Source organism: Actinocatenispora rupis, from assembly GCF_016861975.1.
Classification (GTDB): Bacteria; Actinomycetota; Actinomycetes; order Mycobacteriales; family Micromonosporaceae; genus Actinocatenispora; species Actinocatenispora rupis.
In genome coordinates this window covers 1-57,671 of record NZ_BOMB01000025.1, presented here as the reverse complement: position 1 = coordinate 57,671, position 57,671 = coordinate 1, and the positions used below count along the sequence as shown (strand labels likewise).

Below are 57,671 nucleotides of genomic sequence, written 5' to 3'. Positions count from 1 at the left end.
GTGTGCTGCTGCTTCGCGCCGGCGAAGTCCCGCACGTCGGCGTCGGTGAAGAAGACCGAGAACATCGTGCCCGCGAACGACACCCGGTGCGGCACGCCCGCCTCGGTCAGCGCCTTGTCCGCCAGGTCGGCGACGGTGTGCGCGGTCGCGTCGAGCCGCTGGTACAGCTCGGGCGTGCAGCCGAGCAGGGTGGCCAGGCCGGCGGCGCAGGCCAGCGGATTGCCGGACAGCGTGCCCGCCTGGTAGACGGGGCCGGTCGGGGCGAGCTGCGCCATCACGTCGGCCCGCCCGCCGAACGCCGCGGCCGGCAGACCGCCGCCCATCACCTTGCCGAACGTGTACAGGTCGGCATCGACCGGGTCCAGCTCGGACCAACCGCCGCGGGCCGCCCGGAACCCCGTCATCACCTCGTCCAGGATCAGCAGCGCACCGTACCGGTGGGCGATCTCGGCGAGCCGCGCGTTGAAGCCGTCGCGCGGCGCGACCACGCCCATGTTGCCGGCCGCCGCCTCGGTGATCACGCAGGCGATCCCGTCCGGATCGGCCGCGAACGCCGCCTCCACCGCCGCCACGTCGTTGTACGGCAGCACGATCGTGTCCGCCGCCTCCGCCCCCGTCACCCCCGGCGAGTCGGGTACGGCGGACTCGGCGGCGACGGGTTCGTGAGCATCGTAGGGAGCGCCAGCGACCGAGGAGCGGAGCGGTTCCGGAGCCGACGCGGCGGCACGGGCGCGCTCGGCCGCCTCGGCGAGCGTCGCCACCCCGGAACCGGCCGCGGCGAGCAGCGCGTCCACGTGCCCGTGATAGCAGCCGGCGAACTTGATCACGCGGGCCCGCCCGGTCGCGCCGCGCGCCAGCCGGATCGCCGACATGGTCGCCTCGGTGCCCGAGTTGACCAGCCGCACCTGCTCCACCGCCGTACGCGCGACGAGTTCCTCGGCGAGGTCCACCTCACCGGGCGTCGGCGTACCGAAGGAGGTGCCGCGGGCGGCGGCCGCGGTGACCGCCTCGACGACGGCGGGGTGCGCGTGCCCCAGGATCAGCGGACCCCAGGAGCACACCAGATCCACGTACTGCCGGCCGTCGGCGTCGTACAGGTAGGGTCCGTCGCCCCGGACCATGAACCGCGGCGTGCCGCCGACGGCCTGGAACGCGCGGACGGGTGAGTTCACCCCGCCCGGCACGACGGTGCGGGCGCGGTCGAACAGGGCCTGGGAAACGGGGGCGTCGCTCGGGTACCCGGCGCCTGCCGTCGAGTTCGGTGAGGTCACAACCTCGTCATTGTGGCAGGTGCTTCTACGTCTTGTCGGAGACCCCCGGTACGGGCCGCCGACCTCACACGACGCGTTGTCCACAGCCCCTGCCCGGACCCGTACGCGCCCCTGTGGACAACTCCGCCCGGGACGGTACGCCGGCGCATCATTGCGGGATGACACCGACACATCGGGTGAGCGTGCGGGATGCGGTCAACGCGCCGCGACCGGTTCGCCGAGCGTGCGCGGCGCCGGCAGCCACCCGCGGTAGCGGTCCCGGGTCGCCGTCAGTTCGCCGCTCTCCGCCGCGAGCCGGCGGGCCGCCCACCGCACCGGGTCCGGCAGGCGATATCCCGCGCTGTCCTCCGTCAGCTCCGCCTCGACCAGGGAGGCGTCCACCAGTTCGGCCAGGGCCGTGCAGGTCGCTGCCGGGTCCAGCCACTCGCCGGCCAGCCACTCCACCGCCGCCAGGTCGAACCGGCCCGGCCACGCCGCCAGCGACCGCAGCAGCCGCGCCGCCGGCCACTCCAACAGTCGGTACGACCAGTCCAGGCTCACCGCCAGGCTCGCGTGCCGCGCCGGCGTCGGGCCACCCGACGCGGTCCCGCCCGGCCCGGCGAGCAGCGCGTCCGGGTCGGCGTCCGGCGCGGTCAGCCGCTCGGCCAGCAGCCGGGGCGGCATCACCCGCAGTCGGGGCAGGGCCAGTTCCACCGCGAGCGGCAGCCCGCCCAGGGAGCGGGCGAGCCGGTCCACCCCGGTCGCGGTCGGTGCACCGGTGAGCCGCCCGAGCGGCACGCCCCCGAGTACCTGGCGGGTGGGGGCGGTGCCTGCCGCCGTGCCGAGCCGGTCGGTGAGCAGTGCGGCGGCCTCGGTCGCGGACGGCGCGAGCCGCCAGACCACCTCGCCCGGCGGACCCAGCGGCACCCGGCTGGTGGCCAGCACCCGCAGCCCCGGGCAGGCGGCGAGCACCGCGGACACCAGCGTCGCCACCGCGCCGCGCCGCGGTTCGCAGGTGTCCAGCAGCAGCAGGCACTCCCGGCCGAGGAGGTGTTCGGTGAGCGCGTCGGTCACCGACTGCCCCGCACCGGGGCGTACGCCGAGGCTCCGTGCCACCGCGGCGGCCGGGTCACCACCGGGCGCGGCGGCCAGGTCGACGAACCACACGCCGTCCGGATACCGGGGCTGTGCGCCGGGAGTACCGGGGAGGAGGTCGTGGGCGACCTGGACGGCGAGCCGGGTCTTGCCGACCCCGCCGGTGCCCCACAGCGTCACCAGCCGGTGTTCGCGCAGCAGCAGCGCCACTTCCAGCCGGTCCGACGCGCGGCCGACGAACCGGGTCAGCGGCTGCGGCAGGTTGTGGCAGCGGTCGTCCGCGGTGCGTACCGGCGGGAAGTCGCGGGCCAGCCCGGCGGCGGTGACCTGGAAGATCCGGGTCCGGTCGTCGAAGCCGCGCAGCCGGTGCAGGCCGAGGTCGACGAGCCCTTCCGGGCCGATCAGGCGGGCGGTGGCCGCCGAGCACAGCACCTGGTCACCGGCCGCGGCGGCGGCGACCCGGGCGGCCCGGTGCACCTCGACGCTGGCGTACTCGCCGTCCCGCGGTTCGGCGTGCCCGGAGTGCAGACCCATCCGTACGCGGGGGCGGGCGGTCTCGTCCGGCCAGCGGTGTGCGGCGAGCGCTCGCTGCGCGCGCACGCAGGCGCGTACGGCGGCGTCCGCGTCGGCGAACACGGCGAAGAACGAGTCGCCCTCGGTCAGCAGTTCGGCGCCGCCGGCGTCACACAGGCAGGCGCGCAGCAGCCGCCGGTGGTCGGCCAACACGTCGCGGTACGCCGGGCCGAGCGCGTGCGCCAGCCGGGTCGACCCCTCGATGTCGGTGAACAGGAAGGTGACCAGACCGCTGGGCAGGCTCTCGTGCCTCATCGTCGTCTCCGCTGCTCGGCAATGGCCGTGCTCCGAGATACCGGTGACCGGCGGCGGTCCGGGCCGGCCGCGGCCGGACCGACGAGCCCAGTACCTCCTGCCCCCACAGTTGATCTCACGACCGATCGGTGTACGCAACGAGGCCCCCCTGCACGAGTTGCGTGTCCGGGCACTGTCCGGGAGTCTCCCGCGTCGTCGCGGTCCGCCGGGCCGACACGGCCGAAGACGGGTCGGACGGTCATTGCGTCAGGTCCATCCGCACGCGACGATCGGGTACGTGCCGGCCGTCCCGTGTGCCTTCACCGCCACCAGGGCGGATGTACGGGCCGACCGTGCGTCGTCCGACCCCATCATCGCCGCCCGGCCCGGCCGCGGCGCGGGATCCCGCCGCTCCACCGGGCGTCCGGTCCGCCGTGCCCGGCGCCGTCCGGCCACGCCCGCCAGGTCCGTTCCCACCACCCCCGCCACCTCCGGTACGACGCCGGCCGGCGGGTCCGGTCCGGCCGGCGACACGCCGGTGAGTACCGGGACGGCCGGGTGCGCCGCACGGGACATGCCCTAGCAGGGAGAGAAGATGCCGACCCGGATCGAACAGATCGTCACGTCTGGGCTGTTCGAGGTGGACGACGCGCGCTGGCAGGTCGACAACAACGTGTGGCTGATCGGCGACGAGCGGGAGTGCCTGATCGTCGACGCGCCGCACGACGCGGAGGCGATCGCCGCGCTGGTCGGCGGCCGGGACGTCGTCGCCATCGCGTGTACGCACGGGCACAGCGACCACGTCGGCGCCGCCGTCGAACTCGCCGGTCTGGTGGACGCGCCCGTCCTGCTGCACCCCGACGACCGCGTGCTGTGGGACCGGGTGCATCCGGACCGGCCGCCGCACGCCGAACTGGCCGACGGCGAGTCCCTCACCGTCGCCGGCGTCGACCTCTGGGTACTGCACACTCCCGGCCACACGCCCGGCAGTTGCTGCTTCCACGCGCCCGGGCTCGGCGCGGTCTTCACCGGCGACACGCTGGTGGCGGGCGGCCCCGGCGCGAGCGAGGGACCGTACGGGGACTTCGACACGATCATCCGGTCCATCGGTACCCGGCTGCTGACGTTGCCGCCGCAGACCACGGTGCACACCGGCCACGGCGGCCGTACCACGATCGCGGCGGAGGCGCCGCATCTCGCCGAGTGGACCGACTGACCTCGCAGTATCCAACCTAGTCCGCGGGCCGGCGGTGGAATCGGCAAACGCGCCCGGCCACCGCATCCGGCTGGTAGCACACAGGAATGTCAGCGAAGCGTTTCGTGTCATTCGCGGTGCCCGCGATCCTGGTCACCGCGCTGGTCGCCGGCTGCACCGGCGGCGGTGGCGGATCCCCGAAGGCGACCGGTTCGGCCACCGCCACGAACGGCGGCGCGACCGGTGGCGGGAGCGCCGCGTACGAGAAGGTCGTCGCCAACGTGTTGAAGTCGGTGGTGCAGATCAACACGTCGAGCGGCCTCGGCTCGGGCGTGGTGTACGACGACAAGGGTGACATCGTCACCAACGCGCACGTGGTGGGCGACGCGACGTCGTTCGAGGTGACGACGGCGACGAGCAAGACGCCGCTGGCGGCGAAGCTGGTGGCGAGCTACCCGCCGAACGACATCGCGGTGATCAAGCTGTCCGACTCGTCGAACGTCACGCCGGCGACGTTCGGCGACTCGGGTGATCTGCGGGTCGGCCAGGAGGTACTGGCCATGGGCAGCCCGCTCGGCCTCTCCGGTTCGGTGACGAACGGGATCGTCTCCGCGGTCGGCCGTACGGTGCAGGAGCCTCGTACGGAGACCGCCCCGGCGACCACGATCACCGACATGGTGCAGACGTCCGCCGCGATCAACCCCGGCAACAGCGGCGGCGCGCTCGTCGACCTGAACAGCAAGGTCGTCGGCGTACCGACGCTCGCGGCGACAAACCAGGAGCAGGGTGGCGCGGCGCCGGGGATCGGGTTCGCGTTGTCCAGCAACATGGTGAAGCGCATCGCCGACCAGATCATCAAGGACGGCAAGGTCACCAACTCCGGCCGCGCCGCGCTGGGCGTGACCGTACGGCCGGCGGTGGACGAGAACTACCAGCCGGCCGGCGCGCTCGTCGTGTCGGTGACGGCCAACGGCCCGGCCGCGAAGGCGGGCATCCGGGCCGGCGACGTGATCACCAACGTCGGCGGTACCCAGGTGACGGACGTGACCGACCTGACGACGGCGCTGGCCGCGCACAAGCCGGGGGACACCGTCGAGGTGACCGTCGACCGGAACGGTTCGAGCCAGAAGGTCCAGGTCACGCTCGGCGAGCAGTGACGCGGGCGGGTGGTGCCGGCACGCTGCCGGCACCACCGCGACTCAGCCGAAGTACGTGTCGAAGTTGCCGGCGAACTCGCCGCCGCCGTACAGGTCCCAGTTGATGGACCAGGCCATCAGGCCGCGCAGGTCGGGGTGCGCGCCGCCGCGAGGTTGGTACCCGCCGCACGAGGTGCCCTTGGTGAGGCAGTCGAGCGCCTCGTCCAGGGTGGCGGGCGGCACGTAGCCGTTGCCGGCGTTGGCGGTGGCGGGCGCGCCGATCGCGATCTGGTCGGGCCGCAGCGCGGGGAACACCGTCGTGGTGTCGCCGGCGACCGGGAACCCGGCGAGCAGCATGTCGGTCATGGCGATGTGGAAGTCCGCCCCACCCATCGTGTGGTACTGGTCGTCCAGGCCCATGATCGGGCCGGAGTTGTAGTCCTGCACGGTGAGCAGGGTGAGGTCGTCGCGCAGCGCGTACAGGACGGGGAGCCAGGCACCGGACCGCGGGTCCTGCGCGCCGGACGGACCCGGTCCGTAGTGCTGGTAGCCGAGCTGCACGAAGAACGTCTCGGGCGCGGCGGTGAGCACGAAACCGTTGCCGTACTTGGACTTCAGCGTGCGTACGGCCGAGATCAGGTTGACGATCGACGGGGTGGTCGGCTTGGTGAAGTCGGTGTCGCCGGCGTCGAGGGACAGCGACTGGTTCTCGAAGTCGAGGTCGATGCCGTCGAGGTGCCAGCGGTCCACGATCGCCGACACCGAGTCGACGAACGCGTCGCGCGCGGCGGTCGTGGTCAGCCGTACCTCGCCGTTGGCGCCGCCGATCGACAGCAGCACCTTCTTGCCCGCGGCGCGTTTCGCGTCGATACCGGCGAGGAAGTCGGCGTCGCTCTCCCGGTTCGGGCACTCGGTGGCGGGGCACCGGGTGAACTCGATCTGCCCGGACGTCGCGGACGCCGACTCGCCGAACGCCAGGTCGATCACGTCCCACGAGTCGGGTACCTCGCTGACTGGTACGTACCCGGAGCCGTTGGCGAAGCTGGCGTGCAGGTACCCGACGAGCGCGTGCGCCGGGAGCGCCGCTCGCGTGGCCGCCGAGGCGGGCGGAGTTGCTTGGCTGGCAACGGTTCCCGCCGCGAGAGCGACCGAAGCCAGCAGTACGCCGAGGCGTCTCATGTCGTCTCCTAGGGCAGCGTGTCGAGGTGCGGGGCGACGGTGTTCGCGAACGCGTAGCCCTTGCTGGCGTCCCAGTTGATCGACCAGGTCATGGCCCCGCGTACGGACCAGTGCGACGGCGGCGTGAACGATCCGCAGTGCGTACCGGTGGCGAGGCAGTCGAGGGCGTCGTTCACCGCCGACGGCGACTGGTATCCGCCGCCCGCCGCCGATCCGGACGCCGGCAGCCCGAGCCCGACCTGGCTCGCGTCGAGCCCGCCCTGCAACTGGATGCACGCCAGCGCGGTCAGGAAGTCCTCCGTGCCCTGGCTGTAGACCTTGCCGTCGCAGCCGTTCATCGAGCCGGAGTTGTAGTACTGCATGTTGTTGATCGTCAGGACGTCCTTCGCGGCGAGCGCGAGCTTGAAGTACTCCATGCCGGTGGACTGCATGTCGATGGTCTGCGGCGCCATCGTGATGATCGTGCCGGTGCCGCCGGCGGACGCGATCCGGTGCAGCGCCTGCGCCAGGTACGTCGCGTTGACGCCGTTCTCCAGGTCGATGTCGACCCCGTCGAAGCCGTACTGCCGCATCAGCGCGGTGACGCTGTCGGCGAAGTTGGTGGCGGCGGTGGAGTCGGCGACGCTGATGGTGCCGTTCTGCCCGCCGACGGACAGGATGACCTTCTGGCCGCGGTCGTGCGCGGTCGCCACGTCGGCGGTGAAGTCCGCCGCCGTGTACCCGCCGAGCTGCGCGGACAGCCCCGAGTCGACGCCGAACGTGACCGCGCCCGGCTTCGACGGGTCCGCGTCCGCGAACGCCACCGCGATCAGGTCGTACGTGGTGGGCACGTCGGACAGCCGCAGCGCCTTGGCGCCGTTGTAGAAGTTCTGCCAGTACCCGGTGAGGACGTGTTTGGGCAGGTCACCGCTGCCGGGCGGGACGCTGCCGCCGGAACTCGTGGTGACCGGCAGCGCGGCGGAGCGCGGCGACTCGCCCACCGCGTTGTACGCCGAGACGGTGAAGTCGTACGCGGTGGCCGCGGTGAGCCCGGTGACCGTCGTCGAGGTGCCGGTGACGGTGGCGACCTGGCTGCCGTCGGAGTACACGTGGTAGCCCTGCACGGTGCCGGACGGCGCGGTCCAGCTCAACGCCACCGTACTGGCGGTGACGGTGCCGGCGGTCAGCCCGGTCGGCGCGGCCGGCGCGGTACTGCCGCCGGCGCAGCCGCCGTCGTCCCGCCACGGGCCCCAGTCGGCTGCGCCGGGCGTCTCGCCCTGCGTCCACCACTTCGCGGTCCACTGGTGCCCGCCGTACGTGGCGGTGTCGCCGCCCTGGTACACGGCGCTGGCGCTCCACGCCGCCGCGGTACAGGTGGCGGCGGGTGCGGGCGCGGCGGCGGCGGGCGCGGCGAGCAGGCCGGCGGCGAGCAGCGCGCCGGCCGCGACGGCGAGGATCCTGGTGCGTCTCAACGGTTCTCTCCGTTCGGACGTAGCGGGCGGCGCCCCGCCGGACCGGGGGGACCTCCGGCGGGGCGCCGACCATGGAGGGGAGCAATGTCCACTGTGGACGGTGGGCTACCGCCGGTTGCCCGGCCGGATGTCGCGCGGTCCGGTCACGGCAGCGGGCGGCGCGCCCGAGCCCGCGCCCCGGCCCGTACCGTCACGGTCGGGTGTGGCCTGGGCACCGTTGCCGACGTGCGCGGCGACCGTCGGCGGGCCGTACGTGCCCCACGTGTCCGTCGCGTACTTCGAGCAGTCGGCCGGCTTTCCCTTGTCCGCCTCGGAAAGGATCTTCTCCAGCAGCGGCTGGCTCGCCGCCGCCTCGTCGTACGCGGAGAAGATCATCATGCCGCCGAGACCGTTGCACTTCGCGTACGCCACATGGTCCACAATGGACTGTGGCGTGCTGCCGGCGTAGAACGTCGACCCGTCGTAGTACCAGCCGGCCATGCGTACCGGGTCGTAGAACTCCTTGCCGGGGAACATGCCGAGCGACGCGAGTTCCTTCTGCAGCGCCACTCCGGGCACGTTGCCGGACAGTGCCTGCGGCGCCGACGGCCCGGTCGCCGTGCCGTACTCCCCGTTCGCCGCGCCGGCCGGCACGCCGGTCCAGCCGCGGTAGTACATGGGGATGCCGAGGGTGAGCTTCTCGGCCGGGAACCCGCCGGGGATCCCGTACATCGGGTCGCCCACCGTGTACGCCTTGAGGATCGTGTCCGCGTCGTACTGCTGGGTGCCGCCCGGTACCGGCGTCGACGGGTCGTCCGCCGACGGGAACAGCGGATCCTGGAGGTTCGTCGGCCCGGTCGCGTCCCACGCCCCGTGCATGTCGTACGTCATGGCGTTGCCGTAGTCGAGGTACTGGCCGATCTTGTCGGTCTGGATCTTGTTCAGCTTGTCCTGGCCACCCGGCAGCGCCGAGGTGAGCAGGTAGTGCTTGCCGTCCGCCGTACCCTGCGCGTCCAGTTCCGACCGGAACTCGGCGAGCAGCGCGGTGAAGTTCGCCGTGTCGTTCGCGCTGTAGTGGTTGCCGACGTGCCCGCCGTCCGACCCCGGGTACTCCCAGTCGACGTCGATGCCGTCGAACAGCCCCTTGGCCGTCCCGGCGCCGCCGTACCCGCCGGGCGAGGTGGGCAGGTTGCCCTTGATGAACATGTCCAGGCAGGAGCCGACGAACTTCTGCCGCGACGTGCTCGTCGCCGCCGCGTCCGAGAAGTACTTGGAGTAGGTCCAGCCGCCGATGGTCAGGAGCACCTTCAGGTTGGGGTGCCTGGCCTTCAGCTTCCTGATCTGGTTGAAGTTGCCGGCGATCGGCTGGCCCCACGCGTCCGCCTGACCGTCCACACTGGTCGACGCGTCGTACGTCTTCTCGTAGTCGGCGAACTGGTCGCCCGCGCCGTCACCGGCGTTCGGGTCGCTCTCGCCACCCGGGTCGGGCGTGGTCGCCTTCGTCGTCTCGAAGCACGTCAGGTTCGTCGGGTCGATGTTCTCGAAGTCGTAGTTGATGACGTCGATGTCGTCCGCGTACTTGTCCAGATCCTTGAGGTAGTAGGCGTTCTGGTAGATCGACCACTGGTCGAAGTAGATGATCTTCTTGTCGCCGGCGCCGGATCCGTTGATGTAGCCCGAATCCCCGCCGTCCGACCCGCCGCCGGCCGCCGTCGTCACCGACAGCGCGTCCGACTTCGGGCTCTCACCCGCCGCGTTCACCGCGCTCACCTGGAAGCTGTACGCGGTGTTCGCGGTCAGCCCGCCCAGGGTCGCGGACGTCGCCGAACCCGACGCGACCTTCGTACCGTCCCGGTAGACGTTGTAGCTGTCCACCGCGCCGCTCGGCGCCGTCCAGCGCAACGACACCGAACTCGACCCGACGGCCGTACTCGTCAGACCGGTCGGCGCACCCGGCGCCGTCGTACCGGTGCCGCCGCACGCGCCGTCGTCCGTCCACACGTCCTGCGCGTTGTTGCCCGGCACGTCGCCCTGCGTCCACCACTTCGCCGTCCACCCGTGCCCGCCGTACGACACGGTGTCGCCACCCACGTACGCCTTCGTCGAGTCCCACGCCGCCGGGCACGCCGTCGCCGCTTTCCCATGCGCCGCAACGCTTTCGTACGCCGGTGCCGCCGTGCCCGCCGGTGTTGCAGTGCCCGACGTCGCCGCCGGGCTCGACACGACCGTGACGGTGCCGCCGGACGACGCGGTCGCGCTGCCCGACGCCGTCGAGGCCGTCGACGCGGTGCAGGCGCCGTTGTCGGTCCACACGTCCTGCGCGTTGTTGCCGGGCACGTCGCCCTGCGTCCACCACTTCGCCGTCCACCCGTGCCCGCCGTACGTCACCGCGTCCCCGCCGACGTACGCCACCGACGAGTCCCACGACTTCGCCGGGCAGGTACCCGGATCCGTACCGCCGCCGCCACCGCCGGTCGGCGGGTCCACCACGGTCGTCCGGTTCGCGAACGCCGTGGTGTACGTGGTGAACTCCCACTTCTGTTGCGCCACACTGGAACACTCGCCGGACAGCTGCTGGTTCTCCGGCGGATCGCACTCCCGGTCCCGGTTCGCCGACCAGTACGTGTAGCGGCCGAGCTGGTGCGCCAGCGCGTAGTCCAGCACCGTCTGGAAGTCCGCCTGCCGGAAGTACTCCGCCGCGTCGGTGCGGCCGTTCATCCCCGACACGCCCTCGTGCTGGTACGCGAAGGCCGAGTCCCAGCCCATGTGCTGCTCCAGCAGCCCGTGGAACGCCTCCAGCGCCGCGGTCTGGCTCGCACCGCCGCCCGAGAACCCGCCGTCGAACGGCATGATCGAGAAGTTCGACGGGGTGAAGCCGATCGACTTCGCCTGGTCCAGCAGCTGCGTACCGAACCAGCCGGTGCCGGCCGACGTGCCCGGCATCGTGACCGACACGTACAGCCCGGAGTTGTTCTGCTGCAGGATCTTCGCGGCGCCCAGCTCGTTCGCGATCGCCGCCGTGTTCTCGTACTCCGGCTCCTCCAGGTCGAAGTCGATCGCGTGCAGCCCGTACTTCGACACCACCTTCTGGTACGCCGCCGCGGTGGACGCGGCGTCACCGCACACCTGGCCGAGCTTCGTCCCGTTGTAGCCGCCGACGGAGACCGAGACGTCGCCACCCTTGCCGCGGATCGCGTTGATCGCGGTGTCGATACTGGTCGCCTGGTCGAGCGGGGTCTTGCCGTCCCACGCCGGGTTGCACCCGCCGTCGGACAGGATGAACGCGAGCTGGAACGCCTTCTGCCCGGTCGCGTCCATGATCTCGGTGGGGTCGGGCGGATTGTTGTCCGCCGGCATCAGGTACGGCGCCGCGGCGTACCAGTTCGTGGGGAGGGCCGCCGCGGCGGCGAGGTCCGGGGTGCGCGCCGCGTACGCGGCCGTGGTGGTGACGCCCGCGACGAGCAGGCCGGCGACGGCCACGCCGAGCGCTCTGATCGGTCTGTGCACAGATCCTCCTTGCGGGAGTGGGGGCGAACGCGGCCTGGGGTACGCCGCGCGATCTGTCGCAACCGAGCTGCGTTCCGTACGACGGATCGCAACTTTTAGGAAACTTTCTTTATAGTCCGTGGACCTTAATATGTTGATCTTCCACCGTCAATCACCAGTTCCCTGCCCTATCGGACAAGCACCCCGAGACACCCGTTCAACCCCACCGGTACGCCCCGCGGCCAGCCACTGGGCGCCGCACTCGCGGCCGGGACAGCGGGCACCGCGCGTCCAACCATGTGTGGACTCCGAGCACCGCACAGCCGGGAGCCCTTCGTGGCCAGCCACGTGGCCGGCAGCACGCGGCGACTCCGGACACGCGCGGGGACAGACGGGCGGCGCGCAGGGATTCGGGCACGCGCGGCCGGCAGCGCTCGGGGACCGGACGCATCAGGGAACCACGGCGCTACCGATGCTCCGAGCCACCCGGCCAGTACGAACGATGCGCAAGGGCGCGGGCGGGGGAGTTCGAGGTGCGGATCGAGGTCGAGGGGAGACGCCGTGGGCGGGCGTCAGGTGGCGCAACCGCAGGCGCCGCCGCAGCAGCCACCGCCGCCGGCAGGGGCCGCGGCACCGGCGCCGCCCCGGGCGAGGGCGATCGTGGACAGCAGCTTCACCGTGTCGGTATGACCACCGGGGCAGGGGGCGGGTGCGGCGGAGTCCGCCATCGGCCGGTCCAGCTCGAACGTGCGGCGGCACTCGCGGCAGCGGTACTCGTACCGGGGCATCGGGCGCACGTCCTTTCCTCTGCTCGGGTGAATCGGGTCGACTCTACCGGTTGAGCCGATCCGGTCCGACCCGACATACTCGACGCGTGGTAAGGCTCCCTATCCCATCGGCCCGGTTCCTCCGCTGGCCCGGCTGGCGCCGCCCGGCCGCCCGCCTGGGCCTGACCAGCGTCGCCGCACTGGCGGTGCTCGGTGCCGTCGGCACCGTCGGTGGGTACGTCGTGCCCGCGCTCGCCGCGCAGGGCGACACGCCACGCCGGGACACGGCGGACGCCGGCAAACCCGTACCGTCGCCGTCGGACGGCGGGGTGCCCGGTGGCGGTCCGATGACCGTACCGAGCCCGACGCCGTCGACGAGCAGGTCGCCGGGGCCGGCGTCGACGTCGGGTCCGGGCACGCTGACCGCGTGGGCGGGCGGGCTGTCCCGGCTGGGCATCTCCACGGTGGCGCTCCAGGCGTACGGGTACGCGCAGGTGGTCACGCAGCAGACGACGCCGGCCTGCAACCTGAGCTGGACGACGCTGGCCGGGATCGGCAAGATCGAGTCGAACCACGGCACGCACGGCGGGTCGAGCCTGAGCGACAAGGGCGAGGCGGAGCCGGCGATCTACGGCCCGGCGCTGGACGGTACGCACGACAACAAGGTCATCCGGGACACCGACCAGGGCCGGCTCGACCAGGACACCACGTACGACCGGGCGGTCGGGCCGATGCAGTTCCTGCCGGGCACCTGGGCGCGCTGGGGGACGGACGCGGACGGCGACGGCACCGCGGACCCGCAGAACATCAACGACGCGGCCCTGTCCGCCGCGCGGTACCTGTGCGCCGACGGGCACGACCTGGCCACCGGAGCCGGCTGGTGGCAGGCGATCCACTCGTACAACAACCTCGACAAGTACGCCTCGGACGTGTACGCCGCGGCCGACGCGTACGGGTACGCCTCGAAGGGATCATGAGCCGCCACGAGCCTGCGATTCGTGGCATAATGTCCGAATAGCCCCGGTAGCCCGAGGAATGCGTTCCCTCTCGCACCGGCCCTCGACGAACGGGTAGGCAGGACTGGTGCGGATCAGAGAGTGGAACCCGGCGACCGCGCCGGACCGGGAGATCGACGCCTGGCTGCGGGTGTTCAACGCGGTCCTCGCCGCCGACCTTCCCGGCGAGCCGCTGTGGCGCCACGACCGGCTCCGGGAGTACCTGTCGGTGGCGATGCCGGGCGAGCGCCGGGCCGCGTGGATCGCCGAGGTGGACGGCGAACTCGTCGGGTACGTCGGCGAGCTGCTCCTCGGGTACGACCTGAGCGGCACGGCCGTCATCGAGCTGTTCACCGATCCGGCGCACCGGCGTACCGGGGTGGGGCGGGAGCTGCTGGCCACCGCCGCCGAGCACGCCGCCGCGCAGCACCGGCAGTCCGTCACCGCCGAGGTCGTCGAGGGCACGCCCACCGCGGAGTTCTACGCCGCGCGCGGCTTCGCCCGTACGGTGGTCGAGGAGAGCAGCCTGCTCGATCTGTCCACAGTGGACTGGGACCGGATCGGCGGGCTCGCCGGCCGGATCGGCGCCGGCTACCACATCGAGAACTACCCGGGTGGCCCGCCCGACGAGCTGCTCGCGTCGTACGCGGACGCGAAGCTCGTCATCCGGCACACCCCCGTCGCCGACGTCGAATGGAACCCGGGTTTCGAGGCCGACCGGCTCCGCGACAGCCTGCGCACGCTGCGGGCCCGCGGCCTCCGACCGTACGTCGCGGTCGCGCTGCACACCGCCAGCGGCGAGGTCGCCGGCCTCACCGAACTCGTCATCCCGGCGCACCGCCCGCAACGCGCCGACCAGTACGACACGATCGTGGTGCCCGCGCATCGCGGGTACGGGCTCGGCCTCGCGATGAAGGCGCGGATGCTCGCCGACCTGCGCGCCGCCGAGCCGCAGGTACGCGAGGTGCAGACCTGGCAGGCGGTCGAGGACGAGCCGATGCTCCGGGTCAACGCGGTCCTCGGCTTCCGCCCCGACCACCTGTGGTGCGAGTACGAGGCGCCGCTGACGTCACTCCCCCGCAACCTCCGCACCGCCTGACCCACCCCCGTCGGGCGACACATCAGGGTCGCCGACGCTTCGCCCGGCGCGTCGCCGCGTTGCCGGCCCGAGGAGTACGACGAGCGCCGGGTGCAGTGCCCGTACCAGTCGCTGGTCCGGCTCCACCGGCGCGACGGCCTGGGAGTACGTGATGCTGCGGGCCTCCGGGCGTCTCCTTGCGCGGGCGTACCGGAAAGCGCTCGTCATGGCAGCGCGGGGCGAGCGGGGCGGGGTCAGCCGGTGGGCAGGTCGAGGTTGTCGGCGACGGTCGCGAGGGCGGTACGCAGCGCGGCGCGGTCGGCGGCGGACAGCCCGGCCAACAGGTCCCGGTCGAGGGACCGGGAGATGTCGGCGCAGGTGGCGAGCAGGTCGCGGCCCCGGTCGGTGAGGCGGAGCGCCTGCCGCCGCCGGTCGCCGGGATCCCGTACGCGTTCGACGGCGCCGAGGTCCTCCAGGTGGTCGGCGAGCCGTACGACGAGGCTGGGGGCGATGCCCATGAGCCGCGCCAGGTCGAGCTGCGAGGCGGCGGGCGCGGTGGTGAGGGCGGCGAGCAGGCCGACGTGTTTGGGCTTGACGTCGTGGTCGGCGATGCGCGCGGCGAACCGGTCGCTGACGACCGCGCCGACGGTACCGAGCCGGAACGCCGTGGTGGTGAACAGCGCTGCGCCCTTGACGTCGCTCATGTCCCGCATGCTACCGTCGCGAAATCATTCACAGCGTGAACGATTCACGGAGGAAACCATGCTCGACCACACCACCGTCCAGGTACTGCTCGCCGAACTCCAGGAGGACATCCTGCCGCTGAGCGTCACCAACGACCCCGGCACGATCCGCCGCTCCGCCACCGCACTCGCCACCGTCTGCGGGCTGCTCGACGTACCCGTGACGCTCGCCGCCGCACCACGGCCCGGCGGCCCGGCGATCATCGGCGAGTTGCGACACCTCGGCGCGCCACACCTCCGCGGTACGCCGGCCTGCTGGGACGACCCGACCCTGCGCGAGACGATGCTCGGCCACCACCGGCGCACCCTCGTGATCGGCGGCGTCACCAGCGAGATCGTCGTCCTGCACACCGCGCTCGACGCGCTCGCCGCCGGCCTCGACGTCCAGGTACTCGCCGACGTGAGCGGCGGCCTGTCCCACCGCACCGAAGACGCCGCGTACCGGCAGATCGAGGCGGCGGGCGGGCGGATCACGTCGGTGCCGAGCCTGGTCAGCGACATGGTCCGGGACTTCACCACGCCCACCGGCCGCCAGACGATCACGGCACTGCACGCCGCGATGGCCTGACGGCACGGACCTCGTCAGTACGCGGCGCGGAGCAGTGCGGCGGCCTCAAGCGCCCAGTACGTGAGGATCTGCTGGGCACCGGCGCGGCGGATCGACGTCAGCGTTTCGAGGATCGTACGGTCGCGGTCGAGCCAGCCGTTCACGAACGCGGCCTCGGCCATCGCGTACTCGCCGGAGACCTGGTAGGCGGCGACCGGCACGTGCACGGCGGCCCGCACCGCGGCGACCACGTCCAGGTACGGCAGGGCCGGCTTGACCATCACCAGGTCGGCGCCCTCGGCGACGTCCAGCTCCACCTCGCGCAGCGCCTCGTGCAGGTTCGCCGGATCCTGCTGGTACGTGCGGCGGTCGCCCTCCAGCGACGACTCGACCGCGTCCCGGAACGGCCCGAAGAACGCCGACGCGTACTTCGCCGCGTACGCGAGGATGCCGACGTCGGTGTGGCCGGCCTCGTCCAGCGCCTCCCGTACGACGCCGACCTGGCCGTCCATCATGCCGCTCGGCCCGACCAGGTGCACCCCGGCGTCCGCCTGCACCACCGCCATCTCCGCGTACCGGGCGAGGGTGGCGTCGTTGTCGACGGTGCCGTCCGCGGCGAGCACACCGCAGTGGCCGTGCGAGGTGAACTCGTCCAGGCACAGGTCCGACATGATGACGGTGGCGTCGCCGACCTCGTGCGCCACGTCGCGGAGCGCGACGTTGAGGATGCCGTCCGGGTCCGTGCCGCCCGAGCCGACCTCGTCCTTCCGCAACGGGATCCCGTACAGCATCACGCCGCCGAGCCCGGCGTGCGCCGCCTCGGTCACCGCCTTGCGCAGCGAGTCCCGGGTGTGCTGCACGACCCCGGGCATCGACGGGACCGGCCTCGGCTCGTCCAGACCCTCCCGGACGAACAGCGGCAGGATCAGGTCCGCCGGCCGTACGACGGTCTCGGCCACGAGCCGCCGCATCGCCGGCGTCGTACGCAGCCGCCTGGGCCGCACGTCGGGGTACATCATCGGTCTCCTCACGTCATCGACAGCGAGGTCTGGACATCGTCCAGGCCGAGTGTGGCGGCCGGGGCCCGGAGCGGTCGCGGGGGCCCCGGGCCGGGCCGGTCAGCGGAAGCGGAGGGCGGTGGGGCCCTGCACCTTGGAACCGCGGCGCTGCTTCGGCGGCATCTGCGCGAGCTTCTCCTTCAGCTCCACCGCGTACGCCGCGAGCGCCTCGACCTCGTCGAGGATCGACGCGTGCTCGGGCTGCACGTCCACCCGCAGGCCGAACTCGACGGCGGTCTCGGCCGTCTTCGGCCCGATGCAGGCCACCACCGTACGGGTGTGCGGCTTGCCGGCGATGCCGACCAGGTTCCGTACGGTCGAGGAGGACGTGAACAGCACGGCGTCGAACCCGCCGGACTTGATCGCGTCGCGGATCTCGGCCGGCGGCGGCGCCGCCCGCACCGTCCGGTACGCGGTGACGTCGTCGACCTCCCAGCCGCGCTCGGTCAGCCCCGCGGCCAGCGTCTCGGTCGCGATGTCGGCGCGCGGCAGCAGCACCCGGCCGACCGGGTCGAGGATGTCGTCGTACGGGGCGAAGTCGGCGAGCAGCCCGTCCGACGACTGCTCGCCGCTCGGTACCAGCTCGGGCTGGATGCCGAACGCGCGCACCGCCTCGGCCGTCGCGTCGCCGATGCAGGCGATCTTGACGCCGCCGAAGTGCCGCGCGTCGAGCCCGTGCTCCGCGAACTTCTCCCACACGGCGCGCACCGCGTTGGTCGACGTGAACACGATCCACGCGTACCGGCCGTCGACGAGGCCCTTGATCGCGCGCTCCATCTGCGCCGGCGTACGCGGGGGCTCGACGGCGATCGTCGGCACCTCGCACGGGATCGCGCCGTACACCCGGAGGCGGGCGGACATCGCGCCGGCCTGCTCCTTCGTCCGCGGGACGAGGACCTTCCAGCCGTACAGCGGGCGGTTCTCCCACCAGCCGAGCTTGTCGCGCTGCGGCACACCGGAACCGAGCGTCAGCACCACCGGGCCACCGAAGCCCAGCGCCGCCTCCACGAAACTGTCCACAGTGGACGACGTCGTGTACTGCGTCTCGCCGGTGCCGTCGCCCGTCACCGCGACCGGCATGGCGCCGTCGACACCCGCGGCGAGCAACCCGTCCCGTACCTGGGCGAGGGAGCCGGCGTCGACGGTCAGCGCCAGCGACGACTGCGGGCCCTTGCCCAGCGCCGCGGCGACCGCGTCGAAGTCCAGGTTCACCACGTCGTCGGCGTCCACCTCGGTACGCACCGGGCCGGGCGGCATGCCCGCGTAGCTCGACACCGCCGAGGCGTGGCTCACCCCGGGCACCACCTCGAACGGCACGTTGGTCCGGGAGATCGCCTGGATCTCCTTCACCACCGAGTCGTGCCCGTACGGGTCGCCGGCCACCAGGCGTACCGCCGACAGGCCCGACCGGGCCGCGGACAGCAGCACCTTGGCGATGTCGCCGGGCGCGCCCTCCGCGGGGCTGCGCTCCAACTGCTCGCCGGCCTCCGCGAGAACCGCGGTCAGCAACACCTCGGGCACCGACCGGTCGTAGACCACGTGGTCGGCGGCGGCCACCGCCTCGACGGCACGCCGGGTGAGCAGCCCCGGGTCGCCGGGACCGGCCCCCACCACGGTGATGCGGCCGACGGACTTACGCGCGCGGGTCATCGTGCACTCTCCAACAGGGAATCAGCGCCAGCGTCGAGCAGCTCGGCGGCAAGCCGCCGGCCGACCGACTCGGCGTCGGCGAGCGTTCCGGTACCGGAGCGGCGGATCGACGTGCTCCCGTCGACCGTGGCCACGGCACCGCGCAGGAAAACTGCCCCGTCCGCCACCGTCGCGTACCCGCCGACGGGCGCGCTGCAACCGGCCTCCAGGGCCGCGAGCAGGGCACGTTCGGCACGTACCGCCGCGCGGGTCGACGCATCGTCCAGCGTGGCGAGCGCCGAGACCAGCTCGGCGTCGGTGGTACGGCACTCGACGGCCAGCGCGCCCTGCGCCGGAGCCGGGAGTACCAGGTCGGGGTCGAGAAACTCGGTGGCCTCGGCGATGCGGCCGAGGCGTTGCAGACCGGCGGCGGCGAGGACGACGGCGTCCAGCTCACCGGCGGTCAGCTTGCGCAGCCGGGTGTCCACGTTGCCGCGGATCGGTACGCAGGTCAGGTCGGCGCCGAGCGCGTTGAGCTGGGCCATCCGCCGCGGCGCGCCGGTGCCGACGCGGGCGCCGGCCGGCAGCTCCGCCAACGGCAGCCCGCTCGCGGAGACGAGCACGTCCCGGGCGTCGGCCCGCGGCGGTACGGCGGCGATCGTCAGGCCCTCGGCCGGCGCCGTCGGCAGGTCCTTGTACGAGTGCACGGCCACGTCGATCTCGCCCGCGGCCAACGCGTCGCGCAACGCGGACACGAACACACCCACGCCGAGCCGCCGCACCGGCGCGCTGGACCGGTCGCCCGGCGTGACGACCTCGATCAGCTCCACCGGCCGGTCGATGACCGAGCGCAGCGCGTCGGCGACGGTACCGGACTGGGCCACGGCGAGCTTGCTGCCGCGGGTGCCCAGACGTACCGGTCGGGCCATAGTGGCGGTCACTTCTCCCTGCCTTCGGTCGGCGTGTTCTCGGTGGGCGCCACCCGGATCGCCTCGGCCGCCGCCCCCTCGGCGACGTCCAGGCCGAACAGCTCGCGCAGCACCGCCGCGTACCGGTCACCGCCCGGCTCCGCCGCCAGCTCACGCACCCGTACGGTCGGTTGGTGCAACAGGCGTTGTACCACCCGGTGCACGGTTCGGGCTATGTCGGCGCGCTGCGCGTCGGTCAGCTCCGGCCGGCGCTGCGCCAGCCGGCGCAGCTCGACGCTGACCACGTCCTCCGCCCGGCCCCGCAGCGCGGCGACCGTGGGCGCCACGTTCGCACTGCGCAGGAAGCCGAGGAAGGTGTCCAGCTCGTCGGCGACGATCCGCTCCGCGGCAGGTACCGAGCCCTCGGCCGCGAACGGCGCCGGGCCGGTACCGCCCGACGGGTCCAACGACGAACCGAGCTGTTCGATGTCCACCACGACCACACCGGGCAGCTCGGCCACCCCGGCCTCGACGTCCCGCGGTACGGCCAGGTCGAGCACCAGCAGCGGACGCCCGGCGCGCTCCGCGGTCGCCGCGGCCACCAGGTCGGCGGTCAGTACGTGCCCGTGCGAGGCGGTCGCGGAGACCACCAGGTCGGCCGCGGCCAGCTCGCCGACCAGGTCGGACAGCCCGGTCGGGCGGCCGCCGTGGTTGGTGGCGACCCGCGCCGCGCGGTCCACCCCGCGGTTCGCGATCACCAGGTCGGCCACGCCGTGCCGGCTCAGCGTCGCGGCGGACAGCGCGCCCATCGCGCCCGCGCCGACGACCAGCGCGTTCTTCTCGGCGAGCCAGGCCGGGGCGGCGCCGCCGACCTGCCGGGCGCCGAGGTCGAGCGCGGCGGTCACGACGTTCTGCCCGGCCCGGTCGATGCCGGTCTCGCTGTGCACCCGCTTGCCGACCCGCAGCGCCTGCTGGAGCAGCTCGTGCAGCAGCCGGCCCGGCGCCTCCGCGTCCCGCGCCACCGTGTACGCGTCGCGCAGCTGCCCGAGGATCTGCGCCTCGCCGACCACCATCGAGTCGAGCCCGGCCGCCACCCGGAACGTGTGCCGGACGGCCTCGTCGTCGTAGTGCACGTACAGGTGCTCGGCCAGGGCGGCCACGTCGTACCCGGAGCGGGCGGCCAGCTCGCCGCCGATGTCCGCCAGCGCGCCGTGGAACGCGGAGACCGCCGCGTACACCTCGACGCGGTTGCAGGTGGACAGCACCACGGCCTCCGACAGGTACGGCCGGGCCAGCAGCCGGTGCAGCAGGTCCGGGAGTTCGCCCCCCGGTACGGCCAGCTTCTCCAGCAGGTCGACCGGTGCGGTCCGGTGCGACATGCCGACGACGAGCAGGTTCACGTGCCGATCGCCTCCCCTGCCCGGCCGTTGGGTGCTGGCCGCGGGACGGGCAGTGCCGTGAGCGCCTTGCGGTGCTCGTGGAACGACAGGATCTGCATCTCCACCGCCAGGTCCACCTTGCGGACGTCCACCCCGGGCGGTACGGCGAGGACGCAGGGCGCGAAGTTCAGGATGCTGGTGACGCCGGCGGCGACCAACCGGTCGGCGACGTGCTGCGCGGCATGCACCGGGGTGGTGATCACGCCGATCGAGATGCCCTCGGCGGCGACGACCTCGGCCAGCTCGTCGATGTGCCGGACCACCAGGTCGCCGATCCGCTCGCCGACCTGCGCGCGTTCGGCGTCGAACAGCGCGGCGACGGAGAACCCACGGCTGGCGAACCCGCCGTACCCGGCGAGCGCGTGACCGAGGTTACCGATGCCGACCAGCGCGACCGTACGGTGCTGGGACAGTCCGAGGACCGCCTCGATCTGGGTGATCAGCAGGGCCACGTCGTACCCGACGCCACGCGTGCCGTACGACCCGAGGTGGGAGAGGTCCTTGCGCAGCTTGGCCGAGTTCACCCCGGCGGCGGCGGCCAGCCCTTCGCTGGACACCGTGTCGTGGCCCTGCTCGGCAAGCGTGTGCAGGGCGCGCAGGTACTCGGGGAGGCGGGCGACGGTGGCCTCTGGGAGATCCGGGAACGCCGGGCTCGCCGAGCTGTCGGTTCGCTGCTGACTCATCTGACTCTCGAAACGACGATATCTTCGGCACCCGCCCACGAGCCAGCCAATGATCTTGCAGGTCAGGCGGGTCGTCGGACTGGCTCGTACGCCGGTCTGCCCGGTGTGGTAGGAGCCGCGCCGTGTGGTCAGCGTATGCGTTTGTGAACGCACGCACAAATCGCGATCTTGACAATCGGTGACACGGCCGTCACGAACACCGCGAACGGCGGGGCCTCGTACGGCAGGTTTCCGGCCCCAGGTTCCAAACCCCACAATCCGCCGCCGAGTGGCGTGGGCCACGCGTACCGACCGCAGGCGCGCGTACTGGGGCTGGCCCCACCCGTGCTTGGCCGGCACGCCGCATGGGCGTGTCGTACGCGGGGCCATACCGTCGAGGCATGACGACCGCCGTACCCGCCGCCGACCGCCACCCGCGGCAGCGGAGCCTGCTCAACCAGCTCGGTGTCGACACCGGCTACTGCCTGCTCGGCCTGCCGCTGTCGATCGCCAGCTTCGTGGTCGTCCTGGCGATGTTCTGCGTCGGCGTCGGCACCGCCGTCACCATGGGCGGCATCTTCGTCCTGATCGGCGGCATGTTCGTCGCGCGGGCGTTCGCCAACCTGGAGCGCCGGCAGATCAACCGGGTGCTGCGCCGACCGATCACCGTCCCGCGGTACAAGGACCGCACGAAGCGGACCGGGCTGCGCCGCGTGCTGATCCCGCTGACCGAGGGGCAGAGCTGGGCCGACCTGCTCTGGGGCGTCTTCACCCTCGTACCGGCGGTGGTCGCGTTCTCGGTCACGGTGACCTGGTGGGCCGTCGGCCTCGGGTACACGCTGAACTTCGCGTGGGAGTGGGCCGTCCTGCCGTACGAGCAGGGGTTGTCGGACCTGATGGGCCTCCAGCACACGTACGGCAACGTCGTGGCGGTCAACACCGCGGTGGGGCTGTTGTTCCTGGTCAGTGCACCTTTCGTGGTACGAGGGATGGCGCTGATGCGGGCCGGGTTCGCGCGGATGCTGCTGACCCGGGAGCGGGTCACCGCGCTGCAGGAGCGGGTCGAGGAGCTGACCGAGAGCCGCGAGGCGGCGCGCTCCGCCGAGGCGTCCGCGCTGCGCAGGCTGGAGCGCGACATCCACGACGGGCCGCAGCAGCGGCTGGTCCGGCTCACCATGGACCTGAGCCTCGCGCAGCGCCGGATGCGTACGGATCCGGAGGCCGCGGCGCCGCTGCTGGCCGAGGCGATCGAGCAGACCCGGGAGACGCTGGACGAGTTGCGCGCGCTGTCCCGCGGCATCGCCCCACCGATCCTCGCCGACCGCGGGCTGGCCGCCGCGCTGGCCGCCGTCACCGGCCGCTGCACGGTGCAGACCGAGCTGGAGGTCGACCTGCCCTCGCCGGACCGGCTGCCCACCACCGTCGAGAACACCGCGTACTTCCTGGTCGCCGAGGCCCTGACGAACGTGGCGAAGCACAGCCGCGCCACCTGGTGCCGGGTCCGGGTGACCGGGGATGGCAGTGTGGTCTACGTGACGATCTCCGACAACGGGGTGGGTGGCGCCCACTCCGCCAAGGGCCACGGCCTCGCCGGCCTCGCCGACCGGGTCCGCGCCGCGGACGGCCGGTTCGACCTGGACAGTCCCGAGGGCGGCCCGACCGTCCTGACCGCGGAGCTGCCATGCGGGTCGTAGTCGCCGACGATTCCGTACTGCTGCGCGAGGGCATCGTCCGGCTCGTCACCGAGGCCGGGCACGAGGTCGTCGCCGCCGTCGGTGACGGCCCGTCGCTGGTCACCGCGATCACCGAGCACCGCCCCGACGTGTCGATCGTCGACGTCCGGATGCCGCCCAGCCACACCGACGAGGGGCTGCGCGCCGCGATCGAGGCCCGGCGTACGGTGCCTGGCACCCCGATCCTCGTCCTCTCCCAGTACGTCGAGGTCTCGTACGCGGACGACCTGCTCGCGGACCGGGTCGGCGCGGTGGGATACCTGTTGAAGGACCGGGTCGCGGACGTGGACGAGTTCCTGGACGGACTGGTCCGGGTCGCCGGCGGCGGCACGGTGCTCGACCCGGAGGTCGTGTCGCAGCTGTTCGTGTCCCGCAAGGACCCGGTGCGTACGTTGACGCCGCGCGAGCGGGACGTGCTGCGGCTGATGGCCGAGGGCCGCACGAACACGGCGATCGCCCGGGCGCTGGTGGTCACCGAGGGTGCCGTCGAGAAGCACATCTCGAACATCTTCGGCAAGCTCGGCCTGGCGCCCAGCGACTCGGATCACCGTCGCGTTATGGCCGTTCTGAGCTTTCTGAGCAGCTAGCGGCCGGTAGGGTTGGCGCCTGGGAGCGCCGGGAAGTCGGGTCGGCACGCGTCGACCCGACCCCACAGCCCAGGAGACCGTCCGTGACCCGAGGTGACCGTCCCGCTCCCATCGCCCGCACCCGTACGGCGGCCGCCACGGTGGCCGGCTTCCTCCGTACCGAGACGATCGGCGGGATGATCCTGCTCGGCGCGACGGCCGCCGCGCTGGTCGCCGCGAACGGGCCGTTCGCCGGGGCGTACCGGATGGTGCGGGACGCGGAGGTCGGGCCCGCCGCACTGCACCTGCACCTGTCCGTCGGCGCGTGGGCGACCGACGGGCTGCTCACGCTGTTCTTCGTGGTCGCCGGCCTGGAACTGAAACGCGAACTCGTCGTCGGCGAACTGCGCACCGTACGGCAGGCGCTGCTGCCGGTGTTCGCCGCGGTCGGCGGGATGGTCGTGCCGGTTCTGGTGGCGCTCGCGGTCGGCGCGGGCGCCCCGGGCATCGGCGACGCCTGGGCGGTTCCGGTCGCCACCGACATCGCCTTCGCCCTGGCCGTACTCGCGATCACGGCGAGTGCGCTGCCGCCGAGCGTACGGGTGTTCCTGCTGTCGCTCGCCGTCGTCGACGACCTCGGCGCGATCCTGCTCATCGCCGTCCTGTTCACCGCCCACCTCGCCGTACTCCCGCTGCTCGGCGCGGTCGCCGCCCTCCTCGGGTACGCGGGGCTCCAGCGGCTGCGGATCCGCGGCCGGCGCCCGCACCGACTGTGGCCGGCGTACCTGGTGCTCGGGGTGTTGGCGTGGGCGCTGCTGCACGCCTCGGGCATCCACGCCACCCTCGCCGGCGTCGCGATCGGCCTGCTCACCCGGGTACGCCCGGATCCCGGCGAGTCCGCGTCACCCGCCGAACGGCTGGAGCACCGGTTACAGCCGGTCAGCGCCGGGTTCTGCGTACCGCTGTTCGCGTTCTTCGCCGCCGGGGTCGCGCTGTCGCCGGCCGCGCTGCGGGCGTTCGCCACGGACCGGGTCGCGTGGGCGGTCGTCGCCGGGCTCGTCGTCGGCAAGACCCTCGGCGTACTCGGCGGCGCCGGGCTCGCCACCCGTCTCCGGCTGGCGCGGCTGCCCGCCGGGATGCACCGGCGCGACCTGGCCGCGGTGAGCGTACTCGCCGGGTGTGGCTTCACCGTCAGCCTGCTGATCGCCGAACTGTCCTTCGGGGTCGGCGCCGAGGCCGGCCGCATCAAGGCGGCCGTACTGACCGGTTCGCTGATCGCCTCGCTGCTGGCCGCCGCGCTGCTCCGGCGACGTGTCCGCGCCCACCGGGCCCGGTCCTGACCGTTCTCTCAGGGGCCGGCGCCTACCCTGGACGCATGGTCGCCCCGCCCGATGAAAGCTGCGTACTGGTCGACGGGCCGTGGACCCACCGGTTCGTCGGGGCCAACGGCAGCCGGTTCCACGTCGTCGAGGCCGGCGCCGGACCGCTCGTGCTGTTCCTGCACGGCTTCCCCGAGACCTGGTACGGCTGGCGCCACCAGCTTCCCGCCCTCGCCGACGCCGGCTACCGGGCCGTCGCCGTCGACCTCCGCGGGTACGGCGCGAGCGACAAGCCACCCCGCGGATACGACGGGTACACGATGTCGGCGGACGTTGACGGGCTCATCCGCGCCCTCGGCGAGCGCGACGCCGTCCTCGTCGGCCACGACCTCGGCGGGCTGCTCGCCTGGATGACCGCCGCCTTCCACCCGCCACGCGTCCGCCGGCTCGTCGTGCTCGACGCCGCCCACCCGCTGCGCCTGCGTACCGGACTGTTCTCCGACCCGCGCGGGCAGCTCTCCGCCAGCCGCCACCTGCTGAAGTTCCAGGTCCCCCGGTACGAGCACGTCCTCACTCGCGACGACGCCGCCATCGCCGGCGAACTGCTCGCCGACTGGGCCGGGCCGTGGCGCACCAGCGCCGAGTTCGCCGAGTACGCGCGGCACTGCCGCGACGCGATCCAGATCCCGCCCGCCGCGTTCTGCGCGCTGGAGGCGTACCGCTGGGTGTTCCGCGGCGCGCTGCGCCCCAGCGGCCGGCGCTTCGTGAAACTGATGCAGCAGCCCATCACCAGCCCCACCCTGCAACTCCACGGCGGCGACGACACCGGCATGCTGCCCCGCACCGCGCAGGGCTCCGGCCGCTACGTCGCCGCCCGGTACGAGTGGCGCCTCGTCGACCGGGTCGGCCACTTCCCCCAGCAGGAGGTCCCCGACCTGGTCACCGGCGAAATCCTCCGCTGGATCAAGGAGTAATTAGCCCCGGCTCGGGCGGACATCGCGCGTCGGACCGGTACCAGCGCCAACAGGCTCGGGTCACATGGCCGCCGCGGCAGCGGTAGGTCGTCCCCGGTGGTCGACGGTTCGCGCCGGCGGTCCTGTGCGGCTGGTTGACGACGGTCACCAGGTACGACGCGGTCAGTGTGCGGCCGAACGCGGGTCCGGCCACCGGTTGCCGGCAGACGCTCCGCGTCGACACCATGCGCCGCCGGACACCGCCCACCGGCTCAGGTGACCGGCAGCGGTCGTCGCCCGACACCGTGCGCCGGCGGACTCGCCGGCAGGTTCAGGTCAGCGGGTGCCAGCGGTGGTGGTCGGCGTTGAACACGGCCAACACCGTCGTCGTACCCTCCGCGTCGATCCGGTACAGCTCCGCGCCGTGCGGCAGCCGCGTCGTCGCGATCCGGTACTCGACCAGCTCCGGGTCGGTCGGTGAACGCAGCACGCCCAGCTGCGGCAACAGCCGCCCGGACTCGACGTTCCACCGGATCGCGTGCACCGGCTCGTCCTCACCACCGAGCAGCACCGCCGTGCGCAGATCGGCGGCACGCACCGGACCGTCCGCGACACGGTGCACGTACCCGCCGACGCGGTCGAAGTGCCGCTCCAGGTAGAACGCGACCTGGTCGTCCGGCACCGGCTTCTGCAACATCGCCGGGAACGTCAGCGCGGGCAGCGGCTCGGGCGTCGGGTCCGGCTTCGGCCGCGGCGGCCACTCCGGCGTCTCCTCGTCGTCGACGACCGGCGCCGCGTCCGCGCCGACCGCCGCAGCCGGACTCACGCCCTCCGCCGCACCGGCGCCTTCGCCGGTACCAGCGCCCGCATCGGCGTCAGCGCCGTCGTTGGGACCGGCGCCGGCGGCGGCACCAGAATCCTCACCGGAGCCAGCGGCGTCGTCGGAACCAGCGGTCGCGTCAGTCCCGGCGCCGACGCCCGAATCAACACTGTCGTCAGAACCCGCGGCCTCATCGGAACCCGCGGCCTCGTCACGACTCGCGGCGTCCTCGGAACCCGCGGCCTCGTCGGTGCCCGCAGCGGCCTCGGTACCTGCGGTCTCGTCGGAACCTACGGCGTCCTCGGAACCCGCAGCGTCCTCGGTACCTGCGGCGTCGTCACGGCTCGTGGCGTCGTCGGAGCCGGTGGTCGTCTCGGTGCCCGCGTCCGGGTCGGTCTCGTCCGCGGAGGTAGCCACCGCCTCGGGGGCCGCCTGCTCGGACGGTGCGGCCTCCTCGACGGTGACGGGATTCGTCGTCTCGACCGGAGTCGCCAGCTCCGCGGAATCCGGCGTCGCGGAATCGGCGGCCTCGGCCTGCGTGCCTGCCGCGTCTTCAGCCGATACGCGGTCGTCCGACCCGTCGCCCGGTGCCGGCGCATCGTCGGCGGAATGCGCGTCGTCCGCCGGGGCCGTGTCGGCGACGGGCTGGCCACCGTTCGACTCGGCAACGTCCGTACCGTCGGCGGCGACGTCGGCCACCGGCTCGTCGACCGCAGCCTGCCCGTCGGCCGCGCCGTCCGCAGCCACGGAACGCGCCGGCTGGTCCAACGTGGCCCCGCCCGTAGCGGTGGCCTGATCGGCGGTGGGCACCGCCTCGTCGACCTGCCCGTCCGGTACCGGATCGGCGGAGGCCGCCTGCTCACCGTCCCCCGATGTCGCGGGCTCGGCGGACGTCGCCGCGGCGGGCTCGGCCGGCTCCACCGACGGGTCCGCATCGGCGACCGACGGGTCCGCGTCGGCGACCGGCGCGGCGTCGGGCTCGGCGGGCACCACGGCCGGTACGCGGACGCCGAGTCGTTCGGCGAGCTGGGTCTGGCGGGCCCAGTCGGCGAGTTCGCCGATGCGTTCGCCGTCGAGGGTCGCGCCGATCGGGGTGTCCGGGTTGAGGGCGAGCGACCAGTCGCGGTGCGGCCAGTTCTCCAGTACGAGGACGAACGGCGCCACCGCGTACGGCGCGTCGCCGACGCGTTCGCGCATGCGTTCGGTGGAGGTGAAGATGGGGACCTGCACGTATCCGCCGCGGTCGATGCTCGGCCACGGGAACGACGGGTCGGTGACGGCGGGCTGGGTGGTCACCCCCGGTGGCACCGGGATCAGCGTGTACGCCGCGAGCAGCGCGTCCATGAACGTCTTCCGGTCGCCGGCCGCGGCGGAGCGCAGCAGCGCCTCCTCCGCCTCGTTCGCCGGCTGGAACTCGCCGTTCTGCCCGGGCGCCGGGCCGGGCTCGCTCGCGGCGGGCTGGTCCGCGACGCCCTGCTCCGGTACCGCGTCGGTGGTGTCGGCGGCGGGCTGCTCGGCCGCCGGCGCCCACGCGGACGGGTCGGCGGGCTGCGCGGGCGGGTCGGCCGCCGGCGTCTCGTCCGGCGGCGCCTGGTCCGCCGACTGCCCCGCCGGTACGCCGGTGATCTGACTCACGAAGTTCGCCGGGAGGTAGCCGGCGATCGGCAGGCCGAAGTCGATGGCGAGCCACCACGACTGGTCCGGCCAGCGGGCGGAGATCTCACCGAGCCGCGCCGTGCGGAACTCCCCCGCGTACTGCCCGAGGGTGGAGGTCATCGCCTCGCGCGAGGTGAACGCGAGCAGGTAGGTGCGCCCCTCGTACGCCCAGGTGGCCCAGCCGGTGGGGTTGGGCGCGCCGTTGGCGTCCATCGGGATCGGGAGGAGCAGGTCGGTCGCCCCGAGCACCTGGAAGTACCGGTCCTGCTCACCGCGCTGCATGGCGTCGAACAGTTGCTGTTCGAGATCGTTCGCCGGCTCCCAGCCGTCGGCCATGCTCGCCTCCTTGCCGCCTCGACACACGGGGTTCGGACACCGCGCCGCTGGTCAACGTACCGGTCCGGGTCTACCCGGGCACGGGCGCGTCGTCAGCCGCGCTGCTCGCTGATCTCGCCGATCTCGGCGCGCCGCGCCCACACCTGGTGGACGTCCCGGTCGTACGCCGCGAGGCCGAGGTCGGACGGCGCCGGCAGCTCGCCCAGGTACTCCAGCCGGAGCCACTGCCCGTGCTCGCCGATCACCTGGAACGGCTGGCCGCGCCACGTGCACCGGCTCGTCACGTACGTCAGCTCGGCGACGTCGGTCCGCGGCACGACCCGCAGGTATCGCTCGGCGCCGATCTGTTCGAAGCCGGCGACGGGACCGCCGCTGTAGAGCCGAACACGGTCGCCGTCCGGGCTCGCCTCGTACTCCTGGTCCCGCCAGCTCGCGTAGTAACCGTCCCGCACGACACACCTCCCGCCGGTCAGCTCATGCAGCGGATCCAACCTACAAGAGCGCACCAAGATCGGTACTCCTCGATCCCGGGCACGACCTCTCGTCGTCATTCCGTCACTGCCCGGGGTGCGGCGCTCGACTAGTCTTTCTTTCGTGCCGAACGGGTCGAGTATCCGGGTTGCCCTGGTCCGGGCGGGTGTCGCCGCAGGGCTCGTCGTCACGCTCGCGGCGGTGGCGGTGGCGGTGGCGGTGGCGGTGCCGGCCGCCGCGGCGCCGAAGAAGCACCACGTCGCCACCGGCAGCGGCACCGTCGCCGCGCAGCAGAGCTGCCACGTACCGGCCGGCGCCACGCACGACAACCCCCTCCAGCGGACGCCGTGGGGGCTCGACCGGGTCCAGCCGCAGCGCGCGTGGCCGCTCAGCCGCGGCCAGGGCGTCAAGGTCGCCGTCATCGACTCCGGCGTCTCCCCCGACAACGTCGTCCTCAAGAACGCGGTGTACGAGGGCGGTCACGACTACCTCGCCGACGGCAACGGCACCTGCGACCAGTACGGACACGGCACCGTGGTCGCGGGCATCATCGCCGGCCGCGACGACACCGGCACCCCGTTCTACGGGGTGGCGCCGGACGCCGAGATCCTGCCGTACCGGGTGCTGGTGAACGATCAGAAGGGCAGCGACGCCACGCCGGGGTACATCGCCGACGCGATCCGGCGCGCCACCGACGCCGGCGCCAGGGTCGTCAACATGTCGCTGACGACGGTGCCGACCGACGCGCTGCGCAGCGCGGTGAAGTACGCGCTGGCGCACGACGTGGTGCTGGTCGCCGCCGCCGGCAACGAGGGCAACACCGACGCCAACGGCGAGGCGCAGTACCCGGCGGCGCTGCCCGGCGTGCTCGCCGTGGGCGGCATCGACGAGAAGGGCGGCCACGTCGGCTCCTCCAGTACCGGGAACTATCTGGAACTGGCCGGTCCCGGCAAGGACATCGACGGGCCGGCGCCCGCCGGCGGCGGCTTCATCACCTTCCCGGCCGGCACCAGCTTCGCCACGCCGTACGTGGCGGGTGTCGCCGCGCTGATCCGGGCGTACGAGCCGAAGCTCAGTGCGGAGCAGGTGCGCGAGCGCATCCTCCGCACCGCCGACCACCCGCCGCAGGGCTGGAACGCGACCGTCGGATACGGCGTGGTCAACCCGTACCGGGCGCTCACGGCGACGCTCAAGGACGACGCGGGGGCGGCGCCGGCCGGGTCCGGCGACAGGTCGATGGCCGACCCGCGGACCCGCGCCGACCCGCTGCGCACCGTGAAGCTCGCCGCCGGCATCACCGCCGCGGCACTCCTCGCCCTCGCCGTACTGGCGCTGATCGGTTCCCGGGTCGTCCCGCGCGGTCGGCGTCGCGACTGGCGCGCGGGACGGGCGGCGTTCGTACCGGACGGCGCGGACCGCCCGACCGGCCGGCGGCCCGCGGCACCCGACGACGGCAGGCCGGTTGCCGTCACCGCGCCGAGTTCCCGCAGCAACACGCCGAGCGGGCCCGGCGGTTCACGTACTGGCCAGGGCGGTTTCGCCGGCACACCCCGCGCACTCCCCGGCGGGGCGCGTGCACTCCCGAGCGGCGGTCGCGGCTGACCGCCGCAGATGCCGATTCCCTTGTACCCCAACGGATCTGGCGTACGCGTGACCACGGGCCGCCCGGCGTGACGCCGAGCGGCCCGTAACGGGTCCACAGTGGACGGTCAGCGTCCGCGTACGGATCGGCCGCGCCAGCGCGGACACCAGCACCATCGGGACGGCACCGTTCCGATCAGCCGGGCGTACCGGAGGGGTCCGTGCCGACGAGGGCGCGGGGTCACGCATCCGTGCCCTGCGCGTCCTCGACGTCGTCGGCGTGAGACCCGCCAAGGGCCGCGGGTCAGTGCGGCGGGTTCGGGGGATGTTGCGGCGGTGGCGCGCCCGGGTATCCGGGCGGCGGCGCGTACGGCGGGACGGGTCGGCCGGGGTCAGGGAAGGCGCCCGGTGGTGGACCGGCCGGCGGTTGCGCGCGCCGGCGCCGGCGGCGGCCGGAGACGACCACCATCACCACCACGAGGACCACGACGAGTACGCCGACCCCGCAGAAGATCCCGCCGTACGTGAGGTACGTGCCGGTGCGGTCCTTGAGTACCAGGGTCCTGCCGCCGTCCGGGGTGGCCGCGCCGGAACCCGTGCCGCCGGCCAGCAGCGGGTTGCGGCCGACGTGTGGGATTCCCTTGGCGGTCAAGGCTTTCACGACGTCGAGCCGCCCGAACCCGTACTGCGTGTCGCGGCCGCTCGGGCCGGCGTCGTCGGCGGTCCTGATCAGCCGCTCGATCACGTCCGGCGCGCTGAGGCTCGGGTACTTCGACCACACCAGGGCGGCCGCACCCGACACGAACGCGGCCGCGTCGCTGGTGCCCTCGTCCCTCGTGTACCCGGTGCGGTTGCCGGCCGCCTTCGACCCGGTCGACACCACACCGTCGGCGGGTGCGGCCAGCGCGACGGGCGGACCGCCGACCGACCCGGACCAGAACGCCCCGCCCCGTGTCGTGCCGGACACCGCGACCACACCCGGTACGTTCGCCGGATAGCCCACGCCGTCCTGGCCGTTGCTCAGGTTTCCCGCACCGGCCACGACGACCGCGCCCTTGCGCATCGCGTACCCGATGGCGTCGACGAGGCCGGACGGCGCCGTGCCGTTGGCGCTCAGCGAGACGTTGACGATCCTCGCGTGGTGGTCGACCGCCCAACGGATCCCGGCGGCGATGTCGCTCGGCTCGGCGGTCCCGGTGGAAAACACCCGGACCGGAAGGATCTTCGCGCCCGGCGCGATGCCCAGCGCGTGCTCCCGGCCGCCGCCCTTCGCGGCGATGTCACCGGCCATGTGGGTACCGTGCCCGGCGGCGTCGGTACGGCCGTCGTTCGCGCCGCCCTTGCCGCCGCCGATCGCCGTACCGGAAAGGATCTGCCCGGACAGGTCGGGATGCGACGCGTCGACGCCGCTGTCGACGACCGCGACGGTGACCCCGGAACCCCGGCTCAGCTGCTGCGCCCGGTCGATGTGCAGCGCGTCGAGCTGCCACTGCCCCGCCCGTACGTCGATGGCGAGGGCGGGCCCCGGCACGGCGAGGACGCCCAGCACGGCGGCCGTCGCGGTGGCCGCCAGCACGAGTACCGGCCGGCGGCGGGAGTGGGTGCGGCCCGCGGGGCGGGTCCGGAAACGTCGCACGGAAGCCATCTCCTCCTGTCGCCCGAGCGTGCCCCCGCCCGGACGACGACGAAGTGCGCGATCAGGAACCGAGTACCGACGGGTTGGCGTCGCCGTCGGCGCCCCAGGGATCCTCGTCCTCGGTCAGCCAGGTCTCGTGCTCGTCACCCTCGCCCTCGCCGTGGCCACCCCGGCCCATACCGCGGCCCATCATTCCGGCGGCACCGCCGGCGCCGGCACGTGCCGCATCGGCGGCCGGATCCGCCGTCGGCCCCAGCGGCGGTACACCCCGGGTGCCACCGCCCAGCCCGCCACCACCGGTACCCGCACCGAGCGGTCCACCGCCCGCGCCCGCCAGGCCCGATCCGGCGCCGCCACCGCTCGGGTCGCCGCCGGGATAGTCCGCCGACGGGTCCTTCCACGGCGTACTCGGATCGGTGGTGTGCGGCGGTTTCGGCGTCGGGCTGGTCGGCGTCCTGGTGTGCGGCGGCGTCCCCGTTCCGGTCGGCGGTACGTGTCCGCCACCGCCGCCACCCGTCGGCGTGTCGCCGTAGTCGTCGTCCTTGTCGACCGCGCCGGGGTTGGACTTCGTCCCCGCGGGCACCGCCTGGATGTCCCCGTTGTAGTCGCTGATCAGCTGGTTGTACGCGGCCTGCGCCGTGTCCTCCTTGCCGCCCACCCAGCCGGCCAGATCCTTGACGCCGGGGATCCCCGACACGAGGTCGCCGTCGATCGCCAGCGCCTCCTGCGCGAAGGAGCCGGGCGAGAAGCCGGGCACCGACATGCCCTTCGCGTACGCCGCCTGCGCGTCCTCGACCTTGTGGATCATCCAGGCCGGGATCGGAATCTTGTTCACCGCCGTACTCAGGTGTTCGCTCGCACCCTCCAGCGCATGGACGATCTTGCGGTGGTTGGTGTCGAGGTCCTCCAGCGCGTCGGAGCACTTCTTCAGGTGCTTGCGGAAGTCGTCGGCCGCCTGGCCCTTCCACGGCTTGCTCTCCTTGGCGAGCCGGTCGACGTCGTCGCGCAGCGTACCCATGTGGCGGAAGATGGCGCTCCAGCCGGTCGCGGCGTCGTCGATGCCGTAGTAGTTGCTGCAGATGACGATGTCGGTGACGATCTCTTCCCAACTCGGCACGACCCGCCCCCTACCCGTTCGTCCCGCTGGACTTCGCCGCGCTGAACGCCGTGTCGAAGTCCTTCATCGACGCGTTGTTCCGGTCGTCCGAGCTCTTGTACTTCTCGGCGATCGACGAGATCGCCGAGCCGGAGGCGTCGAAGTCGCCGGCGATCGCCGTCAGGCTCTCCTTCACCGCCGTGTACGCGTCGCCCACCTTCTTCCCCAGGTCGGCGATCGTCGCGATGTTGGGCGAACCGAACGCGGAGGCCTGCCCGCCGCCGTCGCCCTGGATCATCTTGACCCCGCCGTACCCGAAGGCCACGTCACGGTTGACCTCGTCCAGGTACGGCAGCAGGTCGTCGTTGATCGAGTCCGACAAGACCTTCAGGTACTTGGTGATGTTCTCCAGATGCTCGGTGTCGACCTCGATCTTCTTCGTACTACCGAGATCGACACTCCAGTCGTGTCCCATCAGTACTCCAATCGGCGGTGCGGAACGGTGCGCGCCCCACACCTCGTCCCCCGTGGGAATCCTGCGGTGTCTCCTGGCGATCTGCGCTGGCACCAGCGATCCGGCGCGGTGCCGACATGGCTGTGGCCCTGACCCGAGGGGCCAGGGCCACGATGGGTGGTCTGCACCCCGAAGCCGTCAGCCCCAGAGCTTGCTGTTGCTCATCTCGGTGTTGACGTAGTTGTCGCTGGCGATGCCGACCGCGGCGCCGATCTGGTTCAGCACCGCGTTGAGGTCGGTCACGGCCTTGTCCCACTTGGCCTGGTGCTCCTGGTACGCGGTGCGGTCGCTGCCCTCCCACTCCATCCGCTGCAGGCCGGAACGCAGCGTGTCCAGCTTGCTGTCCATGCCCTGCGCGATCGACTTCATCTGCGCGTGGGCTTCCTGCAGTACGTGCGGGTCAACCTTGATCATCGACATGCTCGAACTCCCCGTCCCCGTCAGCCCAGCGCCTGATGGATCTTGTCCAGCATCTGCTGCTGGTTCTCGTCGTTCTGCTGGTGCTGGGTACCCGACTTGTCGAGCAGGTCGGCGATGTCGGCCATCGCCTGCATCAGCGTCTTGCTGTCCTCGTGCCAGCGCTGCATCAGAGTCTGGAACGACCCCGCGGCGGTGCCCTTCCAGGCACTCTCAAGGTCCTGCTGCACAAGCGATTCCAGCTTGTTCAGGTCGCCCTGGATCTCGTCCCGGGTCGACCGGACGTCATTGGCAGCGGTGTGCAGTGTCGCGTGGTCAACCTGCATGGGCCCGTTGCCCATGATCCACCTCCCAAAGCATTGGAGGACCCCGTGTCCCGGCCGACGCACCGGAACGAATGCCCGGTGTACCGACGGCCATACCCAACGTGGAAAGAACGGTATCGGAACCCCGCAACGCTCCGCGAGGGCCGAACCTGCTCGGGCCGTGACAGATGCCCGACCGATACGGATTTCTGACGAGCGGGACGGGTCGCCCCACCCGGCGCCGGCCGACGCAGCGTCACGACGGCGGCAGGTACGCGAGCTGGATCAGCTCGTTGCCCTCCCTGCGGCGGACCAGGGTGCCGCGCCCCGGCGGCTGCGGGCTGGGCTTGAGGCTGCCGAACAGCGCGCCCTCCTCCCGGTTTCCGGACATCAGCAGCGCCGGACTGTCCAGCTCCTTGAGCCGCTGGACGACCTGCTCGTACATGGCGCGGGCGGCGCCGCCGCACCGGCGGGTGAGGATCAGGTGCAGGCCGATGTCGCGGGCCTGCGGCAGGAACTCGGCGAGCGGCGCGATCGGGTTGCCGGACGGGCTGGCGACCAGGTCGTAGTCGTCGACCAGTACGTACAGGTCGGGGCCGCTCCACCAGCTGCGGTCCCGGAGCTGCTCGGGCGTGACGTCCGGGCCGGGCAGCCGCCGTTTCATCGAGCCGACGACCGAGCCCATCATCTCCTGCAACGCCTGCCCGGACGCCGCGTACCCGAGGAGGTGGTCGCCGCCGATCGCGCCCAGCAGCGAACGCCGGTAGTCGGCGATGATGATCCGCGCCTGCTCCGGTGTGTACTTCGCGACCAGCTGCTTCGCGATGACCCGCAGCAGCGTGGACTTGCCGCTCTCCGAGTCGCCGAGGGCGAAGAAGTGCGGCTCGGTCGCGAAGTCCAGCGCGACCGGCGCGAGCTGGCTCTCGTCCAGGCCGATCGTGACCAGGCCGGACCGGCTCTGCGGCGCCTCCTCGACGAACCGCTCCGCCGTGAACATCCGCGGCAGCAGCCGTACCTTCGGCGCGGGGTCCTTCGACCAGCCGTCGCGGATCCGTCGTACCAGGTCGGCGACGCCGTCGGACAGGTTCTCGTCGGTGGCGTGCCCGTCGATCCGCGGTACCGCGGACAGGAAGTGCAGCTTCTGCGGCGACAGGCCGCGCCCCGGCGTACGAGCTGGCACGTTGGCGGCGGAGCGCCGGTCGATCTCGGACTCGGCCGGGTCACCCAGCTTCAGCTCGAACCGGGTACCGAGCAGGTCGCGCATGTTGATCCGTACCTCGGCCCAGCGGGCTGCCGTGATCACCAGGTGTACGCCGAAGCCGAGGCCGCGCTGCGCCAGGCTGGCCAGCTTCTGCTCGTACTCGTCGTAGTCCTCGCGGACGGTGCCCCAGCCGTCCACGACCAAGAACACGTCCCCGAACGGATCGTCGGCGAACTCGCCCGCCGCGCGCCGCCGCCGGTACGTGGCGATCGAGTCGATGCCCAGCTCGGTGAACCGCGCCTCGCGCGCGTCCAGCACCCCGATCACCTCGGCGACCGTACGGCGGACGGCCTCGGCCTCGCGGCGGGTGGCGACGCCGGACACGTGCGGCAGGTCCTTGAGGGTGGTGAGGGTGCCGCCGCCGAAGTCCAGGCAGAAGAACTGCGCCTCGCGCGGGGTGTGGGTCAGCGCGAGCGAACAGATCAGCGACCGCAGCATGGTGCTCTTGCCGGTCTGCGGGCCGCCCACGATGATCACGTTGCCGCCGGCGCCGCCCAGCTCCGCGGTGAACAGGTCGCGCTTCTGCTCGTACGGCTTGTCGACGACGCCGACCGGGGTGGTCAGCGTGCCGAGCCGGTCCGACCCGGCGGGGCACAGGCCGCGCTCCGGGTCGACCATCAGCTCCGGCAGCAGCTCCGACAGCGGCGGCGGCGCGGACAGCGGCGGCAGCCACACCTGGTGCGCCGGCTTGCCCTGGCCGGTCAACCGGTCCGCGATGACCTCCAGTACGGAGGTCTGCTTGCCGCCCTGCTCGTCGTGCTGCGGCTCCGGCTCGTGCTCCTCGGGCAGGTCCGGCACCGGCGTGTGGTCCACCGTGAACCGCACGACCTTGCCGGACACCAGCGCCTGCTCCCGCTCCTTCGCCGCACCCTGCTTGTACGGACCCGACACGTACGCGCCGCGGAAGCGCAGCATCGTCGACGTGTCGACCTTGAGGTAACCGTGGCCCGGCGCGTTGGGCAGCTCGTACGCGTCGGGGACGCCGAGCACGATCCGCGACTCGACCGCCGAGAACGTCCGCAACCCGATCCGGTAGGACAGGTGCGTGTCCAGTCCGCGCAGCTTGCCCTCCTCCAACCGTTGGGAGGCAAGGAGAAGGTGCACCGCGAGCGACCGGCCGAGCCGGCCGATCATCACGAACAGCTCGATGAAGTCCGGCTTCGCGGCCAGCAGTTCGGAGAACTCGTCGCAGATGATCAGCAGTGCGGGCAACGGTTCCAGCGGTTCACCGGCCCGCCGCGCCTTCTCGTACTCGTACTGGGAGACGTAGTTGCCGGCGGCGCGGAGCAGCTCCTGGCGGCGCACCATCTCGCCGGCCAGCGCGTCCTTCATCCGGTCGACCAGCTCGATCTCGTCTTCCAGGTTGGTGATCACCGCACTCGTGTGCGGCAGTACGTCGAGGGACGCGAACGTGGCGCCGCCCTTGAAGTCGACGAGGACGAGGTTCAGCTCCTCGGACGAGTGGCCGATGGCCAGCGCGGACACGATCGTGCGCAGCAGCTCCGACTTGCCGGACCCGGTCGCGCCGATGATCAGGCCGTGCGGCCCCATGCCCTCCTGCGCCGCCTCCTTGATGTCCAGCTCGACCAGCCCGCCGTCCGGGCCGCGGCCGAGCGGGATGCGCAGCCGCTCGCGGTTCGGCTTGTTCGGCCGCCACGTCCGGTGCGGGTCGAAGCCGCCGGCGTCGCCCACCCCCAGCAGGTCCGTCAGCTCGTACGCGGTGGCCAGCGTGTCCTCCGGCCCGGCCTGCGCGGACATCCGGTACGGCGCGAGCTGCCGGGCGACCGCCTCGGCCTGCTCGCGGCTCATGTGGTCCGGCCGCCCGATCGGCGTACTCCGGTCCCCGCGGTACACCTCCGCCTTGTCCGGCCACAGGTCGAGGCACAGCAGCCAGCGGCCGGCGTCCCGCGGCACCGTCCCGTTCAGGTCCAGCACCGTGGTACCGAGCAGGGCGGGGCCGGTGAGCTGGCAGTCCGCCGTGACCTCGCCGCCGTCGAGTACGACGAGGAGGTGGGGTTGGTCGGTCAGCGGCTTGGCGTCGGGCGAGTGCCGCGGGCGGGCCGAGATCTCCTCCGCCAGCAGCTCCTCCAGCTCGGCCATCGTCTCGAACACCATCCGCACCGGACCCGCCGCGTCCGTACGCCGGGGGTACTGGTTGTGCGGCAGCCACTTGGTCCAGTCCCAGAGCGCGAAGTTCTCCGTCGGGGTGACCACCGCGATGCGCAGGTCGTCGGGCGCGTGCAGGGTGGCCGCCTGGCACAGCAACGACTGCGCCGCGCCCAGGTCCGCCTCCCGGTCGCCGCGCAGCACGATCCGGCTGAACGCGCGCAGCGACACCGCCGTCGGCAGGTTCGGCACCGGGTTGAACGTACGGACGAAGCGGCGCAACGCGATCGCGCTCATCGGTTCGAGGTCCTCGACCGGCTTGGTCTCCGGCGTGACGATCTTGACCGCCAGCTTCTGCGGCCCCACCGCGACGCGGATCTCGCCGAAGTCGTCGTCGGATATCCGACGCTCCCACATCCGCCGCGACGCGGCGATCGACCACAGCGCGTCCGGCTCCGGGTGCTTCCACGTCAGCGCCGCACGCTGCGCCTCCGACGCCCGCCGCACCCGCTTACGGATCTGCGCCAGGTAACGCATGTAGTCGCGGCGTTCCGCGTTCAGCTCGGCGGTCTTGTCGCCGCGGCCGCCGCCGAGCTGGCCCACCGCCATGCCCAGCATCGACACGCCAAACATGCCACCCGCGACGTACGTCATCATGCCGCCGCCACGCCCCGCGTACATGAAGGCCATGGCGCCGGCGCCGGCGAGCATCGGCAGGACCATCAGGATCTGGCCGAGACCGCGGGGCAGCTCCTCCGGTACCTCCGGCGGCGACTCCAACAGCAGCTCACCGCGCGGCAGCTGGGGCCCGGGACGCCGGGGCGGGCGGCGGAACACCACGGTGCTCATGGCGCCTCCGCGGTCGTACCCCTGTCGATGGTGGCGGGTCGCCTGCGCGGCCGTGGCCGCTGTACCGGTCGTTCCACTTCGGCCCCCTGCGTACCGAATTGGGACATGACACAGCTCGCGTATCGTTCGCGAGCCCGTCGCCCATCTTGTCGAATCCGCGCCACCTCGCTGTCACACTGCCGACACCCACCGAGAAACCGGATCTTCCGTACCAAGACGCCTTGACCGGGCCGCGATGATGGATTGATTCGCCAACCGGCCGGAGGGCTCAGAGGAGGCAGAGGTGGTCAACACCGTCGGCAGTGGACTGTGCCGGGTCACGGTCGTCGCCCCGAAGACGCGCATCGACCTGGCCCTCCCCGAGGACGTACCGCTCGCCGACCTGCTGCCGACCCTGCTGCGGTACGCCGGGGAGGACCTGGCCGACGACGGCACCACCAAGGGCGGCTGGGTGCTCGCCCGACTCGGCGGCATGGTCATCGACAGCACGCGGTCCGCCGGCCAGCTCGGCATCCGCGACGGCGAGCAGCTCTACTTCACACCCCGCGCCACGTCCGCGCCCGACGCCGTGTTCGACGACGTCGTGGACGCGATCGCCACCGCGACGCAGGACCGCGGCGGGCGCTGGCGACCGTCGCTGACCCGACGGTTCGGCATCGGCTCAGCGGTCGGCACGCTGCTGCTCGGCGTCGCCCTGACGGTCCTCGCCGGCCCGCCCCAGCTGCCCGGCGCGCTCGGCGCGCTCGGCGTCGGGCTCGCGCTGCTGGTCGCCGCCACCGTCGCCGCGCGGGCCCTGGCCAACAGCCAGACCGGACTCGTCCTCGCCCTCCTCGGCATCACGTACGGGGCGACCGGTGGCCTGCTGGTCGCCGCCGGCGGCCACGGCGTCGGCGACCTCCGCGCACCGCACGTACTCCTCGCCGGCGCCGTCGCCGTGCTGTACGCGGTGCTCGGGGCGAGCGCCGTCGCCGACTACGCGCACGTCTTCCTCGGCGCCGCCATCTGCGGCGTCGCGATCGTCGTCGGCAGCCTGGTCAGCCTGCTGTTCGGCGCCAGCGCGGCCGGGGCGGGCGGCGTCGTCGGCGCCGTCGCGCTGGCGTGCACGCCGGTACTGCCGTCGTGCGCGTTCCGGCTCGGGCGGCTGCCGATGCCCACCATCCCCGCCGGCCCCGACGAGCTGCGCGCCGACACCGAGACCGTCGACGGGCACCGCGTCCTGCACCAGAGCGACGCCGCCGACCGGCACCTCACCGGCCTGCTCGGCGCCACCGCCGTGGTCGGGCTCGGCGCCGAGGTGGCCCTCGCGTTCGGCGGCACCGGCTGGCCCCGGCTCGTCCTCCTCGGCGTCCTCGCTCTGGTACTCCTGGCCCGGTGCCGGTCGTTCGCCGGTGGCTGGCAGCGGCTGCCGTTGATGACCGCGGGGATGCTGGGGCTCGGGCTGACCGCCGTCGCCGCGTTCACCGAGGTCGGGCCGGCGCTGCGGCTGCTGGTGATCCTGCCCGCGCTGCTGGTCGTCGCCGTCGTCTGCCTCGTCTCCGGACTCGCCCTTGCCGAAACCAGGATCATGCCGGTGTGGACCCGGCTCGTCGACATCGTCGAGGTACTGCTGATCGTCTCGGTGATCCCGCTGGCCATGTGGATCTGCGGGGCGTACGCGTTCATCCGCTCGATCAAGGGCTGACCGCACGACGGTGCCCCTCCGGTACGGCCGGAGGAGCACCGTCGTCGGTCAGCGGTGCGCGGCGCCGAACTGCGTGTTCTCGATCTGCGTAGGGTTCAGCCAGAGGTACCGGTCGGCCTGGCCACCGAGTACGGCGAGCATGTCGTCGCGGAGGAGTTGCAGCAGCGACACCGTCTCGTCGGTGAGCTTCAGGACGGACGCGGCGGCGTGCGCCTCGTTCGGCGCGAGCCGCTGCATCAGTACCATGTTCGACGCCTGCACCGGCGGAAACCCGTACGCCGTCAGCTGGCGCAACACCGTGAGCTGCGTCTGCCACGGGCCGAGCGCGGGCGGCTGCTGCGCACCGTTCAAGCCCACGTCGTACAGCAGGAGGGCGGGTGAGGTGGCCGTCGCGCCCACCGTCACCGCACGCTCGCCCGACATCACCGCGACCCGGTCGTCCCGGCCCGTCGCCCAGCGGCCGAAACCCTTCCATTCGGTCGGCTGACCGGTGAACACCACGACGCGGGCGCCCATCGCCAGCGCGCGGAACACCGTCACGCGGGCCGCCCACAGCCCACCGATCAGCGACAGCCGGGTCGGCTCGTCACGGAACATCCGGACCAGCACCGGGACCTTGTTGCCGTCCTGCCCCAACATCAGGCCGCTGCTCGACCCCGGCACCTCGATCTGCTGCAACGCCGTCCTGGACACGCCGTGCATGCCGATCCGCATCGGCGAGAACGGTCGCAGCCGGCGCGGACGCGACCGCTCCGGCAGGGTGGCCGGCTCGACCGCGCCGTACACGGTGCCCGCGCCGAGCGGCGGCTGCGCCTGACCCGGCCGTACGATGCCCGGCATCGACGCGCCCGACACCGGCGCACCGGACACCGGCAGCACGGTCGACGTACCCCCGGCGTTCAGCGGGCCGGACGGTCCAGTCGGGACCGGCCGTCGCGGCTGCTGCGGTGCGCTCATCGGCGCCAGCACCCCCGCCGTACCGGGTGGGCCGCTCACCGGCGGTCCGCTCACCGGGTTCCGGGGTGGCGCGCTGACCGGCGGCCCACTCACCGGCGGGCTGCTGACGGGGGCGTCCGAGCCTGGCGTACGCCCGGGCCACGGCGCCACGCCACCCGTCGCCTGCCCGGCGTACGTGGACGGTCCGGTACCTGGTTGCCCGGCACCCGGCTGGGCGGGGAGGGACTGCCCTGAGGTCGCTTGACCGAGCGCAGGCTGCCCTGGGTTCGGCCGGCCAGGTGGGGCCGGGATCGGTTGCGCGGGGCCGGATCCAGGCCGACCGGCGCCCGCCTGTACCGCTCCAGGCTGAACGGGAGCAGCCTGCCCCGGGATCGGTTCTCCGGGGCCTGGCTGAGCCATGGACGGCCGAGCGGCCGCCGGTCGGCTCGGGACCGGCTGCCCCGCGACGGGTCGCCCCGGGATCCGTTGTGCGGAGCCAGGTCCTGGCGGGGCGGGCTGGACCGGCTGCCCGGTACCAGGTTGCCCCGAGGCCGAGCCAGATCCGGGGGAGGCTGACGCGGGCGGTTGCCCCGTACCAGGTTGGCCCGAGGCCGACTGCGCAGAGCCAGATCCGGGCGGGGCGGGCACTTGCTGTTGACCCGAGCCAGGTTGACCCGAGATCGGTTGGCCGGCGGCGTACTGACCCGGCATCGGTTGCGCGCGCCCAGTTCCGGGCTTGACGGAAGGTTGCCCCGCGGCCGGCCCGCCCGGTGCAGCAGGTTGACCCGGAATCTGTTGCGCAGAGCCAGATCCGGGCGGAGCCGGCCGGGTGGGAGCGGGTTGGCCCGGGGCCGGCTGCGCGGATCCGGGCCGCCCCGCGGTCGGTTGGCCAGCGCTGCCTGACATCTGCCGGGCGCCACGGGATCCGGCGGGCTGGCCCGTACCGGGTGGGTCCGGGGGACGCGGCGCACCACCACCGACCGCCGGGTACGAGCCGGTCGGCGGCCGGGCGGGTGACGTGCCCTGGCTCGACGGCGGGTCGGCGGGTGGCCGGGCGGACCCGTACGTGGTGCCGGGAGTACCGGGGCCGGGGGCCAGGCCGGGGATCAGCGGTGCCGGGCCCGAGGTGGGTGGCACGGCACGGCCGCCGGCCCCGTCGGCGGGTGACGCGACGCCGGTCGCCGGCTGGTCCTCGTCGTCGGGCTGCGCGTGTCGGCCGTGGGGCGGGTCGGGATCCTCCGGCGGGCGACGCGATCCGTACACGCTCACTGCGGGCCACCTCCGCTCGGGGCCGTGGCGTACACGGAGGGGGCCTGCTCGCCGTTGAGCCGGAACAGCCGGGCGCGCGAGACGCCGGCGAGGCGTTGCAGCGCGCGGCAGTCGGTGGCGAGGTGTTCGGGTTGGGCGGCGACGCGGACGAGGACCCGGAAGTCGGTGCCGTCCTCCTGCGGTGCCATGGTCAGCGCGACGCTGGTCATGACCGCCGGGGTACGCGCGAGGCGGCCGAGCACGCCGCTGACGTCGCGCAGCCGCGGCCAGGACCGTACCCAGAAGGACGCGTGCGCGAGGCCGCCGGCGCGCCAGCTCGACCACTGCTCGCCGATGGTGCCGACCGAGCCGGGGTCGACGTACCCGGTGACGCCGCAGGACTGGGCCAGCGCGTCGCGGACACCCTCCGCGTCGAGCAGTTCGTAGTCGAGGCCGGCGCCGCTGACGGCCTTCCCGAGCCGGCCGACCGCGGTACACAGGGCTCGGTGCACGCCGTCGAGTCCACCGCCGCGGGTGGCCGCCGCCTCGGACGCCGCGGCGGGGTCGAGCCGGACCGCGATCCAGCACCGCTGGTCGATCGGCTCCACGCCGGTGTCCCCCGAGGCCAGCTCCCGGTACGAGCGGGCGGCGGGCGCGGTGTCGTCCAGCAGCGCGGCCGGCCCGGGGATGCTGTGCACGACGACCTGGAGTACGGAGACGCGCAGGCCGCCCTCGTCGAGGACCCGGGCGAGCGCGTCCAGCGGCAGGCTCTCCGTCGGGTCACCGCGCAGCCCGGTACGCGGGGCGATGGCGACGACGGCGAACCAGCCGGACTCGTCCTGCCCGATGCCGATGCGGCTGCCCCGGTCCTCGACCGTACGGATGGACAGCTCGGGTACCAGCCGGCGCAGCGCGGCGAGCCGGGCGTCCTCGGTGGCGCCGCCGAGCGCGCCGCGACGCCTGCGGTACCGCCGGCGGAGGGTGATCCACTCGGTCCACCAGCGGCCGCCGCTGCGCCCGAACGCCACGAACAGCAGCGCCAGCGCGACGACGCCGGCCGCGACCAGCCAGATCGGCCGGGGTTCCCGGTTCGCGGCGATCACCAGCGCGGCGAGCCCCAGCTCGGCCAGGACGAACTGGGTGACCCGCACGCCGCCGAACCGGCGCCGGCCGCCGCGCGGGGCGAAACGCACCTCCCCGGCGCCCGCGTCGTCGACCCGGACCGCGGCACGGGCCCGCGCGGGCGGGGCCTGCGTCATCACCATGCCTCGCCATCCTTCCCCGTTCAGGACATCCGAGTACGGACGCCGCAAGTACGCATCGGTCCGCGGCGGCCACCCATCGTAGGGCCGGCACAAAACCGGCACGGGCCACCGTTGCACGCCGGTCATACGATCGTCCTCCGATCGACCAGGGATTGGCATCAATGCGACACACGGGGAGTTCGCAATGCCGACTCGGCGGGAACAGCTGCAGGGATACCGGTTCGTCACCCGGAGGATCGTCGGCGCGATGCTCTCGGGCGAGCCGGAAAGCACCGTGTTGCCGATGCGCCGGCTGGGGCTCGCGGCGTTCGCGAGCCTCATGGTCGGCGTGATCGTCTTCGCCGGCGTCGGGGTCTACGGGGTGCTGCGTCCGGGCGGCGCCGACTCCTGGAAGAAGGAGGGCTCGTTCGTCATCGAGCGCGAGTCCGGCGCCCGCTACGTGTACCAGAGCGGTGAGCTGCACCCGATCCTGAACTACGCGTCCGCCCGGCTCATCGTCGGAAGCGTTGCGCCGCAACAGGTCTCGGCGAGTTCGCTGCGTGGCGTACCGCGCGGTGCGGCGACCGGGATCGTCGGCGCGCCCGACTCGATTCCCGACCCGTCGGCACTGCTCGGCATGCCGTGGATCGTGTGCAGTTCCCCGAAGTACGCGAGTTCGTCGAGCACGCTGGCGACGGAGCTGATGGTGGGTCGGGCGCTGCCCGGCGGCGCCGGCCCGGGGCAGGACGGCCTGCTGGTGACCGAGGGCGACACGCAGGGCACCACGTACCTGCTGTGGCACGACGAACGGTTCAAGGTGCCCGACGCGACGGCGCTGACCTCGCTGGGGTTGACCGGCGCCGACCATTCGGTGGTGGGCACGGCGATGCTGAGCGCCATCCCGTCCGGCCCGGACCTGGCCCCGCCGACCATCCCGGGCAAGGACGAGCCGGGCCGTACCGTGAACGGCGCGGAGCACAAGGTCGGTGACGTCTTCGAGAGCAGCGGCGTCTACTACGTACTGCTGCGCGACGGGCTGGTGTCGATCCACGAGGTGACCGCGAAGCTGCTGCTCGGCGGGGCGCAGCCGACGCACGTACCGTCCAGCGCCGTCGCCGGCGACCTGAACAGCAAGAACACCATCGAGGCGACCGGCTTTCCGCAGCGCGTACCGAGGATCGCGGCGCCGAGCGGCAGCCAGCCCGCGGTGTGCGCGGCGTACGAGGGGACGAGCGGGTCGGTCCGGCTCCGGCTCTACCCGCAGACGCCGGCCGCGCTCCGCCCCGACCCGAACGCCGCGCAGGAGGCGAGCGGCCCGGCCGACGACGGACCGGTCGCCGACCGCATCGTCGTACCGGGTGGGCGGGGCGCGCTGGTCCGCGAGGAGCCGCAGCCGGGCGTCACCGCCGGCACCACGATCTACCTGGTCACCGACCAGGGCCACAAGTACGCGCTGGTCGACTCGGGCAGGAAGAAGGCCGCCGACCTGCTGGGGTACGGCGGGAAGAAGCCGGTGGCGGTGCCGAAGCCGCTGCTCGACCTGGTGCCGACCGGGCCGGCGCTGGATCCGGACGCGGCGCTGAAGTTCTCCTCGGCCCCGGCGCCGTCGCCGACCGCGAGCGCGCAGAAGGCCGGCGACTGAGTCGGTCATCCGACAACCGACGTTCTGCAACAGAGCCGACAGACATGCGAAGCCGTGTCCCTAGGCTGGTGTACGGCTGTCAGGGGTCGATCACGCCGCGCGGCCCCGATCCGGATCGACGAAGACGTAGCGGACGAACGGGGCTCTTCGATGACCACGGAGTACGGCAGGACCGTCGTGGACGTGCACTCGCTGGCGGACTTCACGACGGCACTGGACAACCACCACAGCGCCATCGCGTCGATGCTCAAGACGATCGACGACAAGCTGCTCGACGTACCGCCGAAGCTCGGCGGGTTCCCCGACGCCACCGACACCGAGTCGTACTACGCGTCGATGGTGTCGGACTACCGCGCCCGCGTGCAGCGCTTGCGGAGCGCGGTCGAGGCGGCGCGGAAGGCGACCACGAGCATCCTCGACACGTACGCGACGGCGGAGGCGCGCAACCACGCGAACAGCAGGGACATCGCCCGGACGATGGGCCCGGTCGGTACCGCGTTGAAGGGGTCCTGATGGGTGCGCCGCCACCGGTCGACAACCAGGACCTGGTCGAGAAGTACGGGAAGTACAGCCACGACGAGTTGTACAGGTGGCTCAAGGCCGGTGACCCGGAGCAGGTCGACGACCTGCTCGCGGAGTGGAAGAAGATCGTACGGGGCGCCCACGACCTGCACACCAACCTGCGTACCGAGCTGGCCACGTTGGGCGCGCAGTGGTCGAGCGCGGCGGGCGACGAGTTCCAGCGACGGATGGCGCTGGTGTCGCAGTTCGCCGAGGACCTGTCCACGGACATCGGCACGTTCCAGACGACGATGGCGGACCTGTCGGCGGACCTGCGCGAGGCGCAGAAGCAGAACGAGAACCCCGACCGGACCGACGACAACGACTCCACCATGGGTGGCGCCGTGGCCGGGGCCGTCGTCGCCGGCCCGGTCGGCGGGCTCATCGGCGGCGTGATGGGCCACAACCGCGACAAGCACCAGCGCGAGCAGGCCAGGAACCGGATGGTGGCGCTGGTCGCGGGGCTGGCCGGGAAGTACCAGACGGGGGCGCACCAGTGGTCCGCGCCGGACTGGAACCACGACATGCCCGGCGACGACACGCACGACAGCGACCCGGACGTACGGTCGGCGACGTCCACCGGGACGTCGGGCGTGCCGGCCACCGACCCGGCCGCGAACCGCCACGACAGGCACGGGACCTTCGACGTACGCCGGCCGGACGGGCCGCAAGCGGGCGACGGCAACCGCGGCGGTACCAACGGCGACGGCGGAGCCCACCCCGACGTACTCGGGTCGACGGCGCTGGCCGGTGCGGGTGCCGGGCCGACCGGTGCCGGAGTACCTGGTGACACAAGTGGCAGCGCGCTCGCGTCGGCGCCGCAGGGCGCGGGCGGGGTCGGTGCCGGGGTCGGCCGCTTCGGCCCCGCCGCGGACGGTACGTCGAGCGTGTCGGGCCGGGGCGCGCCGGGCCGGCGCGGTGGGGGCGAGGACGAGCCGGCGGAGTACAGCACCTGGTTGACGGAGGACGAGCAGGTCTGGGGCGGCGACGAGGAGGCGGCGAGCGGGGTGCTCGGCGGCCGGCCGAGGGCCAGCGGCGACGACGCCTGACCGCACCGGATCGCGGTGCAGGGGCCGGGTGACTCCCCGGCCCCTGCGCTGTCACCGGAATGCTGCCACCGGAGCCCCGGTCAGGGACTGCGGGGCGGGCCGCTCGACTGACCGACCGGTACCCGAGCGGGCTGCGCCGGTACGGGTGGCTGTTGGGGCGGGTCACCGTACCCGGTAGGCCCCGGGCCGGGACCGTACGGCGGGGGGCCGCCCGGGCCGCCGCCACCACCGCCACCGCCGTCACCGGGACCGCGGCGGCGGCGCGCACGTACCACGAGGATGATCAGGACGAGGGCGGCGACCAGCACGGCCGCCACCAGGACGCCCGCGAGCAGCACGACCGTCGACACGCCCGGGACCACGGAGTCGGACCCGGCCGACGGCGACGCGGTCCGCAGCGGGTTGCCGCCGGCCTTCGGTACGTCCCGGGTCAGCGCGGCGGCGGCGTCGGCGGCGCCGAACCCGTACACCGGGTCGCGGCCCCTGGCGCCGAGGTCGCGCGCGGTGCGGACGAGCCGGTTGATCGCGTCCGCGGACGAGATCCCCGGGTACTTCGCCATGATCAGGGCCAGCTCGCCGGAGACGAGGGCGGCGGCGCCGCTGGTACCGCTGGCCGTACCGGTCTCCTTGCCGGGGATGCCGGTGGGGAACGAGAGGGCCTCGGCCGGCGCCGCGACGGCCGCGGCGGCGCCGGTGACCGAACCGGACCAGGCGCCGCCGTCCCGCGCGAGGCCGGTCACCGCCACGACCCCCGGTACGTCGGCCGGGCGGCCCATGCGGGTCATGCCCTCCGTACGGTTGCCGCTGGCGGCGACGAGCACCGCGCGGTGGGCGTCCGCGTACGAGACGGGGTCGCGTTTCCAGCCGGCGGACGCGGGTGTCGCGTCGGGCGCGGCGAACGACATGGTGACGACGCGCGAGCCGTGATCGATCGCGTGGTGCACGAGCCGGACGATCGTCGCCGACGGGACCGGCAACGGCTGGCCGAACGCGTACACCGGCAGGATCGTCGCCCGTGGTGCCACCCCGAGCAGCCGGTCTCCGCTGCCGCCGGCGCCGGCGATCAGCGCCGCCATGCTCGTACCGTGGCCGGTGCGGTCACGGCGACCGTCGCCGCCGCCCGGGTCGTACCCGGGGAGGACGCGGCCGGACAGCTCGGGGATCTCGTTGACGCCGCTGTCCAGCACCGCGACGGTGACCCCACGACCGGTCGCGATCCGCTCCGCGGCCGCGAGGTGCAGGGATTCCAGGTACCAGCTGCGCGCGCGCAGGTCGGGCGCGGCGGCCGCGGACCCGGGCAGCAGGACCGCCGCCGCCGTGCCGAGTACCGCGGCGAACAGGGCAGGCCGCGCGAGGGCGGATGTTCTCCGCACGACGTCCTCCCTTTCTGGGCCGATTGCGGCCCACCATAGCGACTTCTCCGCACTGTCGAGGTTCGTCGCGCGCCGCGGACCGGGGCGCTGACAGCCGCCTGCGGCGGGTACGCTCCACCGCGAGCGACGCACGCAGGAGGGCCGGCCGAGGTGAAGAAGCAGGCTGGGCAGGCAGCCGAGCCGGCACCGTCGCCGGACGAGCAGGTACCGGCGGAGCCGACCGAGGCACTCGCCAGCGTGGTGGCCCGGCTGCGCGACGAGCTGTCCGGTATGCGACGGGCGATGCGTAACCGCGCGGTCATCGAGCAGGCCAAGGGCGTCCTCGTGGAACGGCTGGGCGTCACCCCGGACGACGCCTTCGACCAGCTGGTACGGCTGTCGCAGCGGACGAACATCAAGCTCGCCGAGGTGGCCGCCGCGCTGGTCGGGGCGACCGCGCCGGCACCCGACCCGGAGCACGGCGCGTTCCTCGACGACGAGCTGGGGCAGTACCTGGCGCGGGCCCGCAGCGGTGCGCGCCGGCACCCGGCACCGCCCGCCCGCGAGCCCGCCGCCGAGGCGCTCCAGGCGCAGCACCAGCTGCTCGCCGCCCGCATCACGACGGCGCGGGAGTACCCGCAGATCGCCGAGACGATCGCGGAGGCGTCGACGGGCTGGCCGCACCCCGACGCCGTCCTCGTACTCCTGCGCGACCCGGCGGACGCGCTGTCCCCGGTCGGCGGGTACGGCACGGTCGACGCGGCGCCGCTGGCGCGCGCGGCCGGCGACGCGTTCGCGCGGCACGACACGGTGTGGCTGGCCGACACCGGCGACACCGCGCTGCGGTCGGTGCTCGCGGTGCCGCTGCCCGCGTACCGGGGGCCGGAGTCGCGGCCGGAGGCCGAGCAGGTCGGCGTACTCGCGATCGGCTGGGCGAAGCCGGCCACGCTGACCGACGACGCGCACCGGTACCTGGTGGCGCTGGCGGAGCCGATCGGGCGGCGGGTCGGCCGGCTGTCCGCGGCGGACCTGGCGGGCGCGGCCGACGACCCGGTCCGCACCGTACTCGACAGCGTGCCGGATCCCGCCGCGCTGCTCACCGCCGTCCGGGACGACGAGGGCCGGGTCGTCGACTTCCGGTACGAGTACACGAACACGGCGGCGGCGGGTGAACTGACCGGGCTGGCCGGGCCGGACGCCACCGAGCGCACGCTGCTCGCCGTACTGCCGGACACCGGGAGCCGGCTGCTGCTCGGCGAGTTCGCGAAGGTGCTCGCCGACGGGACGCCGTGCCACCTGGGCGACGTGACCGTGGACGCGGCGGCCGACGGTACCGAGCATTCGCTGGTGGCGCAGGTGAACGCGGCGCGGGTGGGCGAGAGCGTCCTGGTCGTGTGGCGGACCCGTACCGACGCGGACCTGCTGTACGACCAACTGCTCCAGGCGGAGCGGATCGGCCGGATCGGCTCGTTCTGGTGGAACCTGCGGACCGGCGAGGCGCGCTGGTCGCCGGAACTGTACCGGCTGTTCGGGCGTACCGAGGCGGAGGGCGCGCTGCCGCTCTCCGACGGCGAGGCGTACGTCCACGACGACGACTGGTACGCGGTGCAGGAGGCGATCCGCGGCGCGCTGCTCGCCGGGCGGGCGTTCACGGTGGAGCACCGGCTGGCCGACGCGCCCGGGCGGCGGCTGCGGGTCAGCGGCGAGCCGGAGTTCGACGCGGACGGTGCGGTGTGGGCGATCCGCGGCACCGTGCAGGACGTCACCTCCGAACGCGCGGTCGAGTCGCAGCTGCGGCGCGCGCAGGAAGCCCTTGCGGCGCAACGACAACGGCTCGCGGCCGAGTCGCGGGCCGCGGAGACGATGCGGGACGCGCTGCTGCCGACCGACCCCGAGCTGACCACCACCCCGGGCGTCGCGGTGGCCGGGCTGTGTCGTTCGCCGGAGTCCACCGGCCGGGTCGCCGGCGACTGGTACGACGTGTTCGCCACCGGGACCGGCACGTACCTGGTGGTCGGCGACGTGACCGGCAGCGGGCTGGCGGCGACGGTCGCGGCGGCCCGGCTGCGCAACGCCGTCCGGGCGTACGCGGTGCTCGGGATGGCGCCCGGCGAGCTGCTCACCGCGCTCAACCGGATGGTCGGCGAACTCGCCGGCGGCCAGCTCGCCACCCTCGTCGTCGCCCGCTACTCGCCCGACGGCCACGTGCTGCAGTGGGCGGCGGCCGGCCAGGCCGCACCCGTGCGGTACGCGCCGGACGGGCGTCCCGCGGTGCTCACCGGGCCGCTCGGGCTGCCGGTCGGCGCCGCGCCCGACATCGCGTACGAGGAGACGACGGTCGACCTGGGCGCCGGCGACCGGGTGCTGCTCTACACCGACGGCCTCGTCGTACGGCGGGACCGGACGCTGGCGAGCGGGCTCGACGTCCTGCTGCACGCCGCCGAACACATCGACCTCGCCGACCCGACCGCGCTGGTCGACCACGTCACCGACTCGCTCGGGTCGGCGCCCGACGACGACCTCTGCGTCATCGTCGCCACCCGTACCGTGTGACCGGACACACGCCGGATGAGGAGTCGGACACCGGGGCATGTTCCGGCAGACTCGGCGACGTGAACGGAGTACGTACCGACGCGGTCCTCGCCGGCCGGTACCGGCTGCGACGCCGGCTCGGCGCCGGCGGGATGTCCGTGGTGTGGCTGGCGTACGACCGGGTGCTGGAGCGGCCGGTCGCGATCAAGGTGCTGAGCGGCACCGGGCACACCGACCGGATCCGTACCGAGGCCCGCGCCGTCGCCCGGCTCGTACACCCGCACGTGGTCAACGTGTTCGACTACGCGGAGACGACCACACCCGACGGCACGGTCCTGCCGTTCGTCGTGATGGAGCTGGTCGACGGCGAATCCCTGGCCGAACGCCTGCGCACCGGCCCGCTCCCCTGGCCCACCGCCGTACGCCTCGCCGGCGAGGTCGCCGACGCGCTCGCCGCCGCGCACGAACGCGGCATCGTCCACCGCGACGTCACCGCACGCAACGTGCTGCTGACCGATACCGGCGCCAAGGTCGTCGACTTCGGCATCTCCGTCGCCGCCGGTACTCCCGACTCGGAGCCCGGCGAGAACACCATCGTCGGCACCCCCGCGTACCTGTCGCCCGAGCGGCTCGCCGGCCTGCCCGTCGAACCCGCCGCCGACGTGTACTCGCTCGGCGTCCTGCTGCACGTCCTGCTCACCGGCGACAGCCCGTTCGGCGGCGAGACGACCGGCGACGTGGCGCTCTCCCACTGGTACGGGCCGCCCGCGCCGCTCCCGGCCATCCCCGGACTGCCGCCAGAGGTGGACCGGCTGCGCCGGCGCTGCCTCGCCAAACGCGCCAAGGACCGGCCCGCCGCCGCCGAACTCGCCACCGCCCTCGCCGCCCTCGCCACCGCGTCGCCCTCCGGCACCGCGTCCCCCTCCGACACCGCGTCATCGGACGTGCCGCCGTCTCCGGAGGTGGCGGCGCCGGGCGGACGACCGGCGCCGGACGACAGGCCGTCGCCGGAGCCGGCGGTGCTTTCGGAGCTGCCGCCGCCGACCCGTGTCGAGGGATCGGTTCCGCAGCCTGCCGGGGCCACGACGGCGCGGCCGGAGGACGCCGCCCGAGCGGTTCCCCCGGCGGTCGAGGACACTGCTGCGCCGTCCCGGCCCGTGGTCGACGGTTCGGCGCCACCCGCTCGGTCCGTCGACCACACAGCACCCGGTACGGACGGCGCCGTGCCCGCGGGTGCGGCGGCGCAGCGGGTACCGGCCGACGCGACGGTTCCGGGCGGCCACGTGGAGGTCACGCGGGAGCTGCCGGTCGTACCGGCGAGTCACCGGCCGGCGCGCCGCGGCCGCCGCCGGACCCTCGCCGTACTCGGGGCGGTGACGGTGCTGGCCGCGGCGGGTGGCAGTGGCGCGGCCGTACTGCTGCGGTCGGAGCCGGATCCGGCGCCGACGACGGCGACACCGGTCACCGACCGGCTCGTACCGTCGCGCGGGACGGAGCGCCCGAGCCGGCCGTCCCGCTCGGCGACCCGGTCGGCCGCACCGTCGCCGAGCCGTACTCCGGTGGCGGAGGGCTGCCGGGTGCGCGTGACGATCGGGTCCACGTGGGACACGGGCTACAGCGCGACGATCCGCTTCACGCCGAGCCGTACCGGGTGGACGCTCGGTTTCCGGCTGCCACCGGGCCAGAAGATCGCATCACTGTGGAACGGCCGGTACACGACGCGCGGGCGTACCGTCACGGTCCAGAACGCGAGCTGGAACGCGCGGGGGGACGCCGAGGTGGGGCTGACCGTCTCGGGACGTACCGGGGCGGGCGGACCGGGCGCCTTCACCCTCGACGGCACCGCCTGCCCCGCCTAGCCCCGACACCGCCGCAGGGGTCAGCGGCGGGAGTGGTTGTCGAGGACGAGCAGCCAACGGCGCAGCGGCGGCAGGTGGGCCAGGCCGGACAGGAACACGGTGGCGCAGACGCAGGACAGCGCGCCACCCAGGGTGTCCATCGGGTAGTGCACCCCCAGGTACACCCGGGACGAGGCGACGAGCGCGACGAAGATGCCGCCGACGATCGTCATGGCCCGTTTGCGGGCCGGCCCGGCGAGGATGATCAGCATGACGGCGACGGCGCACGCCGCGGCGGTGTGCCCGCTGGGGAACGACTCGCTGCTCGGCGTCTCCAGCCACAGGTGCTTCGGCGGCCGGTGTTCCTGGACGACCATCTTCGCCACGTACGTCACGGCGGTGGTGCCGATGAGGACGCCGAAGACGCGCAGGGCCTGGCCGCGCCGGCGCAGGACCACCAGTACGACGGGGATCACGAGGCCGAGGACCGCCCACATCTCCGGAGTCGCGATCAGCGTCACCGCCTTGGCGCCCAGGGTGAACAGTCCGTTGCGGAGGCCGGCGACCGCGCTGTCCGCGCCGGTGCCGACGGCGGTCAGCGGCCCCGACTTGATCGCGAGCCCCAGCACCAGCAGGACGACGCCCAGGCCGAGCCCGCCCAGTACGCGACGGGCACCGACCCGCGTGGACTGCCCGTACGTGCCGGGATCCGACTGCTCTTCGGGCTGCTGCACCCGCGGTACGGCGGAGTAGACGCGTCCGGCGCTCATCGGGTGAACACTAGCGGTCCGGGAAACGAATCACTGCGACGCCCGCGGCGACATGACGCTGCCCACGGTCACCCGGCGGTGTGCACGGTCACGTCACCGTTGTCGGTCGACGCGGACAGTTGCCGGCCGCTCGTCGCGGTGTCCGCGACCGACGACCGCACGTCCCCGTACTTCGTGTGCGTCGTGACGCGGTACTCGCTCCTCGGTACGGTCAGCGACAGGTCACCGAACGTCGAGTTCAGCGTCACTCGCTTCGGCACCGTACGGAACGCCAGGCGGATGTCGCCGTTGTCGCTGCGGGCCAGGACGTCCGTCGAACCGAGCCGTTCGCCCCGGACCTCCCCGTACGCCGACGACACGCGCACCGGGCCGGACACGCCCGACAGGTCCACGTCCCCGTGGTGCGCGTCCACCTCGACGCCGGCCGTCAGCCCCCGCGCCGACACCTCCCCGTACTCCGTGGACACCCGCAGCCGCGTCCCCGCCGGCACCGCCACCTGGTACCGGGAGCCGCAGTTGAGGTTCACCCCGGTGCACGGCGCGCTGAGCGTCAGGGTCTTGTCGTGCAGCGACCAGACCGGGCGCTGCGTGGCCTTGCCGGTGAGCCACCGGTTCACGGTGATCCGGCCGGCCGGCCCCGGCACGACTTTCACGTCGTTGTCGACCAGCAGGGTCAGCGTGTCGCCGGGCGCGGTGAAACCGCGGCTGCTGTGCTTCGTCGCCCCGTCGAGGCCGATGTTCGCGTCGCAACCGGCCAGCGCCATCCCCGCCAGAGCCAGCCCGCCCGCCACGACCGCCACCCGTATCCGCACCGACGCCCCCTTGATCCGTTGTCGGACCAACGGTATGGCGAGGGGTGCCGCCGCCGGATCCGGGAGCCACCCCGATTCCCGGCCCGGGTCACCCCTAGGCGACCCCGGTCCCGGCGGTACGTGCCCGGTCCCGCCCACCCGGCGGAACCGGTGCCCCGTCAGCGGTCCAGTACCTCGTCGGCCTCGCCGAGGATGGCGAGCGCCTGCTCCGTCGCCGGCCCGTTCGACCCGGCGGTACGCAGGGTCTCGGCGGCACGGTCGACGACCGAGACGATCGCGGACAGCTCGGCCTCGCGCGCCTTCGCGGCCTGCGTCTGCTCGGCGAGCTGCTGGTTCTTCAGCCACAGCTCCACGAACACGCTGACCTTCGCCCGGAGTACCCAGGGGTCGAAGGGCTTGGTGATGTAGTCGACCGCGCCCGCGGCGTACCCCCGGAAGGCGAGGTGCGCGTCGCGGTCGACCGCGGTGAGGAAGATGATCGGCACGTGCCGGGTACGTTCGCGCTGCTTGATGTGCCCGGCCGTCTCGAAGCCGTCCATCCCGGGCATCTGCGCGTCCAGCAGGATGACCGCGAAGTCCTCGCTGAGCAGTCGCTTCAGCGCCTCCTCACCGCTGCCCACGGCGATCGGGTCGACCGGCATCCCCTGCAGGATGGCCTCCAGCGCGACCAGGTTCTCCCGGCGGTCGTCGACCATCAGTACCCGGGCCCGACGCGGAGCTGTCATCTATGTGTCCTTCCCTTCATTCCCACCGTCGGTCCCGGTAACCGGAGTGTTACTCATCCGTCTTGGCGTTCGGCAGCCACGACGCCATCAGGTCGAGCAACTCGTCCAGGTCCACCGGCTTCGCGATGTAGTCGGAGGCTCCGGCGGCGAGACTCTTGTCCCGGTCGCCAGGCATGGCCTTGGCGGTCAGGAACACGATCGGCAGGTCGGCGAACTCCGGCGACTCGCGGATCGTGCGGGTGGTCTCGTATCCGTCCATCTCCGGCATCATCGCGTCCATGAGAACGATATCGACCGGTGCCTCCTCGGTCAGCTTCCGTACCCCGTCGGAGCCGTTGTCGGCATAGACGACCGTCATGCCGTGCATCTCCAGCGCGCTGGACAGCGCGTACACGTTGCGGATGTCGTCGTCGACGATCAGCACGCGGATGCCGGTCAGGTCGGGCGCCGAGTCGCGCTCCTTGCGCTCGCCGGTGGGCAGCTCCGGCGCCGGCGCCATGATCGGGACCAGCGCCTTCGCCGCCTCCTGCACCGACACCGGCTTCCACGGCTCGGACGGCCGGGCCGACAGCGCGGCCGCCGTCTCCGCCGGCAGTACGGCGGGGATGGTGAGGGTGAAGGTGCTGCCCTCACCGGGCTCGCTGCGTACCGTGATCATGCCGCCGAGCAGCTTCGCCGCCTCCCGGCTGATCGACAACCCCAACCCCGTCCCGCCGTACTTCCGGCTCGTGGTGCCGTCCGCCTGCTGGAACGCGTCGAAGATCAGCTGCAGCTTGTCCTCGGGGATGCCGATGCCGGTGTCCGACACCGCGAACGACACCGTCTCGTCCGCGTCGTCCAGCGACGGTACGCCGAACATCGTGTCGGCCGGCGTCGGCGCCACCGTCAGCGACACCCGGCCGCCGGGCTCGGTGAACTTCACCGCGTTCGACAGCAGGTTACGCAGGATCTGCTGCAACCGCTGGGCGTCGGTGATCAGCCGTTCCGGGATCGCCGGGTCGACCACGACCTCCAGGTCCAGCCCCTTCTCCTGTACCTGCGGGCGGAACGCCTGCCGTACGTACCCGGTGACCTCGGCGACGGGGACCTCGGCGGGCTGCACGTCCATCCGGCCCGCCTCCACCTTCGACAGGTCGAGGATGTCGTTGATCAGCACCAGCAGTTCGGAGCCGGACGAGTGGATCGTGCGGGCGAACTCGATCTGCTTCTCCGACAGGTTCCGCTCCGGGTTGTCGGCGAGCATCCGGGCCAGCAGCAGCAGGCTGTTCAGCGGCGTACGCAGCTCGTGGCTCATGTTCGCCAGGAACTCCGACTTGTACTGCGAGGCCCGCGCGAGCTGTTGTGCCTTCTCCTCCAGGCCCAGCCGCGCCATCTCGATCTCGCGGTTCTTGACCTCGATGTTCTGCTTCTGCTCGGCGAGCGCGGTCGCCTTCTCCTCCAGCTCCGCGTTCGTACGCTGCAGCTCGGCCGACTGGTCCTGCATCTCCCGGGCCAGCCGCTGCGACTGCGCCAGCAGCTCCTCCGTACGCCGGTTGGCGAGGATCGTGTTGAGCGCGATGGCGATCGTCGTGACCAGCCGGTCCAGGAACGTCAGGTGCAGGTCGGAGAACGTGCCGAAGGACGCGAACTCGATGACGCCCAGCGGCTCGCCCTCGAAGATCACCGGCAGCACCACCACGTCCGACGGCGGCGCCGTACCGAGGCCCGAGCGGACCGTCAGGTAGCCCTCCGGCGTACCGGTGATGCGGATGGTGCGGCGGGACAGGACCGCCTGACCGACCAGCCCCTCGCCGGGCGCGAACACCACCTCGGTACCGGGCGAGACGTAACCGTACGACGAGGTGAGGCGCAGCCGGGCGGTGCCGTCGGCCGCCAGGTCGTGCATGAAGAACGCGCCGACCTGCGCGTTGACCAGCGGGGTCACCTCGTTCATGATCATGCGGCAGACCTCGCCGATGTCCCGCTGGCCCTGGAGCAGCGCGGACACCCGGGCGAGGTTGGAGTTCATCCAGTCCTGTTCCGCGTTCTTCTTCGTGGTGTCGCGGAGCGTGACGATCATCTGGTTGATGTTGTCCTTCAGCTCCGCGACCTCGCCCATCGCCTCGACCGCCACCGTACGGGTCAGGTCGCCGCGGGTCACGGCCGTGGACACCTCGGCGATCGCGCGCAGCTGCGTGGTCAGCGTGGACGCCAGCTGGTTGACGTTCTCCGTCAGGTCCTGCCAGGTGCCGGACACGCCCTTGACGTGCGCCTGACCA

At 73.0% G+C, this 57,671-nt stretch carries 43 protein-coding genes and 1 pseudogene (1 of these 44 running past the window's edge); 16 read left to right on the top strand and 28 right to left on the bottom strand.

What is annotated here, in order from left to right; translation table 11 throughout:
* The 3 genes from hemL to Aru02nite_RS22320 form a co-directional block, all read right to left on the bottom strand.
* On the bottom strand, positions 1 to 1,271 hold the 5' portion of the coding sequence (hemL, locus tag Aru02nite_RS22330; protein ID WP_203660813.1) for a glutamate-1-semialdehyde 2,1-aminomutase. It extends 163 nt beyond the left edge of the window; 1,271 of the gene's 1,434 nt are visible here — the first part of the coding sequence; it begins with the start codon at positions 1,269 to 1,271; its stop codon lies beyond the left edge, outside the window.
* A gap of 195 nt (positions 1,272 to 1,466) precedes the next feature.
* Positions 1,467 to 3,173: an ATP-binding protein gene (locus Aru02nite_RS37265; RefSeq protein ID WP_203660811.1), complete on the bottom strand. Its 1,707-nt coding sequence runs from the start codon at positions 3,171 to 3,173 to the stop codon at positions 1,467 to 1,469.
* Between the two features lie 246 nt (positions 3,174 to 3,419).
* A complete protein-coding gene (locus Aru02nite_RS22320; protein ID WP_203660809.1) occupies positions 3,420 to 3,728 on the bottom strand; it encodes a hypothetical protein in 309 nt (102 codons plus the stop codon).
* Between the two features lie 19 nt (positions 3,729 to 3,747).
* Between Aru02nite_RS22320 and Aru02nite_RS22315 the strand changes: the two genes are divergently transcribed.
* Together Aru02nite_RS22315 and Aru02nite_RS22310 are read left to right on the top strand one after the other, a co-directional pair.
* Positions 3,748 to 4,368 carry an MBL fold metallo-hydrolase gene (locus tag Aru02nite_RS22315; protein ID WP_203660807.1) on the top strand — a complete coding sequence of 207 codons (621 nt, stop codon included), beginning with the start codon at positions 3,748 to 3,750 and terminating at the stop codon, positions 4,366 to 4,368.
* 86 nt (positions 4,369 to 4,454) lie between these two features.
* Positions 4,455 to 5,504 (top strand): S1C family serine protease, encoded by a 1,050-nt coding sequence (locus tag Aru02nite_RS22310; RefSeq protein ID WP_203660805.1) that lies wholly within the window; start codon positions 4,455 to 4,457, stop codon positions 5,502 to 5,504.
* A 42-nt stretch (positions 5,505 to 5,546) separates the two neighbouring features.
* Here Aru02nite_RS22310 and Aru02nite_RS22305 read toward each other — a convergent pair.
* From Aru02nite_RS22305 to Aru02nite_RS22290, 4 genes and pseudogenes are all read right to left on the bottom strand, one after another.
* Positions 5,547 to 6,614: pseudogene (locus tag Aru02nite_RS22305) on the bottom strand (chitinase); the annotation flags it as partial.
* Between the two features lie 56 nt (positions 6,615 to 6,670).
* Entirely contained in the window at positions 6,671 to 8,059 is a 1,389-nt protein-coding gene (locus Aru02nite_RS22300) for a chitinase (RefSeq protein ID WP_373324947.1), read from the bottom strand.
* Positions 8,060 to 8,218: 159 nt separating this feature from the next.
* Positions 8,219 to 11,599 carry a glycosyl hydrolase family 18 protein gene (locus Aru02nite_RS22295; protein WP_203660799.1) on the bottom strand — a complete coding sequence of 1,127 codons (3,381 nt, stop codon included), beginning with the start codon at positions 11,597 to 11,599 and terminating at the stop codon, positions 8,219 to 8,221.
* Between the two features lie 551 nt (positions 11,600 to 12,150).
* Positions 12,151 to 12,366 (bottom strand): FmdB family zinc ribbon protein, encoded by a 216-nt coding sequence (locus tag Aru02nite_RS22290; protein ID WP_203660797.1) that lies wholly within the window; start codon positions 12,364 to 12,366, stop codon positions 12,151 to 12,153.
* Between the two features lie 86 nt (positions 12,367 to 12,452).
* Here Aru02nite_RS22290 and Aru02nite_RS22285 point away from each other — a divergent pair, with 86 nt between their 5' ends.
* Both Aru02nite_RS22285 and Aru02nite_RS22280 read left to right on the top strand, forming a co-directional pair.
* On the top strand, positions 12,453 to 13,322 hold the full coding sequence (locus Aru02nite_RS22285; RefSeq protein ID WP_203660795.1) for a lytic transglycosylase domain-containing protein: 870 nt from the start codon (positions 12,453 to 12,455) through the stop codon (positions 13,320 to 13,322).
* A 106-nt stretch (positions 13,323 to 13,428) separates the two neighbouring features.
* On the top strand, positions 13,429 to 14,439 hold the full coding sequence (locus tag Aru02nite_RS22280) for a GNAT family N-acetyltransferase (RefSeq protein WP_203660793.1): 1,011 nt from the start codon (positions 13,429 to 13,431) through the stop codon (positions 14,437 to 14,439).
* Between the two features lie 233 nt (positions 14,440 to 14,672).
* On the opposite strand, the gene Aru02nite_RS22275 is transcribed toward Aru02nite_RS22280, so the two are convergent.
* Positions 14,673 to 15,122: a MarR family winged helix-turn-helix transcriptional regulator gene (locus tag Aru02nite_RS22275; protein WP_203660791.1), complete on the bottom strand. Its 450-nt coding sequence runs from the start codon at positions 15,120 to 15,122 to the stop codon at positions 14,673 to 14,675.
* A 58-nt stretch (positions 15,123 to 15,180) separates the two neighbouring features.
* On the opposite strand from Aru02nite_RS22275, the gene Aru02nite_RS22270 reads away from it, so the two are divergent.
* A complete protein-coding gene (locus Aru02nite_RS22270) occupies positions 15,181 to 15,729 on the top strand; it encodes an isochorismatase family protein (protein WP_203660789.1) in 549 nt (182 codons plus the stop codon).
* Positions 15,730 to 15,743: 14 nt separating this feature from the next.
* On the opposite strand, the gene hemB is transcribed toward Aru02nite_RS22270, so the two are convergent.
* The 5 genes from hemB to Aru02nite_RS22245 all read right to left on the bottom strand — a co-directional run bounded on the left by hemB (position 15,744) and on the right by Aru02nite_RS22245 (position 21,425).
* On the bottom strand, positions 15,744 to 16,727 hold the full coding sequence (gene hemB / locus Aru02nite_RS22265; protein ID WP_203660787.1) for a porphobilinogen synthase: 984 nt from the start codon (positions 16,725 to 16,727) through the stop codon (positions 15,744 to 15,746).
* Positions 16,728 to 16,826: 99 nt separating this feature from the next.
* Entirely contained in the window at positions 16,827 to 18,416 is a 1,590-nt protein-coding gene (locus tag Aru02nite_RS22260; RefSeq protein WP_203660785.1) for a bifunctional uroporphyrinogen-III C-methyltransferase/uroporphyrinogen-III synthase, read from the bottom strand.
* Positions 18,413 to 19,324, bottom strand: a complete 912-nt coding sequence (gene hemC, locus Aru02nite_RS22255; RefSeq protein ID WP_203660918.1) for a hydroxymethylbilane synthase — start codon at positions 19,322 to 19,324, stop codon at positions 18,413 to 18,415. The genes Aru02nite_RS22260 and hemC overlap by 4 nt, the downstream gene beginning before the upstream one ends.
* Positions 19,325 to 19,332: 8 nt before the next feature.
* Positions 19,333 to 20,703: a glutamyl-tRNA reductase gene (locus tag Aru02nite_RS22250; protein ID WP_203660783.1), complete on the bottom strand. Its 1,371-nt coding sequence runs from the start codon at positions 20,701 to 20,703 to the stop codon at positions 19,333 to 19,335.
* Positions 20,700 to 21,425 carry a redox-sensing transcriptional repressor Rex gene (locus Aru02nite_RS22245; RefSeq protein WP_203660781.1) on the bottom strand — a complete coding sequence of 242 codons (726 nt, stop codon included), beginning with the start codon at positions 21,423 to 21,425 and terminating at the stop codon, positions 20,700 to 20,702. Before Aru02nite_RS22245 ends, Aru02nite_RS22250 begins: the two co-directional genes overlap by 4 nt.
* Positions 21,426 to 21,805: 380 nt before the next feature.
* Between Aru02nite_RS22245 and Aru02nite_RS22240 the strand changes: the two genes are divergently transcribed.
* The 4 genes from Aru02nite_RS22240 to Aru02nite_RS22225 all read left to right on the top strand — a co-directional run bounded on the left by Aru02nite_RS22240 (position 21,806) and on the right by Aru02nite_RS22225 (position 25,996).
* Positions 21,806 to 23,098 (top strand): sensor histidine kinase, encoded by a 1,293-nt coding sequence (locus Aru02nite_RS22240; protein WP_203660779.1) that lies wholly within the window; start codon positions 21,806 to 21,808, stop codon positions 23,096 to 23,098.
* Positions 23,086 to 23,724 carry a response regulator gene (locus Aru02nite_RS22235; protein WP_203660777.1) on the top strand — a complete coding sequence of 213 codons (639 nt, stop codon included), beginning with the start codon at positions 23,086 to 23,088 and terminating at the stop codon, positions 23,722 to 23,724. The genes Aru02nite_RS22240 and Aru02nite_RS22235 overlap by 13 nt, the downstream gene beginning before the upstream one ends.
* Before the next feature lie 83 nt (positions 23,725 to 23,807).
* The gene (nhaA, locus tag Aru02nite_RS22230) at positions 23,808 to 25,043 is read left to right on the top strand and encodes a Na+/H+ antiporter NhaA (RefSeq protein WP_239076868.1); all 1,236 of its coding nucleotides are present in this window, start codon (positions 23,808 to 23,810) and stop codon (positions 25,041 to 25,043) included.
* Positions 25,044 to 25,078: 35 nt separating this feature from the next.
* Positions 25,079 to 25,996 (top strand): alpha/beta fold hydrolase, encoded by a 918-nt coding sequence (locus Aru02nite_RS22225; RefSeq protein WP_203660775.1) that lies wholly within the window; start codon positions 25,079 to 25,081, stop codon positions 25,994 to 25,996.
* Positions 25,997 to 26,306: 310 nt separating this feature from the next.
* Here Aru02nite_RS22225 and Aru02nite_RS22220 read toward each other — a convergent pair whose 3' ends face one another.
* Both Aru02nite_RS22220 and Aru02nite_RS22215 read right to left on the bottom strand, forming a co-directional pair.
* Positions 26,307 to 28,787 carry an SseB family protein gene (locus Aru02nite_RS22220; RefSeq protein WP_203660773.1) on the bottom strand — a complete coding sequence of 827 codons (2,481 nt, stop codon included), beginning with the start codon at positions 28,785 to 28,787 and terminating at the stop codon, positions 26,307 to 26,309.
* A 92-nt stretch (positions 28,788 to 28,879) separates the two neighbouring features.
* The gene (locus Aru02nite_RS22215; RefSeq protein ID WP_239076867.1) at positions 28,880 to 29,239 is read right to left on the bottom strand and encodes a UCP033725 family protein; all 360 of its coding nucleotides are present in this window, start codon (positions 29,237 to 29,239) and stop codon (positions 28,880 to 28,882) included.
* 142 nt (positions 29,240 to 29,381) lie between these two features.
* Between Aru02nite_RS22215 and mycP the strand changes: the two genes are divergently transcribed.
* On the top strand, positions 29,382 to 30,860 hold the full coding sequence (mycP, locus tag Aru02nite_RS22210) for a type VII secretion-associated serine protease mycosin (RefSeq protein WP_239076866.1): 1,479 nt from the start codon (positions 29,382 to 29,384) through the stop codon (positions 30,858 to 30,860).
* 283 nt (positions 30,861 to 31,143) lie between these two features.
* Here mycP and Aru02nite_RS22205 read toward each other — a convergent pair whose 3' ends face one another.
* The 6 genes from Aru02nite_RS22205 to eccCa form a co-directional block, all read right to left on the bottom strand.
* A complete protein-coding gene (locus Aru02nite_RS22205; RefSeq protein ID WP_203660771.1) occupies positions 31,144 to 32,475 on the bottom strand; it encodes a S8 family serine peptidase in 1,332 nt (443 codons plus the stop codon).
* A gap of 61 nt (positions 32,476 to 32,536) precedes the next feature.
* Entirely contained in the window at positions 32,537 to 33,592 is a 1,056-nt protein-coding gene (locus Aru02nite_RS22200; RefSeq protein ID WP_203660769.1) for a hypothetical protein, read from the bottom strand.
* 10 nt (positions 33,593 to 33,602) lie between these two features.
* Complete coding sequence (locus Aru02nite_RS22195) at positions 33,603 to 34,046, bottom strand: hypothetical protein (protein WP_203660767.1); 444 nt, start codon at positions 34,044 to 34,046, stop codon at positions 33,603 to 33,605.
* A 177-nt stretch (positions 34,047 to 34,223) separates the two neighbouring features.
* Positions 34,224 to 34,505, bottom strand: coding sequence for a WXG100 family type VII secretion target (locus Aru02nite_RS22190; protein WP_239076865.1), 282 nt, complete (start codon positions 34,503 to 34,505; stop codon positions 34,224 to 34,226).
* A gap of 20 nt (positions 34,506 to 34,525) precedes the next feature.
* A complete protein-coding gene (locus Aru02nite_RS22185) occupies positions 34,526 to 34,843 on the bottom strand; it encodes a WXG100 family type VII secretion target (RefSeq protein WP_239076864.1) in 318 nt (105 codons plus the stop codon).
* Between the two features lie 220 nt (positions 34,844 to 35,063).
* Positions 35,064 to 39,023: a type VII secretion protein EccCa gene (gene eccCa / locus Aru02nite_RS22180; RefSeq protein WP_203660765.1), complete on the bottom strand. Its 3,960-nt coding sequence runs from the start codon at positions 39,021 to 39,023 to the stop codon at positions 35,064 to 35,066.
* 283 nt (positions 39,024 to 39,306) lie between these two features.
* Between eccCa and eccD the strand changes: the two genes are divergently transcribed.
* On the top strand, positions 39,307 to 40,704 hold the full coding sequence (gene eccD, locus Aru02nite_RS22175) for a type VII secretion integral membrane protein EccD (protein ID WP_203660763.1): 1,398 nt from the start codon (positions 39,307 to 39,309) through the stop codon (positions 40,702 to 40,704).
* 48 nt (positions 40,705 to 40,752) lie between these two features.
* Here the strand turns inward: eccD and Aru02nite_RS22170 are convergent, their stop codons facing one another.
* Both Aru02nite_RS22170 and eccE read right to left on the bottom strand, forming a co-directional pair.
* Positions 40,753 to 41,700, bottom strand: coding sequence for a hypothetical protein (locus Aru02nite_RS22170; RefSeq protein WP_203660761.1), 948 nt, complete (start codon positions 41,698 to 41,700; stop codon positions 40,753 to 40,755).
* Positions 41,701 to 42,905: 1,205 nt separating this feature from the next.
* Positions 42,906 to 44,153 (bottom strand): type VII secretion protein EccE, encoded by a 1,248-nt coding sequence (gene eccE, locus Aru02nite_RS22165; RefSeq protein WP_203660759.1) that lies wholly within the window; start codon positions 44,151 to 44,153, stop codon positions 42,906 to 42,908.
* A 184-nt stretch (positions 44,154 to 44,337) separates the two neighbouring features.
* Between eccE and eccB the strand changes: the two genes are divergently transcribed.
* From eccB to Aru02nite_RS22150, 3 genes are all read left to right on the top strand, one after another.
* Complete coding sequence (gene eccB, locus Aru02nite_RS22160) at positions 44,338 to 45,774, top strand: type VII secretion protein EccB (protein WP_203660757.1); 1,437 nt, start codon at positions 44,338 to 44,340, stop codon at positions 45,772 to 45,774.
* A 150-nt stretch (positions 45,775 to 45,924) separates the two neighbouring features.
* The gene (locus Aru02nite_RS22155) at positions 45,925 to 46,287 is read left to right on the top strand and encodes a hypothetical protein (RefSeq protein ID WP_203660755.1); all 363 of its coding nucleotides are present in this window, start codon (positions 45,925 to 45,927) and stop codon (positions 46,285 to 46,287) included.
* On the top strand, positions 46,287 to 47,384 hold the full coding sequence (locus Aru02nite_RS22150; RefSeq protein ID WP_203660753.1) for a WXG100 family type VII secretion target: 1,098 nt from the start codon (positions 46,287 to 46,289) through the stop codon (positions 47,382 to 47,384). The genes Aru02nite_RS22155 and Aru02nite_RS22150 overlap by 1 nt, the downstream gene beginning before the upstream one ends.
* An 80-nt stretch (positions 47,385 to 47,464) precedes the next feature.
* On the opposite strand, the gene Aru02nite_RS22145 is transcribed toward Aru02nite_RS22150, so the two are convergent.
* A complete protein-coding gene (locus Aru02nite_RS22145) occupies positions 47,465 to 48,757 on the bottom strand; it encodes a S8 family serine peptidase (RefSeq protein WP_203660751.1) in 1,293 nt (430 codons plus the stop codon).
* A 150-nt stretch (positions 48,758 to 48,907) separates the two neighbouring features.
* Here Aru02nite_RS22145 and Aru02nite_RS22140 point away from each other — a divergent pair, with 150 nt between their 5' ends.
* Positions 48,908 to 51,289 carry a SpoIIE family protein phosphatase gene (locus Aru02nite_RS22140; RefSeq protein ID WP_203660749.1) on the top strand — a complete coding sequence of 794 codons (2,382 nt, stop codon included), beginning with the start codon at positions 48,908 to 48,910 and terminating at the stop codon, positions 51,287 to 51,289.
* A gap of 59 nt (positions 51,290 to 51,348) precedes the next feature.
* A complete protein-coding gene (locus tag Aru02nite_RS22135) occupies positions 51,349 to 53,127 on the top strand; it encodes a serine/threonine-protein kinase (protein ID WP_203660747.1) in 1,779 nt (592 codons plus the stop codon).
* A gap of 20 nt (positions 53,128 to 53,147) precedes the next feature.
* On the opposite strand, the gene Aru02nite_RS22130 is transcribed toward Aru02nite_RS22135, so the two are convergent.
* The 4 genes from Aru02nite_RS22130 to Aru02nite_RS22115 form a co-directional block, all read right to left on the bottom strand.
* On the bottom strand, positions 53,148 to 53,876 hold the full coding sequence (locus Aru02nite_RS22130; protein ID WP_203660745.1) for a phosphatase PAP2 family protein: 729 nt from the start codon (positions 53,874 to 53,876) through the stop codon (positions 53,148 to 53,150).
* 68 nt (positions 53,877 to 53,944) lie between these two features.
* On the bottom strand, positions 53,945 to 54,688 hold the full coding sequence (locus tag Aru02nite_RS22125) for a DUF4097 family beta strand repeat-containing protein (protein WP_203660743.1): 744 nt from the start codon (positions 54,686 to 54,688) through the stop codon (positions 53,945 to 53,947).
* Between the two features lie 158 nt (positions 54,689 to 54,846).
* On the bottom strand, positions 54,847 to 55,413 hold the full coding sequence (locus tag Aru02nite_RS22120) for a response regulator (RefSeq protein WP_203660741.1): 567 nt from the start codon (positions 55,411 to 55,413) through the stop codon (positions 54,847 to 54,849).
* Positions 55,414 to 55,462: 49 nt separating this feature from the next.
* The coding region (locus Aru02nite_RS22115; RefSeq protein ID WP_203660739.1) for an ATP-binding protein at positions 55,463 to 57,671 on the bottom strand (2,209 nt) is incomplete at its 5' end.

Coding starts and splice junctions, on each gene's coding strand:
- Aru02nite_RS22270 (WP_203660789.1), top strand. CDS start 15,181: ATGCTCGACCACACCACCGTCCAGGTACTGCTCGCCGAACTCCAGGAG.
- Aru02nite_RS22320 (WP_203660809.1), bottom strand. CDS start 3,728: ATGTCCCGTGCGGCGCACCCGGCCGTCCCGGTACTCACCGGCGTGTCG.
- Aru02nite_RS22235 (WP_203660777.1), top strand. CDS start 23,086: ATGCGGGTCGTAGTCGCCGACGATTCCGTACTGCTGCGCGAGGGCATC.
- Aru02nite_RS22290 (WP_203660797.1), bottom strand. CDS start 12,366: ATGCCCCGGTACGAGTACCGCTGCCGCGAGTGCCGCCGCACGTTCGAG.
- Aru02nite_RS22190 (WP_239076865.1), bottom strand. CDS start 34,505: ATGTCGATGATCAAGGTTGACCCGCACGTACTGCAGGAAGCCCACGCG.
- Aru02nite_RS22225 (WP_203660775.1), top strand. CDS start 25,079: ATGGTCGCCCCGCCCGATGAAAGCTGCGTACTGGTCGACGGGCCGTGG.
- Aru02nite_RS22310 (WP_203660805.1), top strand. CDS start 4,455: ATGTCAGCGAAGCGTTTCGTGTCATTCGCGGTGCCCGCGATCCTGGTC.
- Aru02nite_RS37265 (WP_203660811.1), bottom strand. CDS start 3,173: ATGAGGCACGAGAGCCTGCCCAGCGGTCTGGTCACCTTCCTGTTCACC.
- Aru02nite_RS22120 (WP_203660741.1), bottom strand. CDS start 55,413: ATGACAGCTCCGCGTCGGGCCCGGGTACTGATGGTCGACGACCGCCGG.
- Aru02nite_RS22260 (WP_203660785.1), bottom strand. CDS start 18,416: ATGACCCGCGCGCGTAAGTCCGTCGGCCGCATCACCGTGGTGGGGGCC.
- eccB (WP_203660757.1), top strand. CDS start 44,338: ATGCCGACTCGGCGGGAACAGCTGCAGGGATACCGGTTCGTCACCCGG.
- Aru02nite_RS22315 (WP_203660807.1), top strand. CDS start 3,748: ATGCCGACCCGGATCGAACAGATCGTCACGTCTGGGCTGTTCGAGGTG.
- Aru02nite_RS22150 (WP_203660753.1), top strand. CDS start 46,287: ATGGGTGCGCCGCCACCGGTCGACAACCAGGACCTGGTCGAGAAGTAC.
- hemC (WP_203660918.1), bottom strand. CDS start 19,324: ATGGCCCGACCGGTACGTCTGGGCACCCGCGGCAGCAAGCTCGCCGTG.
- Aru02nite_RS22220 (WP_203660773.1), bottom strand. CDS start 28,787: ATGGCCGACGGCTGGGAGCCGGCGAACGATCTCGAACAGCAACTGTTC.
- Aru02nite_RS22275 (WP_203660791.1), bottom strand. CDS start 15,122: ATGAGCGACGTCAAGGGCGCAGCGCTGTTCACCACCACGGCGTTCCGG.
- hemB (WP_203660787.1), bottom strand. CDS start 16,727: ATGATGTACCCCGACGTGCGGCCCAGGCGGCTGCGTACGACGCCGGCG.
- Aru02nite_RS22130 (WP_203660745.1), bottom strand. CDS start 53,876: ATGAGCGCCGGACGCGTCTACTCCGCCGTACCGCGGGTGCAGCAGCCC.
- eccCa (WP_203660765.1), bottom strand. CDS start 39,023: ATGAGCACCGTGGTGTTCCGCCGCCCGCCCCGGCGTCCCGGGCCCCAG.
- Aru02nite_RS22155 (WP_203660755.1), top strand. CDS start 45,925: ATGACCACGGAGTACGGCAGGACCGTCGTGGACGTGCACTCGCTGGCG.
- Aru02nite_RS22240 (WP_203660779.1), top strand. CDS start 21,806: ATGACGACCGCCGTACCCGCCGCCGACCGCCACCCGCGGCAGCGGAGC.
- Aru02nite_RS22195 (WP_203660767.1), bottom strand. CDS start 34,046: ATGGGACACGACTGGAGTGTCGATCTCGGTAGTACGAAGAAGATCGAG.
- Aru02nite_RS22185 (WP_239076864.1), bottom strand. CDS start 34,843: ATGGGCAACGGGCCCATGCAGGTTGACCACGCGACACTGCACACCGCT.
- eccE (WP_203660759.1), bottom strand. CDS start 44,153: ATGGTGATGACGCAGGCCCCGCCCGCGCGGGCCCGTGCCGCGGTCCGG.
- Aru02nite_RS22245 (WP_203660781.1), bottom strand. CDS start 21,425: ATGAGTCAGCAGCGAACCGACAGCTCGGCGAGCCCGGCGTTCCCGGAT.